Annotated in this window: 53 protein-coding genes and 3 pseudogenes (1 of these 56 cut by a window edge); 28 read left to right on the forward strand and 28 right to left on the reverse strand. The window is 68.6% G+C overall.

The window, feature by feature from the left end; genetic code table 11:
- Positions 1-175 precede the first annotated feature (175 nt).
- The 3 genes from DN051_RS02855 to DN051_RS02865 all read left to right on the forward strand — a co-directional run bounded on the left by DN051_RS02855 (position 176) and on the right by DN051_RS02865 (position 3,440).
- A complete protein-coding gene (locus DN051_RS02855; protein ID WP_112437872.1) occupies positions 176-1,018 on the forward strand; it encodes an RNA polymerase sigma factor SigF in 843 nt (280 codons plus the stop codon).
- A gap of 197 nt (positions 1,019-1,215) precedes the next feature.
- The gene (locus DN051_RS02860; RefSeq protein WP_112437873.1) at positions 1,216-2,505 is read left to right on the forward strand and encodes a phospholipase D-like domain-containing protein; all 1,290 of its coding nucleotides are present in this window, start codon (positions 1,216-1,218) and stop codon (positions 2,503-2,505) included.
- 422 nt (positions 2,506-2,927) lie between these two features.
- On the forward strand, positions 2,928-3,440 hold the full coding sequence (locus DN051_RS02865; protein ID WP_162624813.1) for an SsgA family sporulation/cell division regulator: 513 nt from the start codon (positions 2,928-2,930) through the stop codon (positions 3,438-3,440).
- A 249-nt stretch (positions 3,441-3,689) separates the two neighbouring features.
- On the opposite strand, the gene DN051_RS02870 is transcribed toward DN051_RS02865, so the two are convergent.
- Positions 3,690-4,199: a DinB family protein gene (locus DN051_RS02870; protein WP_112441994.1), complete on the reverse strand. Its 510-nt coding sequence runs from the start codon at positions 4,197-4,199 to the stop codon at positions 3,690-3,692.
- Positions 4,200-4,406: 207 nt separating this feature from the next.
- On the reverse strand, positions 4,407-5,057 hold the full coding sequence (locus DN051_RS02875) for a nuclear transport factor 2 family protein (protein WP_199314864.1): 651 nt from the start codon (positions 5,055-5,057) through the stop codon (positions 4,407-4,409).
- 493 nt (positions 5,058-5,550) lie between these two features.
- Between DN051_RS02875 and DN051_RS02880 the strand changes: the two genes are divergently transcribed.
- Complete coding sequence (locus DN051_RS02880; RefSeq protein ID WP_112437875.1) at positions 5,551-6,078, forward strand: YbhB/YbcL family Raf kinase inhibitor-like protein; 528 nt, start codon at positions 5,551-5,553, stop codon at positions 6,076-6,078.
- Positions 6,079-6,156: 78 nt separating this feature from the next.
- On the opposite strand, the gene DN051_RS02885 is transcribed toward DN051_RS02880, so the two are convergent.
- Positions 6,157-8,631, reverse strand: a complete 2,475-nt coding sequence (locus tag DN051_RS02885; RefSeq protein WP_112437876.1) for a SpoIIE family protein phosphatase — start codon at positions 8,629-8,631, stop codon at positions 6,157-6,159.
- 351 nt (positions 8,632-8,982) lie between these two features.
- Between DN051_RS02885 and DN051_RS02890 the strand changes: the two genes are divergently transcribed.
- Positions 8,983-10,203, forward strand: coding sequence for a serine hydrolase domain-containing protein (locus DN051_RS02890; protein ID WP_112437877.1), 1,221 nt, complete (start codon positions 8,983-8,985; stop codon positions 10,201-10,203).
- 65 nt (positions 10,204-10,268) lie between these two features.
- Here the strand turns inward: DN051_RS02890 and DN051_RS02895 are convergent, their stop codons facing one another.
- The gene (locus DN051_RS02895; RefSeq protein WP_162624814.1) at positions 10,269-10,931 is read right to left on the reverse strand and encodes an MIP/aquaporin family protein; all 663 of its coding nucleotides are present in this window, start codon (positions 10,929-10,931) and stop codon (positions 10,269-10,271) included.
- 495 nt (positions 10,932-11,426) lie between these two features.
- Here DN051_RS02895 and DN051_RS02900 point away from each other — a divergent pair, with 495 nt between their 5' ends.
- The 3 genes from DN051_RS02900 to DN051_RS02910 all read left to right on the forward strand — a co-directional run bounded on the left by DN051_RS02900 (position 11,427) and on the right by DN051_RS02910 (position 14,435).
- Positions 11,427-12,683, forward strand: coding sequence for a YbfB/YjiJ family MFS transporter (locus DN051_RS02900; protein WP_199314865.1), 1,257 nt, complete (start codon positions 11,427-11,429; stop codon positions 12,681-12,683).
- Positions 12,684-12,698: 15 nt separating this feature from the next.
- Positions 12,699-12,908 carry a hypothetical protein gene (locus tag DN051_RS02905; protein ID WP_112437879.1) on the forward strand — a complete coding sequence of 70 codons (210 nt, stop codon included), beginning with the start codon at positions 12,699-12,701 and terminating at the stop codon, positions 12,906-12,908.
- Between the two features lie 297 nt (positions 12,909-13,205).
- Positions 13,206-14,435, forward strand: coding sequence for a serine hydrolase domain-containing protein (locus tag DN051_RS02910; RefSeq protein WP_112437880.1), 1,230 nt, complete (start codon positions 13,206-13,208; stop codon positions 14,433-14,435).
- A gap of 224 nt (positions 14,436-14,659) precedes the next feature.
- Here the strand turns inward: DN051_RS02910 and DN051_RS02915 are convergent, their stop codons facing one another.
- Both DN051_RS02915 and DN051_RS02920 read right to left on the reverse strand, forming a co-directional pair.
- Positions 14,660-15,331 carry a response regulator gene (locus DN051_RS02915; protein ID WP_053756784.1) on the reverse strand — a complete coding sequence of 224 codons (672 nt, stop codon included), beginning with the start codon at positions 15,329-15,331 and terminating at the stop codon, positions 14,660-14,662.
- Positions 15,328-16,611 (reverse strand): sensor histidine kinase, encoded by a 1,284-nt coding sequence (locus tag DN051_RS02920; RefSeq protein WP_112437881.1) that lies wholly within the window; start codon positions 16,609-16,611, stop codon positions 15,328-15,330. Before DN051_RS02920 ends, DN051_RS02915 begins: the two co-directional genes overlap by 4 nt.
- A 287-nt stretch (positions 16,612-16,898) precedes the next feature.
- Here DN051_RS02920 and DN051_RS02925 point away from each other — a divergent pair, with 287 nt between their 5' ends.
- Together DN051_RS02925 and DN051_RS02930 are read left to right on the forward strand one after the other, a co-directional pair.
- Positions 16,899-17,681: an ABC transporter ATP-binding protein gene (locus DN051_RS02925; RefSeq protein WP_053756786.1), complete on the forward strand. Its 783-nt coding sequence runs from the start codon at positions 16,899-16,901 to the stop codon at positions 17,679-17,681.
- On the forward strand, positions 17,681-20,251 hold the full coding sequence (locus DN051_RS02930; protein ID WP_112437882.1) for an FtsX-like permease family protein: 2,571 nt from the start codon (positions 17,681-17,683) through the stop codon (positions 20,249-20,251). Before DN051_RS02925 ends, DN051_RS02930 begins: the two co-directional genes overlap by 1 nt.
- 52 nt (positions 20,252-20,303) lie before the next feature.
- On the opposite strand, the gene DN051_RS02935 is transcribed toward DN051_RS02930, so the two are convergent.
- The 6 genes from DN051_RS02935 to DN051_RS02960 form a co-directional block, all read right to left on the reverse strand.
- Positions 20,304-21,311: a GlxA family transcriptional regulator gene (locus tag DN051_RS02935; RefSeq protein ID WP_053756788.1), complete on the reverse strand. Its 1,008-nt coding sequence runs from the start codon at positions 21,309-21,311 to the stop codon at positions 20,304-20,306.
- A gap of 127 nt (positions 21,312-21,438) precedes the next feature.
- Entirely contained in the window at positions 21,439-21,873 is a 435-nt protein-coding gene (locus DN051_RS02940; RefSeq protein WP_112437883.1) for an ATP-binding protein, read from the reverse strand.
- A gap of 236 nt (positions 21,874-22,109) precedes the next feature.
- Positions 22,110-23,447, reverse strand: coding sequence for an IS4 family transposase (locus DN051_RS02945; RefSeq protein WP_162624815.1), 1,338 nt, complete (start codon positions 23,445-23,447; stop codon positions 22,110-22,112).
- Positions 23,448-23,498: 51 nt separating this feature from the next.
- A complete protein-coding gene (locus tag DN051_RS02950; protein ID WP_112437885.1) occupies positions 23,499-25,727 on the reverse strand; it encodes an MMPL family transporter in 2,229 nt (742 codons plus the stop codon).
- Between the two features lie 281 nt (positions 25,728-26,008).
- Positions 26,009-26,281 (reverse strand): SpoIIE family protein phosphatase, encoded by a 273-nt coding sequence (locus tag DN051_RS02955; protein WP_246040882.1) that lies wholly within the window; start codon positions 26,279-26,281, stop codon positions 26,009-26,011.
- 94 nt (positions 26,282-26,375) lie between these two features.
- Complete coding sequence (locus DN051_RS02960; protein ID WP_162624817.1) at positions 26,376-26,783, reverse strand: hypothetical protein; 408 nt, start codon at positions 26,781-26,783, stop codon at positions 26,376-26,378.
- Positions 26,784-27,230: 447 nt separating this feature from the next.
- Here DN051_RS02960 and DN051_RS02965 point away from each other — a divergent pair, with 447 nt between their 5' ends.
- Positions 27,231-27,860 (forward strand): cysteine hydrolase family protein, encoded by a 630-nt coding sequence (locus DN051_RS02965; protein ID WP_246040884.1) that lies wholly within the window; start codon positions 27,231-27,233, stop codon positions 27,858-27,860.
- Between the two features lie 127 nt (positions 27,861-27,987).
- On the opposite strand, the gene DN051_RS02970 is transcribed toward DN051_RS02965, so the two are convergent.
- On the reverse strand, positions 27,988-28,992 hold the full coding sequence (locus DN051_RS02970) for an aldo/keto reductase family protein (protein WP_112437889.1): 1,005 nt from the start codon (positions 28,990-28,992) through the stop codon (positions 27,988-27,990).
- A gap of 433 nt (positions 28,993-29,425) precedes the next feature.
- Between DN051_RS02970 and DN051_RS02975 the strand changes: the two genes are divergently transcribed.
- A complete protein-coding gene (locus tag DN051_RS02975; RefSeq protein WP_112437890.1) occupies positions 29,426-29,965 on the forward strand; it encodes a hypothetical protein in 540 nt (179 codons plus the stop codon).
- Between the two features lie 71 nt (positions 29,966-30,036).
- On the opposite strand, the gene DN051_RS02980 is transcribed toward DN051_RS02975, so the two are convergent.
- A complete protein-coding gene (locus DN051_RS02980) occupies positions 30,037-31,305 on the reverse strand; it encodes an aminotransferase class V-fold PLP-dependent enzyme (RefSeq protein ID WP_162624818.1) in 1,269 nt (422 codons plus the stop codon).
- Positions 31,306-31,587: 282 nt separating this feature from the next.
- Between DN051_RS02980 and DN051_RS02985 the strand changes: the two genes are divergently transcribed.
- Together DN051_RS02985 and DN051_RS02990 are read left to right on the forward strand one after the other, a co-directional pair.
- Positions 31,588-31,770 carry a hypothetical protein gene (locus DN051_RS02985; protein WP_112437892.1) on the forward strand — a complete coding sequence of 61 codons (183 nt, stop codon included), beginning with the start codon at positions 31,588-31,590 and terminating at the stop codon, positions 31,768-31,770.
- 315 nt (positions 31,771-32,085) lie between these two features.
- On the forward strand, positions 32,086-32,568 hold the full coding sequence (locus DN051_RS02990) for a flavin reductase family protein (RefSeq protein WP_063797218.1): 483 nt from the start codon (positions 32,086-32,088) through the stop codon (positions 32,566-32,568).
- A 433-nt stretch (positions 32,569-33,001) separates the two neighbouring features.
- On the opposite strand, the gene DN051_RS02995 is transcribed toward DN051_RS02990, so the two are convergent.
- Positions 33,002-33,457 (reverse strand): hypothetical protein, encoded by a 456-nt coding sequence (locus DN051_RS02995; protein ID WP_162624819.1) that lies wholly within the window; start codon positions 33,455-33,457, stop codon positions 33,002-33,004.
- Between the two features lie 4 nt (positions 33,458-33,461).
- On the opposite strand from DN051_RS02995, the gene DN051_RS48100 reads away from it, so the two are divergent.
- The 3 genes and pseudogenes from DN051_RS48100 (at position 33,462) to DN051_RS03005 (ending at position 34,525) form a co-directional block, all read left to right on the forward strand.
- The gene (locus tag DN051_RS48100; protein ID WP_484419997.1) at positions 33,462-33,590 is read left to right on the forward strand and encodes a winged helix-turn-helix domain-containing protein; all 129 of its coding nucleotides are present in this window, start codon (positions 33,462-33,464) and stop codon (positions 33,588-33,590) included.
- Positions 33,547-33,894: pseudogene (locus DN051_RS03000) on the forward strand (nitroreductase family protein); the annotation flags it as partial. The gene DN051_RS48100 and the pseudogene DN051_RS03000, both read left to right, overlap by 44 nt.
- Before the next feature lie 157 nt (positions 33,895-34,051).
- A complete protein-coding gene (locus DN051_RS03005) occupies positions 34,052-34,525 on the forward strand; it encodes a carboxymuconolactone decarboxylase family protein (RefSeq protein ID WP_053756799.1) in 474 nt (157 codons plus the stop codon).
- 166 nt (positions 34,526-34,691) lie between these two features.
- Here DN051_RS03005 and DN051_RS03010 read toward each other — a convergent pair whose 3' ends face one another.
- The 3 genes and pseudogenes from DN051_RS03010 to DN051_RS03020 all read right to left on the reverse strand — a co-directional run.
- Positions 34,692-35,888 (reverse strand): acyltransferase family protein, encoded by a 1,197-nt coding sequence (locus DN051_RS03010; RefSeq protein ID WP_246040887.1) that lies wholly within the window; start codon positions 35,886-35,888, stop codon positions 34,692-34,694.
- 182 nt (positions 35,889-36,070) lie between these two features.
- Positions 36,071-36,559 (reverse strand): FGGY family carbohydrate kinase, encoded by a 489-nt coding sequence (locus tag DN051_RS03015; protein ID WP_246040888.1) that lies wholly within the window; start codon positions 36,557-36,559, stop codon positions 36,071-36,073.
- A gap of 162 nt (positions 36,560-36,721) precedes the next feature.
- Positions 36,722-36,982, reverse strand: a pseudogene (locus tag DN051_RS03020) (arabinose isomerase); the annotation flags it as partial.
- Positions 36,983-37,136: 154 nt separating this feature from the next.
- Between DN051_RS03020 and DN051_RS03025 the strand changes: the two are divergent.
- On the forward strand, positions 37,137-37,871 hold the full coding sequence (locus DN051_RS03025) for a formylglycine-generating enzyme family protein (protein ID WP_112437895.1): 735 nt from the start codon (positions 37,137-37,139) through the stop codon (positions 37,869-37,871).
- Between the two features lie 37 nt (positions 37,872-37,908).
- Here DN051_RS03025 and DN051_RS03030 read toward each other — a convergent pair whose 3' ends face one another.
- Entirely contained in the window at positions 37,909-38,442 is a 534-nt protein-coding gene (locus DN051_RS03030) for an NUDIX hydrolase (protein WP_112437896.1), read from the reverse strand.
- A 73-nt stretch (positions 38,443-38,515) separates the two neighbouring features.
- Between DN051_RS03030 and DN051_RS03035 the strand changes: the two genes are divergently transcribed.
- The 5 genes from DN051_RS03035 to DN051_RS03055 all read left to right on the forward strand — a co-directional run bounded on the left by DN051_RS03035 (position 38,516) and on the right by DN051_RS03055 (position 41,558).
- The gene (locus DN051_RS03035; protein ID WP_112437897.1) at positions 38,516-39,256 is read left to right on the forward strand and encodes a VOC family protein; all 741 of its coding nucleotides are present in this window, start codon (positions 38,516-38,518) and stop codon (positions 39,254-39,256) included.
- A 186-nt stretch (positions 39,257-39,442) separates the two neighbouring features.
- On the forward strand, positions 39,443-40,057 hold the full coding sequence (locus DN051_RS03040; RefSeq protein WP_053756893.1) for a hypothetical protein: 615 nt from the start codon (positions 39,443-39,445) through the stop codon (positions 40,055-40,057).
- 164 nt (positions 40,058-40,221) lie between these two features.
- The gene (locus DN051_RS03045; protein ID WP_112437898.1) at positions 40,222-40,569 is read left to right on the forward strand and encodes a hypothetical protein; all 348 of its coding nucleotides are present in this window, start codon (positions 40,222-40,224) and stop codon (positions 40,567-40,569) included.
- Positions 40,570-40,770: 201 nt separating this feature from the next.
- Positions 40,771-41,115, forward strand: coding sequence for an ArsR/SmtB family transcription factor (locus DN051_RS03050; RefSeq protein WP_053756803.1), 345 nt, complete (start codon positions 40,771-40,773; stop codon positions 41,113-41,115).
- A gap of 5 nt (positions 41,116-41,120) precedes the next feature.
- Positions 41,121-41,558, forward strand: a complete 438-nt coding sequence (locus tag DN051_RS03055) for an SRPBCC family protein (protein WP_112437899.1) — start codon at positions 41,121-41,123, stop codon at positions 41,556-41,558.
- Between the two features lie 124 nt (positions 41,559-41,682).
- Here DN051_RS03055 and DN051_RS03060 read toward each other — a convergent pair whose 3' ends face one another.
- Positions 41,683-42,099 (reverse strand): helix-turn-helix transcriptional regulator, encoded by a 417-nt coding sequence (locus DN051_RS03060; protein ID WP_053756805.1) that lies wholly within the window; start codon positions 42,097-42,099, stop codon positions 41,683-41,685.
- A 72-nt stretch (positions 42,100-42,171) separates the two neighbouring features.
- Here DN051_RS03060 and DN051_RS03065 point away from each other — a divergent pair.
- Both DN051_RS03065 and DN051_RS47225 read left to right on the forward strand, forming a co-directional pair.
- Positions 42,172-42,665, forward strand: a pseudogene (locus DN051_RS03065) (aldehyde dehydrogenase family protein); the annotation flags it as partial.
- Positions 42,666-42,775: 110 nt separating this feature from the next.
- Complete coding sequence (locus tag DN051_RS47225; protein WP_281289055.1) at positions 42,776-42,907, forward strand: hypothetical protein; 132 nt, start codon at positions 42,776-42,778, stop codon at positions 42,905-42,907.
- A gap of 241 nt (positions 42,908-43,148) precedes the next feature.
- On the opposite strand, the gene DN051_RS03070 is transcribed toward DN051_RS47225, so the two are convergent.
- Both DN051_RS03070 and DN051_RS03075 read right to left on the reverse strand, forming a co-directional pair.
- The gene (locus tag DN051_RS03070) at positions 43,149-45,551 is read right to left on the reverse strand and encodes a beta-L-arabinofuranosidase domain-containing protein (protein WP_112437900.1); all 2,403 of its coding nucleotides are present in this window, start codon (positions 45,549-45,551) and stop codon (positions 43,149-43,151) included.
- 391 nt (positions 45,552-45,942) lie between these two features.
- Positions 45,943-47,091, reverse strand: coding sequence for a hypothetical protein (locus DN051_RS03075; RefSeq protein WP_162624820.1), 1,149 nt, complete (start codon positions 47,089-47,091; stop codon positions 45,943-45,945).
- A 33-nt stretch (positions 47,092-47,124) separates the two neighbouring features.
- Between DN051_RS03075 and DN051_RS03080 the strand changes: the two genes are divergently transcribed.
- Both DN051_RS03080 and DN051_RS03085 read left to right on the forward strand, forming a co-directional pair.
- Positions 47,125-47,802 (forward strand): hypothetical protein, encoded by a 678-nt coding sequence (locus DN051_RS03080; RefSeq protein WP_162624822.1) that lies wholly within the window; start codon positions 47,125-47,127, stop codon positions 47,800-47,802.
- Between the two features lie 101 nt (positions 47,803-47,903).
- On the forward strand, positions 47,904-48,287 hold the full coding sequence (locus DN051_RS03085; protein ID WP_246040890.1) for a hypothetical protein: 384 nt from the start codon (positions 47,904-47,906) through the stop codon (positions 48,285-48,287).
- Between the two features lie 310 nt (positions 48,288-48,597).
- On the opposite strand, the gene DN051_RS03090 is transcribed toward DN051_RS03085, so the two are convergent.
- From DN051_RS03090 to DN051_RS03110, 5 genes are all read right to left on the reverse strand, one after another.
- Complete coding sequence (locus DN051_RS03090) at positions 48,598-49,113, reverse strand: hypothetical protein (protein WP_112437903.1); 516 nt, start codon at positions 49,111-49,113, stop codon at positions 48,598-48,600.
- A 160-nt stretch (positions 49,114-49,273) separates the two neighbouring features.
- Entirely contained in the window at positions 49,274-50,239 is a 966-nt protein-coding gene (locus DN051_RS03095; protein WP_053756811.1) for a hypothetical protein, read from the reverse strand.
- Positions 50,236-50,721, reverse strand: a complete 486-nt coding sequence (locus DN051_RS03100; protein WP_053756812.1) for a hypothetical protein — start codon at positions 50,719-50,721, stop codon at positions 50,236-50,238. The genes DN051_RS03095 and DN051_RS03100 overlap by 4 nt, the downstream gene beginning before the upstream one ends.
- Positions 50,722-50,724: 3 nt before the next feature.
- Positions 50,725-51,954 carry a macrolide family glycosyltransferase gene (locus tag DN051_RS03105; RefSeq protein WP_053756813.1) on the reverse strand — a complete coding sequence of 410 codons (1,230 nt, stop codon included), beginning with the start codon at positions 51,952-51,954 and terminating at the stop codon, positions 50,725-50,727.
- Positions 51,951-52,940, reverse strand: coding sequence for a patatin-like phospholipase family protein (locus DN051_RS03110; protein WP_079000346.1), 990 nt, complete (start codon positions 52,938-52,940; stop codon positions 51,951-51,953). The genes DN051_RS03105 and DN051_RS03110 overlap by 4 nt, the downstream gene beginning before the upstream one ends.
- A 450-nt stretch (positions 52,941-53,390) precedes the next feature.
- Here DN051_RS03110 and DN051_RS03115 point away from each other — a divergent pair, with 450 nt between their 5' ends.
- Complete coding sequence (locus tag DN051_RS03115) at positions 53,391-54,503, forward strand: PAS domain S-box protein (protein WP_162624824.1); 1,113 nt, start codon at positions 53,391-53,393, stop codon at positions 54,501-54,503.
- Here DN051_RS03115 and DN051_RS03120 read toward each other — a convergent pair.
- Positions 54,432-56,328, reverse strand: the 3' portion of a protein-coding gene (locus DN051_RS03120) for an amylo-alpha-1,6-glucosidase (RefSeq protein ID WP_112437905.1). It continues 20 nt past the right edge of the window; 1,897 of the gene's 1,917 nt are visible here — the last part of the coding sequence; its start codon lies beyond the right edge, outside the window; it ends in the stop codon at positions 54,432-54,434. The genes DN051_RS03115 and DN051_RS03120 overlap by 72 nt on opposite strands.

Raw genomic sequence — 56,328 nt, forward strand, 5'->3', positions numbered from 1 at the left:
CCGGACGAGCGGCGATGCCGGGCGGCCGGCATCGACCTGTGCCCCGAGCTGGTGCGAAAGGCTCCAAGGACACGTGGACCCGACGTGGACCAGGCATGCGTGGCGAAGAACGGGGTAGCCGCCGCATCGTCGGCTCGGGTCGGCGACCACAAGGGTTGTTCGACCGGGAGGGAAGATCATGACTACGACCGTGCAGGCAGCAGAGCGCACCACCGCGATGCCGGAGATCGTGGATCCGTCCAAGGTGGCGCCCAAGGACGCGCGGGAGTTGTCGAAGCCGTTCTTCGACCAGTTGGCGGTGCTTGAGGAAGGTACGCCCGAGCACCAGTACGTACGCAACACCCTCATTGAGATGAACATGTCCCTTGTCCGCTTCGCAGCCGGCCGCTTCCGCAGCCGCGGGCCGGAGGAGATGGAGGACATCGTCCAGGTCGGCATGATCGGCCTGATCAAGGCCATCGACCGCTTCGAGTTGTCCCGCGAGGTGGAGTTCACCTCCTTCGCCGTGCCGTACATCGTCGGCGAGATCAAGCGGTTCTTCCGCGACACCTCTTGGGCCGTGCACGTGCCGCGCCGACTGCAGGAAGCCCGCGTACAACTGGCCCGCGCCACCGAGGAACTGCGCAGCCGCCTGGGCCGCACGCCGACGACCAAGGAACTGTCTGAGCTGATGAGCCTGCCGGAGGACGAGGTCGTGGAGGCCCGCCTGGCATCCAACGGCTACAACTCCTCCTCGCTGGACGCGGCGATCAACAACAGCGAGGACGGCGAAGCCGCCCTGGCCGACTTCATCGGCACCGAGGACTCGGCCCTCGCACTGGTCGACGACTTCCATGCTCTGGCCCCGATGATCGCCGAACTCGACGAGCGCGACCGCCAGATCATCCACTGGCGGTTCGTCGAGGAACTCACCCAGAAGCAGATCGGCGAACGCCTCGGTGTCTCGCAGATGCATGTGTCCCGCTTGATCAGCCGTCTGCTGGCCCGCCTGCGCAAGGGCATGCTCGACGCGCGCTGAGAGCGGCGTCGACTGTCGCATTTCGCTCTCGTCAGCGTGCTGCGCGGAACCCGGGTCGTTTCATCGGCGCCCGCGCGGTACGCGACAACACGCGCAGCTCAGCGCACGAGCATGCCGGACGGTGAGCGAGACCTCTGCGGTCAGGTCAGGGTCCGCCCCGTGAACAGCATCGGATCCGCGGCAACGGCAACGGATTCATGACCACGATCGCGGCACGGCGGGACGGGCAGTCCCCGCTCCACCTTCAGGGGTGCCGTGCGGAAGGGGCCGAATTGAGCACAACGAACGACGTATCCACACCCGCCCGGCACACGGTGGACGACGACGCCACCACCGAGCGGGCCGAGAAGCTGCGTCGGCGCCTCGAGCGGCTGATCGGCATCGCGGCGACCGAGGGCAACTCCTTGACCGTCCTGCGCAACGGAGACGAGATCTTTCCGGCCATGCTGGAGAGCATCCACTCCTCCGAGCACACGGTGGACATGATGACGTTCGTGTACTGGAAGGGTGACGTCGCCCGTGACTTCGCCCGGGCATTGGCGGATCGTGCCCGTGCCGGAGTTCGGGTGCGGCTGCTGCTGGACGGCTTCGGCAGTCGGCTGATCGAGAAGGACCTGCTGACGGAGATGAGCCGAGCGGGCGTGCAGGTGGCCTGGTTCCGCAAGCCGCTGTACCTGTCTCCGTTCAAACAGAATCACCGCTGCCACCGCAAGGTCCTGGTGGTGGACGAGCAGGTGGCGTTCACCGGCGGAGTGGGCATCGCGGAGGAGTGGTGCGGGAACGCCCGCAACGCTCAGGAATGGCGCGACACACACGTCCAGGTGCGTGGCCCGGCGGTCGACGGCATCGCCGCGGCGTTCGCGCAGAACTGGGCCGAGTGCCACGACGAACTGTTCGACGACCGCGACCGGTTCACCGGACATCAGCGGCAGGGCGACGCCGTGGTGCAGGTGGTGCGCGGATCTGCCAGTTTCGGCTGGCAGGACATGCAGACCCTGATCCGGGTCGTGATCGAGTCCGCCGAGCAGCAGTTCAGGCTGGCCACGGCCTACTTCTCCCCGGACGCCTACTTCATCGAGCTGCTGTGCGCCGCCGCACGGCGCGGGGTGGAGGTGGAAATCCTGCTGCCCGGACCGCACACCGACAAGCGGGTCTGTCAACTGGCCGGACAGCACCACTACGAGAAGCTGCTCGCCTGCGGTGTACGGATCTACCAGTACCAGCCGACCATGATGCACGCCAAGGTCATCACCGTGGACCGGACGGCAGCGCTCATCGGCTCGACGAACTTCAACCGGCGGTCCCTCGACCACGACGAGGAGATCATGCTCGCCGTCCTCGACGAGGAGTTCACCGCCACCCTGGACAGACACTTCGACGCCGACACGGCGGCAGCCCGACTCATCCAGGCCGGCCGGTGGAAGCGGCGTTCCATACTTCAGCGGACCCGCGAAGCCACGGTGCAGTCCGTCCGCCGCTTCTTGTGAACGGGTGCGGGGCGGCATCACATCCGCGACGCCCGGGCTGGAGGTCCCTTCTGCAGTCGGGCGAGTGGACCGGCCCTGGCCGGCGGAGCCACCGGGACGGTCAGGTCAGCGGATGCTGATCACCATGCCGAGCGTGAACATAGCGAAGAACGGCGCTGCCTGACTCCCCTCGCTATCTCACCCACTCATGCCCCATTGCGAGTCTGAATTTCGCGGCCGCTGCAGAGAGAACGAAGCCGACGCAAGGAGACACGCGTCACACAAGGCTGTCCGGGAGTCACACATGACCAGGCCATCACGGTCAATGCTGTGTTGCCGCGACCCGCGAGTCTGCTTCGCGCTCATTTGAACGATGCGCCAGAACTCGAATGGTCCGGGACGTGGGACGTACTTGTCGGAACTGCAAAAGCGGAGCGGATAAATTGACGGGCAGGGAGACCTTCGACCTCGATGACGACCTCGAGGCCGATCGCACGGCCGCATCGGGCCGAAAGGCCATCGACGTACGTCGGGTGACCGCCAGCCGTGAGATCGTCACCTGCCGGACGCTGGTCCGTGTGGCCATGGCTGGCGAGTATCTGCCCGTTGTGACGGAACTGAGGTACGACAGCGCCGACCCGTACATGGTTTCTTTTCTTTTTCACGCGGACACCGAAACACCGGTCGAGTGGGAATTCGGGCGCGAGCTCCTGGCGGCCGGCCTACAGCAGATCAGCGGTATGGGCGACGTCCGAATATGGCCTGCCGAATTCCGGGGCTCCGGCACAGTTTTCCTGTCGCTGCGCTCCGGGTCGCAAATCGAAGTGATAGCGGCTTCTGCGAAAGACATCGACACCTTCCTCGGCTGTACCCACCAGGTCGTGCCTCATGGGGAAGAGGAACACCACTCGGACATCGACGGTGTGGTCCAGCGACTGCTGGACCAGACACCGTGACCCACCGGACTCTGACCGTGCGTACACGCATCGCACCCTGATCGCCGCCGCCGGTAACCAGCACGGTCGAATCGGCAGGAACGGCACGACTACCGCGACGCGAACGCGGAAGCCGGCCACCGGCCGCGGAGTCAGAGCGATTCGAATGTCACCGGTGACGACTGCCGCAGGACTACCCCGAGGCTGTCAGAGGCCGCGGGCGCTCCGATGCATGGGCACAAACGGGGCGGCTCATGACCTTCCCCGCGCTCAGCCGGGGACTGCCGTGTCGCTGAGGATCTGCTCGCGAAGGATGTCGGCGTGGCCGCAGTGCTGCGCCAGTTCGCGCAGCGTATGGAGGTAGACCCAACGCAGCGGCAGCGGGCCTCGGCGGTTGCCCCGTATGACGTCGTCCAGATCCAGCTTGGCCGTGGATTGGCGGGATGCCTCACATGCCTGCTGATAGGCCTGCTGCACTGTGGCGATCGTGTCTCCGTCCTGGAGGTCGAAGGACTCATCGGGTGTATCGGGAATACCGATCTCGCTGCGGGATCGACAGGTGATCGCCTCGTCGAACCAGACCTTCTCGACGACGGTGGCGTGCTTGACCAGGCCGAGCAGCGTTGTCTTGGACGTGACCAGCGACCGACGTGCCTGCTCTTCGGTCAGCCCGTTCAGGCTGTCGTGCAGCATGGATCGATGCTCATCGAGGAACGCCTCGAACTGGTCGCGAATCGCTGCGTGGAGGACGGCGGGTTCCGCCGACGGGTGGAAGACCATGACGGCAACCATAGGCCGCTCCGCTCTCTTCTTGGTCTCCACTTTCGGAGAGCGCACCCGACCGACATGCTTCCCTGGTGTCGGCCACCGCCTCGGAGCGCATGTAGTGGAAGACGTCGAATGCCCGCTGTGGTCCCGCGAGTTGCACGCACACGGCGTCCTGCCGAAGTGTCCGCCACCTACATCCCGTTGGATGCGGCAGCCACGTCAGTTGCTGCCCGGCACCCGCTCCCACAGGTCCGTCACCACGCTGGATTCGAAGAAGGCCACCGCGCTCGTCACGCGGCCGTCCTTCATGTGCAGAATCCATGAGTACGTGTTGTCGTAGGGCTGCCCGTCCTTGGCGACACCGTGCCCGTCCCACTGCGCGAAGACTGTGTCCCCGTCGACCCACAGTCCCCGAACCGTCGGTTTCACGAAGACCGACAGCCGCTCACTCAGCGGTTCGATCGCCTCGTCCAGGAACTGCTGTCGGCTTGTGTACGTGCCTGCTATCGGGCTCGACCCAGTGATGGTCCACACAGCGTCGTCGGTCAGTATGTCGTAGAAGCTGCCTCCGCCCTCCCAGCGCTGGAAGGCTTCCCGGACGGCGGCCGAGTTGCGCTGTTCCTCGGGCGTTTGAGCAGCGCCTTCGGTGTCGGGCGAAGGGCTCGGGGCCGAAGGCGCACCCGTTGCCGCGGGAACGACACCGACACCGGCCGTCTTCGATTCGGACGGGAAGCCCAGGGCGGTTCCACTGAGCAGCATGACCAGTACTGCCGTCGACCCCAGCGGGACCGCACGGCGCCAGAGGCTCCTCGACTTCGGATCACGAAGGCCCACGTCGACCATGGATCTCACCTCTGCTCGTTTCTCCATGGCAGTACCTCGCTTCCCCTGCCGGACGAGCGGTGCGCACCGTGCAGCGTGCCGGAACCCGGATGTCGTCGCAGGTCCCCCGCCGCCGCTCGGCTCCGCTCCGGATGTGACCAGGTTCCGTCGTCAGCCTTGTGCGCGCATCCGGAGCCTGGCACGCACATTCCATCCGTCGGAGGGCCTGTCGGCCGTCATCGCCGACTTCCGCTCCCGCCGCGGCATCCCGGTGCAACAGGGCCGCCGAGCACCCACACAACGCACCTGTCGCGCGCGGTGGTCCGGGCGACGGTCGGGGCCTACGGTTGATCAGTGGAAGCAGTGCCGCACTGGATCGGGCGGGCTTGGCCCTCGTGCCCAGGACCGGCGTCCGGTGGCGGTGCGTTCGGTTCGAGTCACGGTGGGTGTGCGCTTCGTTCCGGACTGCGGTTGCGTCCGCGCAGATCTCGGCCGCACTTGCCCACATGCCGATCACTGGCCCCGGATGCGAGGGACAGCCATGATCAAACCCTATGGCCCGTACGATTTCATGCCGCCGATCAGGACCTTCTCACTCACCTCGGAGTCCTTCGCCAACGGCGAGCCGCTGGCCCGCGAGCAGGTGAGCGGGATCCTGGGAGCCGGCGGATCGGACGTCTCACCACAGCTGAGCTGGTCCGGCTTTCCCGCGGAGACGCGCAGTTTCACGGTCGCGATGTTCGATCCCGACGTGCCCACCGCCTCGGGCTTCTGGCATTGGGCGGTGGCCAACCTCCCCGTCTCCACGACGGACCTTCCGGAGGGAGCGGGAGGCGGTGGCGATCTGCCCGGCAGCGCGGTGACCCTGCGCAATGACGCGGGCTACAGCCGGTACCTGGGCCCGGCGACACCCCCGGGCAACGGCCCTGACCGCTACTTCCTCGTCGTGCATGCCGTCGGGGTGGACGAACTGGAGGTCTCCGAGAAGACGACCCCGGCCCTCATGGACTTCCTCCTGTTCACCCACGCGGTCGCGCGGGCCACCATGTACGGCACCTACGAGCGGTGAGCCACCAGGCCCTGGCAGGAAGGGCTCGGAGGCTCACCGCCCCTACGCGGGCACCGCGCACGTCGGTGTTCGGATTCCCTACGATGGCCCGCCGCCGCTCGTACTGGGCAGGTCCTGTTCGGCCCAGACGACTTTGCCGCCGGACACCGATCGGGAGCCCCACCGGCGCGACAACTGGCCGACGAGAAGGAGGCCACGGCCGTTCTCGTCCGATGAGCCTGCACGTCGCGGACGTGGGGCACACGTGTCGGTGTCGAACACTTCGCAGGTCAGGACCCGGTGCCGTTTCAGGCGCACAGTGACCGGGCCGGAGCTGTGGCGGACGGCGTTGGTGACCAGCTCACTGACGATCAGCTTCGTGGAGTCGCCCAGATCGTCCAGGCCCCAGTCCGTCAGCTGACGGTCTGCGAGGTTGCGGGCGCGGCCGGCGGCGGACCGGTCGCAGGACAATGTCCAGGAGGCGACCTTCGCCGGGTTCAGCACTCGGGTCCTGACGAGGAGCAGGGTGGCGTCGTCGTGCGACGTCTGCCGGGGAATACCGGCCGTCGCGCGCGTGCAGAGTTCTTCCAAGGACTGGCGTGGTTCTGCCAGGGCCGTGGCCAGGCGGTGCATTCCGTCCTCGATGTCGCCGCTGCGGGTTTCGATCAGGCCGTCGGTGTACAGGGCAAGCAGGCTTCCCTCGGGCAGTTCCAGTTCCACGGCCTCGAAAGGGTCGCCCAGTCCCGTACCCAAGGGGGGTCCGGAAGGAAGGTCCGGAAACGTGGCCTGTCCCTGCGGATCAATGATCGCGGGCGGGAGGTGGCCGGCACGGGCCATGGTGCACACGCGGGTGGCGGGGTCGTAGATGGCGTACAAGCAAGTGGCGCCAGCGGCCCCGGGGGCCCAGTCCGGGTCGTCGCAGTCCTCCTCGTCGGCCAGGCGCTGAACCGTGTCGTCGAGGTGAGCCAGCACTTCTTCGGGGGGCAGTTCCATGTCCGCGAGCGTGCGCACCGCGGTGCGCAGCGTGCCCATGGTCGCGGCAGCGTGGAGACCGTGCCCGACCACGTCGCCGACGACGAGTGCCACCCGGGCGCCGGAGAGCGGAATGACGTCGAACCAGTCTCCCCCGACCCCGTGGTCCATGTCTGCCGGCAGGTAGCGCGACGCCGCCTCGACCGCCGTGCCGCCCGTCAACCGGCGCGGAAGCAGGTTGCGTTGCAGCGCGAGTGCGGCGGTGTGCTCGCGGACGTACTGCCGGGCGTTGTCCAGCGCCTGCGCGGCGCGACCGACCAACTCTTCCGCCAGAAGAAGGTCGACCTCATCGAACGGCACCGGATTCTCGGTACGGACGAAGATCACCACGCCCAGCAGAGCGTGCCGCACGCGTACGGGCACGATCATCAGGGAGTGCATGCCGTTCTCCTGGAACCGCCGGGCCAGCGCCGGCCGCCGGTCGATCCACGGAGAGGAAGCAACGTCCAGGTTCCGCTCCAGCTGCGGCCTTCCGGTGCGCAGGACGGCGGCGAACGGTGAGTCGGGGGGCACAGGGACCGGTTCGCCGCGTGTCCACGCGGATTCCGGGACTCCTGGGTGGATCGAGGCCTGACCCGCCCGTCGGAAGACGGGGAGGCGCCCGGCCGTCGTACCGGGGTGGACCGGGGGGCCTTCGCCGATCTGGACCGACTGCTCCAGGTCCACGGAGACGTAGTCGGCGAACAGCGGCACAGCGAGGTCGGCCAGGGCTTGGCTGGCCCGCATCACGTCCAGGCTCCCACCGAGTCGTGTACGGGCCTCGGAGACGGCGGTGAGGCACTCGCGCGTCCGCCGGCCCTCGGTGACGTCGGCGCTGATGACGCACACACCCAGCGGTTCCCCGTCGGCACCCTGGATGCAGTGGAACGATGCCGCGAAAGGATGCTGTCGACCCTGGCGCGTCGGCAGCCACGCACGGTACTCGTGCACCTTCGTGGAGCCACCGTGGAGGACCTGACGCATCACCGACTCGAGCGCCTCGGCCTTGGCGCTCGGCAGTACGTCGGCCAGCCGTCGGCCCAGCCGTCGGTCACGGGGAATGCCGTCATGCTCCCCGATCACGTCGTTTACGAGGACACACCTCAGTTGCGGGTCACGGACGACGACTCCGATGGGTGCGTGGGCAAGGAGCGATCCCCGCACCGTTTCACTCACCGCATCCCCGGAGAGCGACCCGGTGTCCGTCAAGGAAGCAAGCCACCGAGCCGTTCCGTCCCGGCCGTGCAGCATCGTGATTCTCAGGCTGACGTCGACCATGCGGCCGTCCCGATGGCGCAGCGCCGTCGCACCCGGCCAGCCGTTCTCGACGCGGCACTGCTCGATGAAGGCCGACGTGGTCCGTGCATCGTGGAAAGACGGCAGTACGAGTCCGGCAGACCGGCCGACGACGTCCCCGGCGGAATACCCGACCAGCCGCTCAGCGGCCTGCGTCCAGCCGGTCACCGTCCCCTGTTCGTCGAGCAGCGCAAAGGCCGTGTCGCATATATCGAGCCTGTTCAGTTGTTCGCTAAATGTCACTTCACGGATGCTGACTGTCGTCATCGAGAGAATGTCCTTACGTCACCTGGGGCGCGACAGGTCCACTTTCACCCCATTTAGTTGAACGACAAACTAGATCTCCCGTCTGTGACAGCGAAGCGAAGGTGACTGAGAGCAACTGCTCGGCCTCGGAACGCGGTCAGGCCATGGGCGGTGCCGCAGGCGCTCGTACGCCGGCCGCTCCGCCTCCACCCGTCTCGCTTCTCCTCATCCCTCCGGATGACCTTCCCTGAAGCATCCGGGGCGGTGCTCATCGATTCGGCGGAGGACGCATATCGGACCGTCTGCTGAGGAAACGCAGCGCTCGTCCGGACACGCTGAAGTCGGTTCGCTTCAGCCGAAAGGAAGTTTCCCATGCGCTTTTCCTCCCTGGTCACGGTCGTCGTGGCCTCCGCCGCTCTGGCCGCGCCCCTGACCGCACCGGCCACCGCATCTCCCGCTGGTCCGCCGGTCGCTGTTACGGAGAAGGCCGGGCTCGGTGATCCTGATCACGGCCGGGAACGTGCCAGGTACGGCGGCCGGGGCCGCGAACTAGCCGACGCTCGGCTGCAAAGCGTGCTGGACGAAGTGGTGGCGTCGGGTGCCGTCGGTGTCGTCGCCGAGGTCCGGGACGCGGATGGTGTGTGGAAGGGCCGTAGCGGCCTGGGTGACATCGGCCGGGCGCAGCCGCCGCGGACCGACGGTCGATTCCGCGCCGGGAGCGTGACCAAGTCCTTCGTGGCCACGACGGTGCTCCAACTCGTCGCGGAGGGCAGGCTGCGCTTGGACGAACCGGTCGAGCGGCACCTTCCAGGTCGGGTGCCGGACGGTGAGCGGATCACCGTACGGCACCTGCTTGGCCACCGGAGCGGGCTGTTCGACTACACGGACGGCATGTGGCCCGGTGGCCTTGTGGAGATGCACGACACGCGGTTCAGGCGCCTCGCTCCGCACGAACTGGTGGCGGAGGCCAACCGGCACGAGCCGGGCTTCGCAGCGGGCACCGCCGGGCGCTACTCGAACACCAATTACGTACTTCTCGGCATGCTGATCCAGAAGATAACGGGCAATCCGGCCGAGCAGGAGATGATGCAGCGCATCGTCAGGCCGCTCGGCCTGCGCGGAACGTCCTTCCCGGGTGCCTCGACCGGGATACCCGGCCCGAACGCCCGCGCCTATGTCCGGCTCCAGGGACCTGACTCCGGGTACACCGACATGACGAAGTCCGACATGTCATGGGCGTGGACAGCCGGTGCGCTGATCTCGACGACGCGCGACCTGAACACCTTCTACAAGGCACTGATCGACGGAAAGCTGCTGTCCGCCGAGATGCTGGCGCAGATGAAGGACGCGCGGAAACTGGAGGACGGAGGGCTGTACGGGCTCGGCATGACGCGACTCGACAGCCCAGCGTTCGGCACTGCCTACGGTCATACGGGCAACACACCAGGCTTCACGACGCAGAGCTACACGCTCGGCGACGGGAGTCGGCAGGTCACACTGTCCATCAACTCCATGCCGGCCACCAAGGAAGAGATGCAGAAGACCACCGAGGCCGCGACGGCTCTGCTCGGCATAGGCACGAAGGCACGATAGGACGCCGTCGCCGCGCCCTGCGCGTACTGTGACCCGCAAACAGTTTGCTTGACTCGGCTGTGGGGTCACGAGCCGGACCTGCCGGGACGTGCACGTGCGGGTAGTGCGGATGCCGTCGTCCCGACCACGACTGCGGCGACCAGTGGGCCGACGACATAAGGCCACAGCCTGCCGTCTCCCCCATCCATCAACCAGGGCCCGAACTGGCGGGCAGGGTTGAGACTTCCGCCCGAGACGTCCGCGGTCAGGACGATCAGCGCGGCCAGCAGCGCGCCCACGATCGGGCCTGTGAGATGAGAGGGCTCGTCGCTGCGGGCCAGCACAACGACCACGGCCAACAGCACGCCGGTGCCGATCGCTTCCACCAGCGTGGGCACGAAGCCGGGCGTACCAGGGGGTGCGCTGAGCAGTGCATGGTTCACATCGGGATGGGCGAGGGAGTCTCCGGTGACGAGCCGGCCGACCGCGGTACCGAGGAAGGATCCCGCGAGTTGGGCGGCGATGTAGGCGGGCACGTCCCTGCCCGAAAGCCGGCGCGCTGACCAGAGGGCGAGGGTGACGGCCGGGTTCATGTGCGCGCCGCTCAACCGGCCGAGGGGCGAGGCGATGAGCGCCGCCACGACGGCTCCACTGACGACGGCGCCGACGAGAAGGCGGGTGTCGTCGGAAGGCAGGCGATCGTGCAGTGGCGAGCCGGGGTGGAAGACATGGCAGAAGAGCACGGTCACCGCCAGGAGCATCAGGGCCGTCGCGGCAAGTTCCGCTCCCCATCGGGCCGTCGGACGTACTGCTGTGGCGTGTCCGGGAGGGGTGGCGGGCCCCGAAGGTGGAAACGGGACCGGCCGGTGCGTCGAAGACAGGGTGTTCACGGCCGGGCTTCCCCTCTGTGGCAGTCCGTGGAGGTGCGATACATCGAGGAGAACCACGCGTGGTGCGCCGTACGTGGCCGGTGACCGGGACATCAGGCCCTCGATCCCGGACACGTTCGCGCGCAAGTGGCCGATCGGGCGTCCGAGGCGGGGCCCGCCACCCGCTCTCGTGCCTGCGCATTCCGGCGAACCGGCAGGCGGGGCGCATGTCCGGATCGGAGGGCCACATGTCCCGGACGACAGCCATGAAGGGGGCGTCGCACCCGGTTGAGTCGGGAGTCCGGCCCACCCGGGTCTGAGCAGGGGCTGCAACCGCGGCCCCGGGCATCGTTCGAGTTCACCGAGGAAGAAGCGATGAACACGTTGGGAGCGGGCACGGTCCGCCCGCGTTCGGAGTACATGACCGCGCTGGGGCTGGCCGCGGGGCCGGTCGTCGCGCTGGGCTTCACACGGTTCGCGTATGCGCTGCTGCTGCCGTCCATGCGGTCCGAACTGGACTGGTCCTACGCGGCCGCCGGCGGTCTGAACACCGCGAACGCGCTGGGATACATCATCGGCGCGGGCAGCGCGGCCTGGTGGTCCCGACGCCTGGGTGCCGGCCGCAGCTTCGTCTGGGGCATGATCATCAGTGCCGTGGCACTGCTCGCCTCCGGGCTGACCGATGACTTCACCGCTCTGTCCGTACTGCGCTTCGTCGGCGGACTGTCCACGGCCGTCACGTTCGTCGTGGGCTCCGCGCTGGCCTCACGCGTGCGCACCGGTGGCCGCCAGCAGCGTTCGGCAGCTCTGGTCGGTGTGTACATGGCCGGTGTCGGCATCGGTGTCGTTCTCTCCGGCCTTGTCGTCCCGGCTGCACTGACCGCATGGGGTGCGTCCGGCTGGCAGGCCGGCTGGCTGCTGCTGGGTCTGCTGGCACTGCTCGCCGTCGGCCCTGCCACATGGGCGGCCAAGGGTGTGCCGTCGGCTCCGCCGGCCGCTGCCGCTCAGGGCTCTGCCGGTCTGAGCCGGATGGCACCGTCGTTCGCCTGGTACGTCTTGTTCGGCGCCGGCTACGTCTCGTACATGACGTTCGTGATCGCGTTGCTGCGGGAGCAGGGTCTGGGCACGTGGAGCACCGCCGGCTTCTTCATCGTGCTCGGCGCCGCCAGTGCGCTGGCCACCCTGCTGGTGTGGGGCAGAGTCATCGGGCGGCTGCACGGCGGCCGTGCTCCGGCACTCGTCTCGGCCATCGTCCTGGTGGGCGTGCTGCCGGTCCTGCTGTCCGACGGGCCTGCCGCAGCCATCGTGTCCGCCGTGATCTTCGGCACGGGCTTCATGGCCGGACCCACCGCGGTCACCGTGCTGGCGCGGCGCATGCTGCCCCAGCACGCCTGGACTTCCGGCATCGCCTGGCTGACCGTCGCGTTCAGCGTCGGCCAGGCCATCGGCCCGCTGCTGTCGGGTGCCCTGTCCGACTCCGAGGGCGGCATCGCCAAGGGACTGTGGCTGTCGGTGGCCCTCCTGGCCGTCTCGGCCGCTGTCGCGCTCTTCCAGCGCGAGCGCCCGGCCGTGGCGCCGGCCGTGCCGGCCTCTGCACCGGCCGCGGAACCGGCCCCCGTCGACCAGAAGTAGCCGAGGAGGTACGTCATGTCCGGGCGGACCGTCGCTGTCCGCGAGAGTGGGCGCATCGCCCGGTCGACCGGCATCGGCCCTCATCGGCTGACCGCCGACGAGCCCGACGCGATCGGCTCGGACAGCGGCCCCACACCAGTGGAACTGCTCCTGGCCGCCGAGCAGATCTGCCGGCTCGCCACCATCGCCGCGCGGTGCCCTGTGCAGCGCATGCGCAGCGACTAGGTGCCGGTGCACACCCGTACCACTGCTCGCCGAGCCGCGCCTTCCGCGGCCGCGGCGTGCAGAACTACCGGGGGTACGGCGGCGCAGCACGCCGCCAGGCGGCCCGGCCCGCACCGGGGCGGGTCTGCCTCATCACGGTGCGCCGGGAGACAGGGCGGTGAGGCCACGCTCTCTCATTCCTGTGGCCGATACCGGAAACCGCTCCCACGGCTGAGGGCCGGGCGGCAGCACGGCACAACTATGGAAGCAGGACCGGGACGGCCACAAGGGCCGTCCCGCACGTTGAAAGGGCGCAGCATGCCTCACAGTTCATGGACCGGCAGCGGCCGGACCGCGACCCGGCGTCGCACGGCCGGTGCGATCGGAACCGTCCTGGCCATCGGCGGAATTCTGGCGGCCGGCCCCGGGGCGCACGCCGTCTCCGGCGACCACAAGGAGGCAGGAAAGCCCGGACAGTCCGAACCGGTCATGCGGAACCTGACCCCGAAGGTACGCGCCCAGCTCGACAGGGCCGTCACAGATGTCCTCAGGACCACGAACACACCTGGTGTGACGGTGGGCCTGTGGGCGCCGGGGAAGGGCAGCTATGTGCGGGCCTTCGGCACTGCCGACAAGGCGACGAACGCACCGATGTCCCCCAGGTTCAACATGCGCATCGGCAGTGTCACCAAGACCTTCACGGTCACCGCGCTGTTGCGTCTGGTCGACCAGAAGCGGCTGCGCCTCGACGACCCTGTCTCGCAGTACGTTCCGGGCGTGCCGCAGGGCAACCGCATCACCCTGCGGCATCTCGCCGAAATGCGCAGCGGCCTGGCCGAGTTCATGCACGACCCGGACTTCGGCAAGGCCTTCCTGGCGGACCCGCACCGGCAGTTCAGCAGGGCAGAACTGCTTGCATACTCCTTCAAGCACCCGGTCGGCTTCACTCCGGGCAGTAAGTTCCAGTACAGCAACACCAACACGCATCTGCTGGCCATGGTGGTGGAGAAAGTGACCGGTCAGCGGTTCGATGACCACGTGGCACGGCACGTGGTGAGAGCAGCTCGTCTGAAGGACACGTTCATGCCGGAGGGAGCCGAGTTCCCGGCGCCGCGTGCCCACGGGTACACCGACCAGACAGCGGACGGCTCCGTGGCGGACGCCACGGACTGGAGTCCCTCGGCGGGCGGCCCGTCCGGGGCGATGATTTCGGACCTGGACGACCTGCGGTCCTGGGCGTCCACGCTCGCGAAGGGAACACTGCTCTCCGCCGCGACGCAGGCCGAGCGGATGAAAACCAAGCCGGCGGGCCCGGAGGGCGTCGGCTACGGCCTCGGGTTGTTCGACAACCACGGTTGGATTGGACACAACGGCTCGCTGCCCGGCTACCAGACAGTGATGGTCCACCTCCCTCGGGCGAAGGCCACCCTGGTGGTGCACACCACCAGCGACATCGCCTACAAGGGCGAGTCACTGAGCACGAAGTTCGCCGAAGCTGTCACCCGCACGGTGACCCCGAAGAACGTCTACGACATCAAGGCACCGTAGCCACCCCACGCAGCGGATGTGCCCGGCCCACACGGTGGGCCGGGCACATCACTTCGTCCAGGCTCCGACCGACGTCACTTCAGGCCATCGGCCCACTCAGCGGACTGGTCGACGTAGTTGGCCGCCTCGTCCCGGTCCCGAACCCGTGGGGTCGCGAACGGCCGGTGGAGGAGTGGCGGTGGACCGTGGCCTTCGATCCGTCAACGGGCCCTGGCAAGGCCGGGTCACTGGCCGGCGGCGGGGCGGACCAGCCCGGTGTCGTACGCGAGGATCACTGCCTGGACTCGGTCCCTGAGCGCGTACTTCTCGAGGATGTGGGCGACATGCGTCTTCACGGTCGCCTCGCTGACGTGCAGGTCCTGCGCGATCTCGGCGTTGGACAGGCCGCGGGTCAGCGCGCGCAGGACGTCCAGTTCACGGGCGGTGAGTGCGTCCAGGCTCCGCGGGACGGCGGGCGGGGTCTGGTCGGCGAGGCGGCTGAAGCGGTCCAGCAGTCTGCGGGTGACCCGCGGGGAGATCACCGCGTCGCCTTCGGCAACCGTGCGAATCGCCGCCACCAGGGAGTCGGCGGGGCCGTCCTTGACGAGGAACCCGCTGGCGCCGGCCCGGAGGGCGTCGTGGACGTGCTCGTCGAGGTCGAAGGTGGTGAGGATGATGACGCGGCTGGCTGAGCCCGATTCGGCGATGTGCCGCGTCGCATCGACACCGTCCATGTGGGGCATGCGGATGTCCATGAGCACGACATCGGGCTGGAGAGTGCGGGTGCCCTCGACCCCCGCCTGACCGTCCCCCGCCTCTCCGACGACGGTGATGTCGGGTTCCGCTTCGAGGATGAGCCGGAAACCGGTCCGGATCATGGGCTGGTCGTCGACCAGCAGTACACGGATCGCCGTCATGCGGCTTCTCCTCCTTCGGCAGTGCCCGGTCCCGGACCCCGGTCGGGAAGGGACGCGGGGACGGGCACCGTGGCGTGCACGCAGAATCCGCCGCCGGGCCTCTCGCCGGTGTACAGGGTGCCGCCGACCGCCGAGATGCGCTCCCTCATGCCCACAAGCCCATGTCCGGTCCCCTTGACCTGCGCTTTCACCGGCAGCAGGTCAGCTCCCGGCCGTCGTCCCTCGTCACAGACGCGGACCGTCAGCCGCTGGTCGGGCCCCCAGTCGAGCGTAAGCCGAGTGCGCGTGTGCCCGGCATGTTTCAGGGTGTTCGTCAGAGCCTCCTGGACCACTCGGTACACGGCGAGCTCGGAGCCGGCCGGAAGCGCCGCCGGCTCGCCGTCGCTGTGGAAGTCGACGTCCAGTCCGGCCGTGCTCACGGACTCGACCAGCCTGGGAATCTCCTTCAGCGTCGGCTGCGGCGGTTGCCGGCTCGGTTCGCCCTCCTCCGTCTCGTCCGTCCGCAGCACCTGGAGCAGGCGCCGCAGTTCGCCCACGGCCGCCCGGCCGGTGTGCTCGATGGTGCGGTGCAGTTCGTGGGCCTTGGCCCCGTCACGGTCCTGCACCCTGTCCGCGGCGATGGTCTGCACGACCATGAGACTCACATTGTGAGCGACGATGTCGTGAAGTTCGCGTGCGATCCGGGCCCGTTCTTGCGCCACGGCCGCCCGGGCGTTGGCGGTCTGTTCCCGCTCGACGGCGGCCGCCCGCTCCAGCGCGTCGCGGGCCATCGACTTCCGTGCCCTGAACAGCCTGCCCAGGGCCCAGGCCGCCACCAGCAGCGTCGTCATGATGACGGCGTTGGCCGTGCGGAAGCCGGGCTCCATCAGGGCCTCCGCCACGGCCACGGTGGGGATCATGACGGCGACCACGAGCGTGGCTGTGCGAGGTGAGGACCTGACGGCGGTCAGGAACACGGCAACGGCCAGGCCCAGGTACGGGGCGCCGAGCAGCGTGCCGGTCGGACCGACAGGCGGCGGAATGTAGTGGCAGGCCTGGAGCGCACCGACGGAGGCCGCGGTGATGACCAGCACCGGCCAGGGCCACTTGTGGTGAACGGCGAGCGGCAGTCCCGACAGCAGGACGAGCAGCACACGCCACACGTCCGGATCGCGCAGTGCCGGACCGGCCGGCGGCTGCGCGGGGACGGCCAGACCGGCGACGACCATGAGCAGCGCCAGGACCACATCGACGACGGCCTGCGGCAGGCGGCGCCGCGCAATCGAGTCGAGGTAGGTCATGAATTCACAGTAGACGCGCACCGACCGGGTGCTGTCTGCCGTGAGAGGGAGCGCGGCACGGTCCTCTCGTCCTCGTGGCCCTCAGCCCGAAGGATGAGGACCACGGGCCTTTCCGCACCGGAACGCCCCTCAGCTTTCCTCCGACCGGCTGATACGGCGTGCCGAATCGGTCGGGCAGCGGAGGTGCGTCCTCACCGCCACGGCCGAGGAAACAGACGTCTGTCCGGCATGCAATGGAAACCGGTCCGGACCCCTTGGCCGGACAGCCCTCGACCGGATGAGGAGAGATGACAGACGTGAGGTGCTGGACTCAGCAGCCGCACAGCCCTGCGGGTGGCATTGCCCCCGCGGTCCGGCTGCGCGAGGTGACCAAACGTTACGGGAAGGGTGCGCAGGCAGTGACGGCCCTGGACCGGGTCAGCGTCGAAATCCCCCAAGGCACCTTCACCGCGGTCATGGGGCCCTCCGGGTCGGGCAAGAGCACCTTCCTGCACTGCGCGGCAGGACTGGACCGCCCCACCTCCGGCTCGGTGCGCCTGGGCTCCACGGAGCTGTCCCACCTGAAGGAGGCGCCACTGACACGACTGCGCCGCGGCCGCATGGGGTTCGTCTTCCAGGCGTTCAACCTCGTCCCCTCGCTCACAGTCGAGCAGAACATCACGCTGCCCCTGCGTCTGCAGGGCCGCAGAGCCGATCGGCAGTGGCTCACGGAGACAGTCGCCAGAGTGGGGCTGAGCGAGCGGCTGAGGCACGTCCCCGCCCAGCTGTCCGGCGGCCAACAGCAACGGGTCGCCATCGCCCGTGCCCTCATCACCCGTCCCGAAGTGATCTTCGCTGACGAGCCGACCGGCGCCCTGGATCCCCAGACCGCTCAGGACGTCCTCGCGCTGCTGCGCCAGGCCGTCACCGACCTGCACCAGACGGTGGTGATGGTGACCCACGATCCTGTCGCCGCCGCACATGCCGACAGCGCTGTGTTTCTGGCCGGCGGACGCATCGTGACCGGCCTTGCCGCTCCGACCGCCGACCGCGTCGCGGCCACCATGGCTCAGCTGCGAAGGGCCGCCTGATGCTCGGCCTCGCCCTGACGACGCTACGGGCACGCAAAGGCGGCTTCGTCGGCACCTTCGTGGCTCTGCTGCTGGGATCCGCCGTGCTCAGCGTGTGCGGCATCCTCGTGGAATCGGGGTTGCGATCCTCCCAGCCGCCCGAGAGGTACGCGGCCGCCGATGTCGTCGTCGCAGGCCACCAGGAAGCACGGACCAGCTCCCGGGCCGAGCGAGGCAAGACACCCGTCCCTCAGCCCCTGGTCGAGCGGGTACCCGTGCCGACGGACGTCGTCGAACATCTCGCCGCCGTCGAGGGAGTCGACACCGTCGTCACCGACACCGGCATCCCCGCCCGCGTCATCGGCGCGGACGGCGCCGTCCTGTCCGGCGCGAACGGCGAGCCGCCCACGGGCCACAACTGGTCCAGCACCCGCATGGGCCCGTACCGGCTGGTCGCCGGACGCGCACCGGCAGGCGACCACCAAGTGGTCCTCGATGCCGGCCTGGCCGCGCGGGCCGGGGTGACGGCCGGGGACACCGTGGCGCTGATGACCGGCTCCAGACCGGAACGCTTCCGCGTCGCCGGTGTCATCACCCTGGCAGGAAACGAGACGCCACGCCGGTCCGTCGTCTTCTTCACCGACAAGCTGGTCGAGCGTCTGGCGGAGCGTGCCGGTTCGGCCGACGCCCTCGGGGTGCTGGCCGCCCCTGGGACCGACACCGAACGGTTGGCCGACGCCGTGGTGGACGCGCTCGGTGAGCGGGACCTGGCGGTGCGCACCGGCGACAGCCGCGGAGAAGCGGAGTTCCTGGACGTGGCGTCCACCGGCTCAACGCTGGTCCTCCTGGCGTCGGCGGTCGCCGGGAACGTCCTGCTGGTCATGGTCCTCGTGGTGGCCGGAACTGTGTCGCTGTCCGTCGCGCACCGCCGGCGTGAGACGGCACTGCTGCGCGCGGTGGGCGCCACCCCCCGCCAGGTCCGGCGCATGGTGGCGGCCGAAACGCTGCTGGTGGCCCTCCTGGGAGGAGCCCTGGGCTGGCCGCTCGGCATCGCCATGATCCGCTGGATACGGGACCGGCTCGCCGGGCACGGCTTCGTCCCGCCCGACTTCGAACCGGTGATCGGGCCGCTGCCCGCTCTGGGAGCGGTGGCTACGGCCGTCCTGACCGCTCATACGGCCGCCCTGGTCGCTGCCCGTCGCGCGAACCGGATCCGGCCCACCGAGGCGCTGGGCGACGCCGCCATGGAGCGGACCGGACTGGGCAGAGGACGGCTGATCACCGGAAGTGTGCTGGTCGTGGGGGCCGCCGGCATCTTCGTCGCAGGTCTCGCCAACGGCGGCGACTTCACCGTGCTCGTCGGGCTGGCCAACTCCCTGGTCCTCGTCGTAGTGATCGCCGCGGCCGTACTGGGCCCCCTGCTGTCACGCCTGTCGATGGGCCTGCTGGGGCCGCTCCTGAGCGCGTTCGGGGTCACCGGCCAGCTGGCCGCGGCGAACAGCGCCGCCCGGCCCCGGCTCCTGGCCGCGGCGGCCACCCCGTTGGTCCTGGCCGTGTCCTTCGCCGCGACCGTCGTCTTCGCGCAGACCACCGCTCAGCACGCCGCCCAGAAGCAGTTGCGCGACGGCATGAGCGCCGACCACGTCCTGACGGCGGCAGGCGGGCTCGCCCCGGACGTCGTCCGGGACGTGCGACGCCTGCACCACGTGAGCGCCGCGACCGCCGTCGTGAAGTCCACCGTCGTCGCCTCCCCCGGCGCCGGTGACGGTCACGAGCTGGTGTCACTGAGCGTTCAGGGCGTCGACCCGAAGCACCTCACCGGCACGATGGACCTCAAGCCGTACAAGGGCGACATGAAGCGTCTTGACCGCACCACGGTCGCCCTCAGCACGGTCGCCTCGTCCTGGCTGGGGCGTGGCCCCGGAGACACCGTGCGTCTGCGCCTGGGCGACGGGACCCCGATCAGCCCCACGGTGGTGGCGGTCTACGAGCGCGGCACGGGTTTCGCGGACGTCACCGTCGACCACGACCTGCTGCTCGCGCACACGACATCTCGGTGGGACACCTCGGTGCTCGTGCGGGCCGCGCCGGGTACGAACGGTGTGGCGGCGGCCCTGTCCGAGGTGGCCCGGCATTACCCCGGCACCGTGGTCCAGGACCGGCTCGACGTCGGTGATCAGATGCGCCGGCAGCAGGCCAATGCCTGGGTCAACTACCTTCTGGCCGGATTGATTCTGCTGTACGCGGGGGTGACTGTCGCGAACACCCAGGCGATGAACACGTCGACGCGCCGCCGGGAGTTCGGTCTGCTGCGACTGGGCGGCACGACCCGAACCCAGGTCATGCGGATGATGCGCTGGGAAAGCCTCGCGGTGGTCCTGACCGGGGTGGGGCTCGGCACGCTGGCGTCGGTCCCCGCCCTCGTGCTGGTCTCTCTCGCCCTCACCGGCAGTGTCTGGCCGACCGTTCCGCCACTGGCCTATCTGGCCATCGCGGGAGGAGTGGCGGCGCTCGCGGTGGTGGCGGCTCTGGTTCCCGCGCGGCTGCTGCTGCGCACGTCACCGGTCGAGGCGGTCGGCGCGAGGGAGTAGAACGCGGACGGGGCGCAGCTGGGCGGGTCGGGGCCCGGAGGGCGGGAGGACTTCATCGGCTGTCGCCCTCAGGCCCGGTGTCTGGGTAGCGGGTGGTGCGGAACCTGTCCCGGTAAGCGCCCGGGGTGACGCCCAGGACCCGGTGGAAGCTCCGCCGCAGGGTTTCCACCGACCCGAACCCGCTCCTGCGTGCCACATTGTCCAGCGGATCACTGCCGCTCTCAAGCAGGACCTGGGCGGCCTCCAGCCGGATCCGCTCGACGTACTGAGCCGCCGTCATTCCGGTCTCCGCCCGGAACAGGCGGGTCAGGTGACGTTCGCTCACGCCGGCTCTGGCCGCCATGGCCGCGAGGGAGTGGTCGCCGCGAGGGTCGGCCGTCACACTGTCCAGGATCTGCCGCAGGACGGAGTCCGTGCCGTATTTCGCGCTCTGCCGTACGGAGAACTGCGACTGCCCGCCGGGGCGGGCCATGAACACCACCAGCTGCTTGGCCGCGGCCCGAGCCGTGTCCGCGCCCAGATCGGACTCGACCAGGGACAGCGCCAGGTCGATGCCGGCGGTGATGCCCGCGGACGTGATGAACCGGCCGTCGCGCACGAAGATGGCGTCACTGTCGACGTCCACCCCGGGGTAGCGCGCCGCCAGGTCGGCGGCGAGGCGCCAGTGGGTGGCGGCCCGACAGCCGTCCAGCAGCCCGGTGGCGGCCAGTGGGAACGTACCGGCGCAGACCGCGGCCACCGTGCGTGACCTCCCGGCCAGGTGCCTGATGCAGTCGATCAGCGGGGTGTCGGAGACCGCCGTCCACCAGTCCGGCTTCCCGGGAATCATGAGAGTGTCGACGGGGAAGTCGACGTCCGCCAGCGTCAGGTCGGGGACGACGCAGACTCCCGCGGTGGCCGTCACAGGTTTGCCGTCGACGGATGCCGTGGTGATCCGGTAGTTGCCGCCGAACTCGTTGGCGGCGGCATAGACCTCCAGCGGGCCGGTCACATCGAGTATCTGAACACCGTCGAAGAGCACCATGAGCACCTGGTGCGCCGGACGGGGCGAGCCGTTCATACGAAAAGACTTCTCCTTGCAGGGGCGCGCCGCAAGCACCGAAGAGATGTACGTCGGGTCGCCGGTGGCCTGCCGTGGTCGTGCGCGCTCCGGTGGAACGGGTGCCTCGGTACGGGGGGACCTGCGCTTACGTGGTTCTCGAGGCGGAAGCTGTCTTCTCGACGCGCAGGACGGCTTCGACACGCCAGCTGTTGCGGCTGCGCCGCACCCGAAGCCGCTGGCTCAGGGTCCGGACGATGTGCAGGCCACGGCCGAAGCTCCCGGCGGACCGGGCGCGCCTGCCTCGGCCGGACCGGGGTCCGCCGAAGTCGGCGACGCGAATGCGCAGCGTACGCTCCGCCAGTTCCAGGCCGATCGACATCCGGGAGCGGCCGTGTTCGGTGGCGTTGGCGACCAGTTCCCCCATGATCAGCACTGCCGAGTCACGTAGGTCCGGTACGAGGCCCCACCGGTCGAGCAGGTCGGCGCCGAAATGGCGGGCGACACCGGCGTAGGCCGATTCGGCGGGCAGAGCGAGCCTGACCTGATGCCCGGGCCTGTCGGCGAAGGCGTTGCCGTACATGAGCGGGCTCCTTTCCTCGGGCTGGAGGACGCACGGTGGGGGATCCGCCGTGGCCCTCGGTTCAACCGCGGGATCAGGGGAGCCGATCGCCACTGATGCGGACATGCGGCCCGCGTTTCCGGCCGCTGCCGCACACACGCGGGCCCGGCCCCGGGTGGAGGGCCGGGCCGGGCACGTCGAGCCGGAGGATCAAAGGCGCGTCATCTCACCCTGGGTGTCCAATGCCGTTGTTTGTACTAGCCACCCACCGTGGGGTGCAGGGTGATGAGCTGGGCCGTGACGCGGCGGGTGGGGCCGTGCTGCCGCTTCTTAACCGAGGGTGAGTATTTCGAGTCCGGGCGTTTGAGGACCCGTGGCGCAGTCCGGTGGCGGCGGGGGCCGCTGTCGAGTTTGCGGCGCACCTTGGCCTCCAACATCGACAAGAACGAGCCGACGGCCGAGACAGCGTCCTTGGCCTGGGTCACCACGCTACGCCGCACATGCTTAAGGACCTTCACGAAGGAGATCCGGTCCGGATCGATCCGCTCGCCGCCCGCGACCTGCGTGATGATCAGAGTCAGGCAGTGGTGCACCACCAGATGCGCCCACACCTCCTGGCGAGCCAGGGCTGGAGCCGCCGAGCGTAGTACTTGTTGTGGGCCGCGTTGAAACGTCTTGACCTGGCGGTATGCCGACTCGACCTCCCACCGCTCGTGATAGAGGGCCGCGAGTTCCGCGGCAGGGTAGGTGTCGATGTCCATCAGGTCGGTGAGTAACCTGATCACCTCGCCGCCGTCGACGCGGTACTCGATCACGCGCACGGTCACCCCGCCGGGATGCGAAGCCCGCTGGCCGGCCAGGCTCATCCGTCCCAGGTAGGTCCCGTCAGGCAGCACTTCGAGTGGCCGGGACGCGACCGTCGAGCGGGCCCGAAGCAGCAGGTGCGCTCCGGCACCGGTATATGCCTTCCACAGTTCCACTCCGGGCAAGCCCCGGTCCATGAGGACCAGCATCCCGGCTGCCGAGTCGGCCATCTGTACCGCCAACTCCCGCTCACCACCGTTGAATCCGCCGATCCGCGCGTCGATCGAGGCGTGCGTGCCGGTCTCCGTCAGCGTCACCACGCGCACTTGCGGGAACCCCGCCTCGGCCTTGCGGGCGTCGGTCGGGCCGCCGAAGTACGCCCGGTTCGCCTCGCTGTCCGGCACGTCGAGCACGAACCCGTCCACCGCGGCCAGCCGCATACCCCGCCAGAACGACCCGACCAAGCCCTCCGGGGCCACAGCCCCACCGACACGGCGGAACAACACCTCCAGGACCTCGGGTCCCAGCCGCTGCCGGGCCCTCGTGAAGGAGGCCCGGTTCGGGACAGTCTCATGCATCCCCTCCAGCGCCCCGACCAGGTTCTCCGCGACGTCGTCGTAGGAGTCCTGGGCGAACAGGGCCAGGGCAAGTGTGAAGTAGACCATGAACCTCGGCGACAAGGCGCCGGGCTTCACCCCGCCCCGGCCGCACTCGGCCAACACCTCATCTACCAACTCCGGTGTCACCCACTCGGTGAGCACCCCCAGCCGCACATCATCGGACAACCCCACCCACGGATGCATGACCAGCCCAACGACGTGCATCACCGCTCGTCACGGACGCTACTTGGCTAGTACAAACAACGGCATTGCCTGGGTGTCCGGTAGCGGCACGTTCGTGGCCGCGACGATGCCCCGAGTGCTGTTCAGCTTCGCTCCCTCGACGTCGAGGTCGGGGAGGCTTCTGTGCAGCCATGTCGGCAGCCACCAGGCCGCGTTCCCGAACAGGGCCAGAAGCGCGGGCACGATGGCCATCCTGACGACGAATGCGTCAAGGAGGACAGCGACGGCCAGCCCGAAGCCGATCATCTTGACCGACTGCTCGCCTGAGGCGATGAAGCTGCCGAAGACCGCGGTCATGATGACCGCGGCCGCGGTCACGACGCGGCCGCCGTGGCGGAAGCCGGTGATGATCGCCTGGTGCGGCGTCTCCCCCGCCGCGTACGCCTCGCGCATCCGCGTGACGAGGAAGACCTCGTAGTCCATGGCGAGCCCGAAGACGATGCCGACCATGAAGATCGGCATCGTGCTGACGATCGGCCCGGTCTGATCGATACCGAGGACATCGGCCAGCCATCCCCATTGGAAGACAGCGACGACCGCTCCGAGGGCGGCCCCGATGGACAACAGGAAACCAGCGGCAGCCTTGATCGGGACGAACAGGGACCGAAACACCAGCATGAGCAGCAGAAACGCCAGGCCGACCGTGATGCCGAGATAGGGCAGCAGGGCACCGTTGATCTTCTCGGAGAAGTCGACCTTCATGCCCGTCTGCCCCGTCACCAGGGCCCGGGCACCCGTGATCTCCTTCAGATCCGTACCGGAATCACGGATCGTGCGGACCAGGTGCTCGGTCGCGGCGCTGCCGGGCTCGGTGCTCGGCACCACCGTGATCACGGCGGTGTCGTCCGCCTCGTTGAAGGTGGCGGGGCCGACCGACGCCACGCCGTCCAGTCCGCGCACCGTCGTGGCGACCCGCCGTGCCGCCCTCCGGGGATCGTCGCTGTTCCCGGCGTCGACGACGACGGTCAGCGGGCCGTTGACGCCGGGGCCGAACTCGGCGGCGATCAGGTCGTAGGCCTTGCGCTGAGTCGTGTCCGTGGCCATGGCCCCCTCGTCGGGCAGGCCCAGTTTCAAGGAGGCGGCCGGTACGGCGAGGGCGCCGAGGCCGATGACCGAGGCGACGAGCACCAGCACGGGCCGTCGCAGCACGAAGTGGGCCCAGCGAGCTCCGCCGCTCGGTTTCATTGAGGCCCTTCGTACGGGCTTCCTGCGGGCCCGTCGACCCACGATCCGCTTGCCTGCCATGGCCAGCAGCGCCGGCAACAGGGTGAGGGCGACGAGCACGGCGAGAGCAACCGTCGCGGCTGCGGCAAGACCCATTTTCGTCAGCACGGGGACACCGACGACGGACAGGCCCGCGAGGGCTATCACGACGGTGAGCCCGGCGAAGACGACCGCCGAGCCCGCCGTTCCGGTGGCACGGCCGGCTGCCTCCTCCCGGTCCCGTCCTTCGGCCAGTTCGGACCGATAGCGGGTGACGATGAACAGGGCGTAGTCGATACCGACCGCCAGGCCGAGCATCAGGGCCAGACTGGACGTCGTGTCGCCGAGGTCGAAGGCATGGGCGAGAACGCCGATCATGGAAACGCCGATACCGACGCCCAGCAGTGCGGTGAGCAGCGGCAGGCCCGCGGCGACCAGCGAGCCGAAGGTGAGAACGAGAACCACCGCGGCGATGGCGATGCCCAGGACCTCCGCGCCGGAGCCTTCTTCCGCCGGCTGTACGGGGCTGCCTCCCACTTCCACGCTCAGGCCGCCGGTGCGTGCCCTTTCCACCGTGGCCAGCAGGGCGTCCTTGGTCTGCTCACTCAACTCGGTGGCCGAGGCCTTGTAGGCGACCGACGCATAGGCGGTCGAGCCGTCCTTGCTGACGGTGCCTTCGGTCAACGGGGCGGTCACCGAGGCGACTTGATCTGAACTCTGCTCGAGCGCTGCGAGGGTCTTGTTCATCAACGCTCGGCTCGCGGGCTCGGCAAGCTTGTGGCCGTCCGGAGCTTTGAACACCACGCGGGCGGTCGCGCCGTCCGCGTCCGCACCGGGAAAACGTTCTTCCAGCAGATCGACGGCCTGCTGGGCTTCCGTCCCCGGCACGGAGAAGGAACTGGGGGCGGCAGGGGTCGCCGTAGAGGCCCCGACCCCTGCCAGGATGAGAAGCGCGACCCACGCGACGGCCACGCCGAACCGGTGCCGGAAGGCGAATCTGCCCAGTCTGTAGAGGAATGTAGCCACGCGGCTGTGCTCCGCTCGAAATCGAAGGTGATCAAGTCGGGAAATGCCCTGGTCAGGGCACACATCCAGTCTTGGGCCATCTGCGGCCGGTACTTTCCGCAGTTGCGACGAACTTCAGGGTCAGCCGCAGGGATGAGACGCGGCAGAGGTCATCCGCGGAGCCGACCTACGAGCCGAGCACAAAAGCCGGACTGTGGCGATGGGCAATGGCATCCGCTTTCGGTGACGGGAGTTGCGTCTGTGGTCCCGGCCGGCGGTATCTCTCGGGCTCGGCCGCACCCTCAACGAGGTTCGGAAGTTGCCCTGATGCGCGCGATGAGGACGGTCACGTCGTCGGTGACCGGTCCCGCGGAACCCACCATGGTGCGCAGTATCAGGTCGCAGAGCCGATCAGGTGATGCCTGGGCGTTGTGGAGGCTGCTCCGGAGGAAATCCACACCCGACTCGATGTCCCGGTCCCGTCTTTCGATCAGCCCGTCGGAGAACAGCACGAGGGATGTACCGGGCTGCAGTTCCATGTCCGCGGCCGGTGATGACAGCCCGAGCAGATTCATTCCCACCGGTGGGCTCGCGGACAGTTGGGGAATTTCGCATGCCTCTGCCTGCGCCCCCACGACGAAATCGGCGAAGGACCGACCCGCCAACTGCTCACCCGAAATCTGAGGCCAACGCTGAAGTTCTGGATTCGCGAAGACAACCCCGCAGATCCGAGTCATAGGCGATCAGACCGGTCCTGGCATTTCCGAACATCGCTTCCAGCAGCGCCGAACCCATATCGGCGTACCTCGCACTGTCGAGGCCGGTCATGGTGACCAACCAGAAGGTCGCCTCCCCGGCCGAATGACGTATCTGATCGAATCGCACCCAGGCGTCCACAGCGGATCCGTCCTGGCCGTGCAAGGTGGCCCTGCCCACCCGGCCGGCTTCCTCCTGGAATCGTGAGGCGGAAGCGGCGCCGCCACCCTCCTCAGCAAGCAAAGAGGCGACCGGCATGCCAATGGCATCGACCGCGGCAAAACCGAGCCACTCTGCCGCCTCCGGGGTCCATGTGACCACCCGGCCGTCCGCATCCAGCGTGATGGCTGCGGTGCGGGTTCGTACCAGGAATCAGGGGGCTGAACGCAACCCGGAGTCTGTTGCATACTCATAGCCACCGCACCCCTTTCCTGCCTCGTCTCAGCTTCCTGCACAGGCAGGTTCTTCTCTCCACGCGCCGAGAGACTGGTACTCCGGGCCGGGGGGAACGTAAACAAGGCCCGGCGACCGCTGACGAAGCTGCTTGTGACCAGAACTCAGCGTCGAGTCGGTGATTGAGAATGCAACAAACCCGGTGACCGATGGCCGGCGCGCGCACCCGGAAGCCGTTGCCATCACCCGAGAAGTTGATCAGTTCCGCCTTTCTTCCAGCTCAAGCCCATAACTCCGATACAGTGAGCATTTGCGTATTCCGTCACATCCCGACCTTTTATGTGGGCGCGAGCCGCTCGCGGACCGGAGGCTTCCGTGACCAGCACACCGTATGAGCCGGGACGGGTGGGTCTGCTCCTCATCGACACGACCAACGAGGTCTTCCACGAGAACGGCAAGGGATACCCGTTCTACAAGGCCGAGTTCGACCGGATCGGTACGTTCGAAAACCTCAAACGCCTTCTCGCGGGTGCCCGTGAACTGGGGATACCGGTGTTCTTCGCCCCCATGTCGTACACGGAGGAGGACTACACCACCTGGAAGCACCCGGCCGGCATCCACCAGGTCATGTTCGAGAACCGGATGTTCCAGGAGGGGAGTTGGGGCGCTGAGTTCCACGCCGACCTCTCCCCCGTCGAGGGCGAGATCGTCATCGCTCCGCACAAGAACATCGATGTCCTGGCGACCACCGACCTGGACGTCCAGTTGCGACAGCACGATGTCGAGTACATCGCCATCGCGGGCATGATCGGCACCATGTGTGTGGAATCCACGGCGCGCAGTTGCATGGAACGCGGCTACCACGTCACGATCTTCACCGACGCCACGGCGTCGGACGCAGGGCCCGAGGCGTACGACGCGATGATCAAGCGCTACCCGGCGATCTCCCACGCGACGTTCGACGTCGACGAGTTCCTGGGTGCGGTCCGTGCCGCTGGGGCCTGAAGCAGGCGACGCAAGGGCGTGTCGTCCCGGGCCGGATCCGTGCGCGGGAGAACCGCACACGGATCCGGAAGCGGCCAGGCTCCGATACCGCGGCGATCGACTGCCCCGGTCCGCGAAGCGTCTGCGCTCAGGGGCGGCGCTCGAAGACGTTGTCGTGGACCCGCTTGGGATCGGTGGTGGTCACCGGCGCCAGGACCTCTTCGATGCGGTTCAGGAGATCATCCTCCAGCACCACACCCGCCGCCCTGGCGTTCTCCGTGACCTGGTCCGGACGTGAGGCGCCGATGATGGCGGCAGAGACGTTGGGGTTCTGGAGCACCCAGGCCACGGCCAGCTGCGCGAGGGACAGTCCCGCGTCGGCGGCCAGCGGCTTGAGCTCTTGGACGGCATGGAGCACCTCGTCGCGCATCCACCGCGCGATCATGTCGGACCCGCCCTTGTCGTCGGTGGCCCGCGAGCCCTGCGGGGGCTGCTGCCCCGGCTGGTACTTGCCCGTCAGCACACCCTGCGCGATCGGCGAGAACACCACCTGGCCCATGCCCAGCTCCTCGCAGGTGGGCACCACTTCCCCCTCGATGATCCGCCACAGGGCGTTGTACTGGGGCTGGTTGGACACCAGAGGGATGCGCAGCTCTCGCGCCAGGTGATGAGCGCGGCGAATGTGCTCCGCGGGCCACTCGGAGACACCGATGTAGTGCGCCTTGCCGGAGTGGACGACGTCGGCGAACGCCTCCATCGTCTCCTCCAGCGGCGTCTCCATGTCGTAGCGGTGGGCCTGGTACAGGTCGACGTAGTCGGTCTGCAGACGTCGCAGCGACCCGTCGATCGACTCCATGATGTGCTTGCGGGACAGCCCTCGGTCGTTGCGGCCGGGTCCGGTCGGCCAGTAGACCTTGGTGAAGATCTCCAGCCCCTCGCGGCGCTCGCCCTTCAGCGCTTCACCCAGGACCGTCTCGGCCCTCGTACCGGCGTAGACGTCGGCCGTGTCGAAAGTCGTGATGCCTGTGTCCAGGGCCGCGCGCACGCACGCGGTGGCCGCTTCCGCCTCCACCTGAGAACCGTGGGTGAGCCAATTGCCGTAGGCGATCTCGCTGATAACCAGTCCGCTGCGACCGAGATGACGATAATGCATAGACGCAATCCTTCATCAGTTTCGTGCAGAACCGGCTGCGCGGCCTGGCACGGGAGACCCGGTTGGGCATTGATGCGATCATTTTAGGCGCCACCGAACCTCGGTCAGCAGGGTGACACGCGTCCGTCCGCGGACCGACGGCTCGCAGCCCGCAACCGCGTCTCCCGCCCCGGGCGAAGACGTCCGGGCCGGGCGTGGGTGAACGAGGTGGCGTAGACCTCCGCGGCGAAGTGCGGTCGGCGGCCCGGTCGATGGGCGGATACGTAACTATGCTGGGGAGCGGGCGGGTTGATGGACGGGGGTACAGGTAATGCGACCCGATCTGAGCGGAACGGACCGAGCGACCAGGGCCGCCGGCCGTGCGCCCGGCCGGAAACCGACTGCCGACACCCCGGCGACAGGATCCGTACTGCCCGTCTCCGGTGCCACCGTCATGGCCGCGACCTCCCCGATCGCGCCCAGGCGGCGTCGGGCCCGCTTCCGGTGGATCCTGCTGGTCGGCTTGATCGCGGCGGGTTTCGGCTTCGCAGGGTCGGAGGCCGCCGACGGTGATCCCATGGTCGAGCTCACGGTGATCGACGGCACAACCGCCCCAGGCCCGTGCAAGGTGCGTTACGAGGACGCCTTCACCGGGCAGCGCACGACGGGAACATTCCCATGTCTGGGCCACCGCGACCCGCTCATCCCCACCTATGAAGTGGGGTGGGCGGTCTCCTACGGGCCTTGGAAGGGGGACTTGTACAACGCGGACTGGAAGGGATCAGCGGCCAACACGGTCAACGACACCCTCTTGGCGGCAGGACTGCTCCTCACACTCACCGGCGGCATCGGCGGCGCGATCTCCCTCCACCACCGCAAGCGGACTGCCGTCGCCCCGGCGCATGATGTCCCGCCCTTCTCTCCCTGGCCCCGCCGGGCGGCCCGTGCCTCGCTGGTCTGGGCGGGGCGCGCCCGCCGCACCCTGCGCCGTTGATCGTCCCCAGGCCCCGGGTGAACCGGCAGGACATCGTCACGTTCCCGGTGGCCGCCGTCGAAGGCTCGGGGTCAGCCGAAGGCCCGGCTCTCCAGACGCAGGGCCTTGACCAGCCGGTCGAGCTCGGAACGCGTGTTGTACAGCGTCGGGGTCACGCGTACGACGCTGCCTCGCTCGATTCCCCTTCGGGCGACCGTGAGGATCTTGTGCTTCTCCAGCAGCAGCTTCGACATCTTCTGGGCCTGCACGTAGTCCTTCATCGCCGGCAGCCGGAAACTGGTCACCGCGCCGTGCCGCGCCGGATCGTCGGGAGTGAGAATCTCCATGCCTGGGATGTCACGCACTCGCTCCACCCAGTAGTCGCGCAGGGACTGCAGATGCCGCTGCTTGCGCTGCCCTCCGATCCACCGGTGGAACTCGATGGCCTTGGGCACCGTCAGCGCGGCGGCGAAGTTGACGGTTCCCACGCTGGACCGTGACCGCGTGTCCTCGGCGGGGAGCATCGTGTTTCCCATGCAGGGTTCGATCCGGTGCAGTTTCGTACCGCGGATCCAGATGGCACCGGTGCCGATGGGTGCGCACAGCCATTTGTGGAGGGAGAAGCCCACGTAGTCGGCGTCGAGGTCCTGGAGCGTGTAGTCGAGGTGACCGATCGTCTGGGTCGCATCGACGAGTGTGTCGACGCCCCGCGACCGGGCCATGTTCACGATCTCCCGCACCGGCATGACGATTCCGGTGCGATTGGACAGGTGGGTGACCAGCAGAAGCTTCAATCCGGCCGGCGCCGCGTTCAGTTGTGCCTGGTAGGCCTCCAGGATGTTGGCGGTGGTGGCCGGCTCCGGGATCGCGAACTTGATGACGTCGACGCCACGGTACTGGCGGAGCGACTCCATCGCCTGCTGCATCTCGTCGTAGTCGAGATCCGCGTACATGACCGAATCACCGGGCTTCAGCGCGCCGTACTGCATGATCAGGTTCTGCATGGCCTCGGTGCCGTTCCGGGTGAGCGTGAACTCCTCCTTCGCCACACCCATGAGCGCCGCGACCTCGGCCCGCACGTTGTCCATGGCCACGGTCCGCTCATGTCCCGGTATGCCGTCCCGTACGAAGGTGACGTTGTGACGGTTGAGGAAACGCGTCTGCCGGTCGTACTCGCGCTCCACCGAGCGCGGCATGACTCCCCAGTAGGCATTCTCCAGATTCGCGACCGAACGGTCGACGTCCCAGAGCGAGGCGAGATCGTTCAGGTCGGCCTGGGCTGCCGCGGCGGACGGCAGGGACGATGCGTAGGCCGCCGCGGAGGTACCCGCGGTGGACGCCATGAACCTACGTCGATTCATTGTTCTCCCTTTCCGACTTCCGTGCGTGCGGTGCCGGCCATGACCTGCTTCGCGACGACGAAGACTCGGCCAGGACGCTCCCGCCCGACGCAGTCGCCCGGAGGGCACGTCAGGTGAGGCCCGGCAAGGCGGGCAACGATCAGACGACAGCATGCCCACCGTGACGAGCACGGCAAACTGCACGGTGGGAGGAAGATCCACGAACGGAGCAGGCGGCGGAACAAGCTCGGCAGACGGGTCGCCGCAGCAGGCAGGCGGCTGCCGCACGCCGATCGCCATCGAGTGACGCTTCCTGACGGCAGCGAACACCTGGCGGAGACAGACCTCCTTCCACGGTCCGCCGACCGGGATCCGTCGGCATCCCGCAGATACGAGTCCGGCGCCGGGCCCTGCAGCGAGCTGACCGACGAACCGTACACCGTGGTACGACGCACCTTCGTCCTCGAACCGATCACCGCGGACTGATCGTCACGGGCCGCCACACGGGGGCGGTCGTCCAGGACGCGCGGCGATATCCGACGACGTACCGCGCGATGCCGGTGATACCAAGGCCGGCGATCTGCTCGATCTGTACCGAGCTGTCCGCGTGTCATGCAGGAGTTCGGTGTACCACCGTCCGCGGCCGGCCGACCCACGGTCGACCGACCGCGTCGACGAGCCCGCAGACCGTGTGAACACCCGGTGGCGTCGGGGGCGGGCACGTTTCTCCGACATTAACGGCCGGTGTTGCACGTTGCACAACGGCACCAGGACCCAGACTCACCTTCAGGGAGGTCCTCCATGGTTGAAACCCTCGGCACCACAGTCGATTTCCGAGCCACGATGAGCCGGCTCGCCACTGCTGTCAGCGTGATCACCACCCGTTCCGGAAGCACCCCGATCGGCATGACGGCCAGCGCCGTGTCCGCCCTGTCCCTGGACCCGCTCCAACTCCTCGTGTGCATCAACAACCACCTGTACACGCGAACTGCGATAGCGGAGCACGGCCGTTTCGCCGTCAACGTCCTCGGCGAGGGCAGCGAGGCCCTCGCCCGGAACTTCGCCGCTTCCAAACCGGACAAGTTCGCGGGAGTCGACACCATCGACGACCACGGCGTGCCGGTGTTGAAGGACGCCATCGCGGCCGTCGTGTGCGATGTCGCGGCGGCGCTCCCCGGCGGCGACCACACCATCTTCGTGGGCGACGTCAGCCATTGCGCACACAGGACGGACGGACGGCCGCTGCTCTACTTCGCGGGATCCTTCGGCACGCTCGGGACCTAGGCGTGCTTCTGAACGGGGCCGCTGCGGGGCGGTGACCGGTCACCGACCACCCCGGCGTCCGGCTCTCGCAAGGCGAGCCAGGGCCGCCGGGGGCTCCGGTCGTCCCGCCGACTCGACGGAAGGTGTCATGACCGGTTCCGCGCCGAGCTTCGATCTCCGGCCTCCGGCCCAGCCCCGCCATCTCGTGCCACGTCCACGTCTGCTGCGGCGGCTGGACGCGGCGTCCGAGCCCGTGGTGGTTGTTTCTGCGCCGGCGGCGCCGGCAAGACCGTGCTTCTCGCCGAGTGGTCGCGTGGCGCGGCCGCTCGCGGCGAATGCGCCTGGTTCAGCCTGGACGCCCACCACGCCGCTCCGGGCCGGCATCCTGCGGGCGTTGCGTCACGCACGGCCGGCACTGCGCACCCGCCTCGACCGTGCCGCATGGACGCCCGAGTCATGGCTCGAGGAGATCCTGCCGGGCCTGTTGACCGAGTTGGGCGCGGAGGGACCGCTCACACTGATCCTGGACGGACTGGAATGCGTCACCGATGCCGCCGCCGTCCGTAGCCTGGAGGACTTCCTGACCCGGCTTCCGCAGGGTTTTCGCATCATTCTGTCGACCCGGCACCTTCTCGGCAGGCCTCTGCCGACCCTGCGCGCCAGAGGTCTGATCGCTGAACTCGACCAGCGCGACCTGGCCTTCACCCGGGAGGAGACTCAGGCCCTGCTCACAGAGCTGATCGGGCCCGCTGCCACCGTCGACGCCTGGAAGGCGCTGCACGAGGCCACCGAAGTCTGGGCGGCCGGACTGTTCCTCATGGGGCACGCGCTCGCGCGCGTCGCTGACGAGGCCGAACAGGGAAGCAAGACTGGCCCGCGTCGGGCAGGCGGTCGCGGAGTATCTGGCCACCGAGGTGCTGCAGCGGCTCACCACCGAACAGCGCGAGTTCCTGCTGCGGACCAGTGTGCTCGACGAGTTGAGCGTCGGTCCCTGCCAGGCCCTCGCCGTCCGTCCTCGCCGCGGACAACGAGTTCCACGATGAACTGCCCAGCCAGTTCCCGCACTTCCCGCAGGCCAGGGATCTCTTCGGTGATCGTACGGTGCGTGAGCGGTCCGCCAGGTTCAACGCGGCACTGCAGGTGGGCTACTTCATCATCGGCATCCGCGCCGCCGGCCTGGCCGCGGGCCCGATGACCGGCTTCGACGCAGCCGGCATCGACAAGGAGTTCTTCAGCGACGGGGACCACTTGGTACTCACCGTCGTCAACATCGGCAGGCCGGGCGAGAACGCGTGGTTCCCCCGCTCTCCTCGCCTGACCTACGAGCAGGTCGTCACCACTGTCTGACCGTGCCGTCCCGGTCGAGCCAGGGGCCAGCGAGGTCCCCGACCGAGTGATCGACATCCGGTCGCAGGACTGTGGAGAACCTCGGACAGCCCTGGCGTCACACTCTGCGGCCCTCCCCGGTCAATAGTTCGTATCAGCAACCATCCAGGGAGATTCCATGGAATCGCGTCTCAACTACTACGGCAATCCCTTCGCCGGCAAGGTGCTCAAGCACCTCGTTTCCGCCAGCAAGGTTCTGATGGACTCGACGCTGCCCCATAACATTCGGCATCTGGTGGAGGTTCGAGCCAGTCAGGTCAACGGTTGTGGTTTCTGCACCGACATGCACACCAAGGAGGCGATCCACTCCGGTGAGACGTCGGTGCGGCTCAACCTGATCGCCGCGTGGCGGGAGGCGACGGTCTTCACCGAGGCGGAGCGCGCCGCCCTGGAGCTGACCGAGCAGGGCACGCGGATCGCCGACGGGGCCGGTGGGGTCACCGACGAGGCCTGGGCGAACGCTGCCAAGCACTTCGACGAGGAGCAGCTCGTCGCGCTGATGTCTCTGATCGCCGTGATCAACGCCTACAACCGCATCAACATCATCAACCAGCAGCCGGCCGGCGGCTACGTGGTCGGCCAGTTCAGCTGAGCTGCGTCTGCGCAGCGCGGACCTACCGGGCCGGTGAGGACATCGACGACGATGTCCTCACCGGCCCGTACGCGTAGGCGCGGCGTCGGCATCAGAGACGCGAGTCCTGCGGACCGAGCCTGCCCAGGGACTCCCGCGGGCCTCGGAGCAGGAAGGTCCACGGAACCTATGACGCGCGGGTGAGAGCGGGCTTCGCAACGAGGTCCGGCACGTGCACATCCTGTGTCAGCCGTTGCCTCAGGAGGCGTCCGAGCCGACCCTCCACCCACTTCCAGATGACCCAGGCCAGACCGAGCATGCCGAGGACGGACACCGTCATCGCAGGCAGCGGACCCACCTCCGGAAATGCCCGGATCAAGCCCTTGGCCAGGGGAACTCCGATGCTCTGGTGAATGAGGTAGAAGGGGTATGTGAGCCCCCCGGCCGTGACCAGCCAACGCCACTGCAGGCCTGACAGCGGTCCGACACCGGCCAGTGCCAGCAGTCCGAGACAGACGGTGAGTATGGCGGCGCACACCGCCCAGGACGGCTGGCTCTCACCGGGAATCGTGGTGACATGGCCGTCCACCCGGATCTGGAGCACGGTGAGTTCGTAGCACCAGGCGAAGCCGAGCAGCAGCCACAGAAGGAGGTTCTGTCCGAACCTGCGCATGAGGTAGAGCACGATCCCGGCGACGAAGAGGCCGGTGTATCGGGTGAGTACGAACTCGTTGAGCAAGGGCGAGTGCACCTCCAGGGCGATGACACCGGCCAGCAGCCAGGCACCGCAGAAGGCCACCACCCGCCGATAGGACAGCCCGAAGATCAGCAGCACGGCCATGAGCAGGTAGAAGCGCGCCTCCACCCAGAGCGTCCAGCTGACTCCGCTGATCAGGTCGAGCCCCAGTGGCCCCGGTGCCATCGTCAGGTTCCCCAGGACCGTACGAGGGTCGATGCGTGTGGCGGCAGGCCAGTCGCCCAGCCGTGCGACCAGGACGAGCAGCACGACCAGCAGCACCGCGCACCAGTAGGCCGGGAAGAGCCGTGATATCCGGGACACGGTGAACTGTGCGGTGGTCCTCCCCCAGCAGCTCATACAGATGACGAATCCGCTGATGATGAAGAAGAACTCGACGCCGAGCCAGCCGTAGCGGCTGACCTCGTGCAGGAAGGGGGCGAAGTCCCGGATCTCCGTCTCTCCCCAGAAGTGCGGGGTGGGCGTCCCCAGAAAGTGATACGCGGCCACCATCACCGCTGCGACGAGGCGGAGCCCGTCTATGGCGGCCAGGCGCACCTGCCCGCTGTGCGGTCCAATCACATCGTTGGACCCACTCTTCTCACTGTGTTCCTTGACCTGCATTCCCGTTCCATGGCGCAGACTCATGCGACCCACCCCGTGCCCATGCGCGGGATCGGACGTCGCGTACGACAAGGGATTACCCACGGTGCGCGGGCCCCCTCCGAAGGGTGTTTGCGCAGGTGAGCGCACGCCTCGTGGCGGGCCGCGTGATGCGCACCCGCACGGGCGGCCACAGCCCTGCCCCTAAGTACCCTTCCACTAATTAATTAGCACAAGCATGGTGGAGGCTCGGCGACGATGTCAAACAGGAGCAGTTCACGCGGCCTTCGTCGCCGCTGTGCCTGGGAACAGTGGTATTGGGTGGCACCGTGGTGTTGTGCTCTGCGGTGCACCACGGCGCGGCCGTCCGGTCGCGAACCCGCCGAAGGACGGCCCCGGTCCGGGACGCCGCCCGGATACCCGACTCCAGAGAAGGGCACCGAGGCGTCGGACTCGTCCGTGGCGCGCCGACCCGTGGGGTTGAGGAAGATCCAGCCGCCCGCGGTCAGCGCGGTGGCCGACCGGGCCGGCCGCTCCGGGTTTTTGGCCGCCAGCCGGGCGAGCACCGCGTTGGGCATCCCCGCGCACGTCAGAGAGCCGTTGCGGCGGTAGGTACGGTCCAGGGTGCCGTCCCGCTGCCAGTCGCTGAGCAGTTCGGCGGCCCGGTCGTCGGACCACAGAGCCGCCGGGCCGGTGGGACGACCGCAGTCGTCCACCAGCCAGAGCCGTCCCCCTGGACGGTCACGCTGATCGCTGTGATCGGGGTGCCGGCCGCGCCGGACCGGTCCAGGACGTCGCGCGCGGTGGCGAGCACGGCCTCGCTTCCCGGTGCCACCGCGATGCCGCGCGGCTTGCGGCGGACGTGCGGCAGCGGCGGGTCAGACCTGGCGGTAGTCGACACCGAGCAGACTCGCCGGCCCGGAAGTCGCCCGCGCGATGACCGACGGCCAGCGCCCAGTGGTGACCGACTCCGGTCGCAGTCCACTCATCTACCCACTCCCCCCCGGGGCACGCCCGAAGTCGACACGGCTGCAGGTGTGGCCGATCTCGAGGAGCGGACCGTCGACGACGGTGCCCTGGGAGGCGGTCAGGCCGAACTTCCTGAGGGCTGACGTGTCCGGCCCGGTACCTGTGAACGTGCGAAGCTCGCCCCGCCGATCCACAGCCGGGGTGGCTGTGGCGGTCCCCCGGGTCCTGGTTCCAAGGTCGCCGGCGAGGTAGGCCCATGGACGGATGAACACGTGGGCCGCCTGCGTCAGCATGAGAGCTGTTCGCGCCGACCGGGGAGGAAGCATGCAGGTCCATGAGGTGGATTGGGTCGAGGTTCCGGCCGGCTTGCTGCGTCGGGGGACGCCGCTCGACGAGGTGGAGGAGGTCGCCCACCGCTACGCCGACACCGGGGTGCCGGTGGAGTGGTACAGGAAGGAAGCGCCGCGTACGGAAATCCACCTTCCGGCGTTCCGGATCGCCCGTACCCAGGTCACCATCGGCCAATGGACGCTCTTCGCAAGGGCCACCTGCCGACCGGCCCCACGCGGAGCAGCGGACCACCCGGTCATCGGCGTCACTTGGGACGCGGCGACGGCCTACTGCCGGTGGCTCGGTGAACAACTCGGCATTGAGGTGCGGCTGCCCACCGAGGACGAGTGGGAGCGCGCCGCCCGCGGCGACGACGGACGGGAGTTCCCGTGGGGCGGGAAGTACCGTACCGGCCTGGCCAACCTGGTGGACCTCGGCGTCGGCACCACGATGCCGGTCGGCTCGTTCCCCGAGGGAGCCAGCCCCTTCGGCGTACTGGACATGGCCGGCAATGCCGATGAGTGGACATCCACCCTCTACGCCCCCTATCCGGGTGCCCCCGCCGACGTACCGGGCACGGAGGACTGGGCCTTCGATCCGCACATCACCCGCGGCGGCGCGTTCCGCCATGACCGGGATCTGGCCCGCTGCGCTCGTCGGCATGGCGCTTACGAGCGGGATCTGACCGCGATCGGCGTGGGCTTCCGACCGGCGGCGTCGGCCGGGTAGGGGACAGCGACAACGGTGGCCGTCGGGCCGAACCCTGTCAGGACTGCGCCTGCTCCTGCTCCTGCTCCTGCTCCTGCTCCTGCTCCTGCTGCACGACCTTGGCGATCAGGTCGTGAATCAGGAAGTCCCCTGGTGAGCGGTTCTCCTTGAGCCGGTGAAGGTCGGCGGGGCCGAACCAGTCGTAGGCGGAGTGCTTTGTCCATTCCAGTACGGGGCGGTCGAGATCGCCGTCGACTTCCACCAGGTAGTCGGCTTCGTGCCGCAGTCCACCGCCGTCGTCTCCGGTCCAGGACGTGGTCCCGAGCAATCTGCGCACGCTGCGCAAGCGCCAGCCGGTCTCTTCCTCGACTTCCCGGGTGAGCGCCTGAATCGGCGACTCGCCCGGCTCGACGTGTCCGCCCACGATGTCCCAGGTGTCGGGGAACAGGCGCCGGTCAGGGCTGCGCCTTTGCGCGAAAGCTTCTCCCCGGTGGTTCAGGATCACCGCGCCGACGGTCCAGAGCTCCCCCTGCGCGGGCACGGGAAACTCGACGCCCGGCTCCACCACGACGTGCGACTCAACCTCTGGCATGGGAGGGAGCATACGGGGACGGCCTCCGAAGCCAGGGGGCGTCTTTGCACTGCGGGCCCCTAGGATCGTCGGCATGGCACTGCGACCTGTCCAGGTGAACATCAAGGCTCTTGATCACTCGGCTGTCGGCCGGTTCTGGGGGCAGGCGCTCGGCTGGAGCGTCTTCCAACCCGGCGTCACCAGCTATGTCGGACCCGTCGGCGACTTCGTTTGGCCCGACCCGGTCGGCCTCGGGATCAACGTAGTTCCCGTCCCGGGACCCAGAACAACGACGAAGAACCGTGTGCACCTCGATCTCGCCACCACCTCCACGGCTCGTCAGGCGGAGTTGGTCGCACGCCTCCAGGCTCTGGGTGCGACGCCCGCCCATGTGGGCCAGGGCACGGTGCCGTGGATGGTCCTCGCCGACCCGGAGGGCAACGAGTTCTGCGTGCTGGAACCTCGGGAGATCTACCGGGACACCGGGCCGATCGCAGCGGTGGTGGTCGACTGCGCGGATCCGCGGGCCATGGCCCGGTTCTGGGGTGAGGCGATGGACTGGACCGTGCACGAGGTGACGGACGAAGTTGCGGTGTTGCGCTCCGCCAAGGGTGGCGGTCCGTATCTCGAGTTCCTCCGCACGCCCGGCGCGAAGGCCGTGCCGGACCGCGTCCACCTTGACCTGCTGCCGTACCCCGGTGACGACAAGGCAGCGGAGGTGGCCCGGCTGCGGGCCCTCGGCGCCACCGACCTCGACCTCGGCCAGGGCGACGTTCCCTGGACGTGCCTGACCGACCCGGAGGGCCACGAGTTCTGCGTCCTCGCCCCGTCCTGACGCGAAGCCTCGCCGACACCGATCACGTCTCCGTAGCGGGAATCTGAGCTTCACCAGTTCCCGGAATCCCACTCTGCGCATCGGTCCCGGACATCGCAGCCCCCGGCACACCACCCCCTGACACATCACATCAACTCCGTTGGCTGAGCCGGCGCAAGCGTGGATCATGAAGCCGTGATCAAGTGGATGAAGAAGGCGGCTGAGGTCGAGCACTCGGAAGGTGAACCGCGGCTCTCGGCCTATCAGCAGGCCATGCGGAAGCGGCTCATCGCGGCCCCCGTCGTGCCTGCACCCGAGCCTTGGCGGCCCGTTGCCCTGGTCCCCGTCGGCGGCCTTCTCGGGATCGGTTTCGCCTCGCATCCTGACAGCGGGCACGATCTGGTGATGGTGGTCTCGCACGACGGTCACGGTCTCTTCGACGCCGTCACCGGAGAGAAGATCGCCAGGGAGCGGGATCCTGCTCCCGAGGACAGCACCCCCGATGCTGTTGCCGACTTGTCCTGCCCCGGGCTCGGGCCCGTCACTGGAAGTCGCGTGCACATCGCGGGGCTTTTCGGCGGAGGTCTTCACACCACCACCGAGGACGGCTGGAGTCTGGAAGTCGTCACCCCGGCCTGGCCGAACGAACGTGTCCTGTTGTCCCGCGACGGCGGGCTGCCCCACGCCGGCCGGCACGGAGAGCGGTGGTGGCACGTCTTTCACTCGTACCACTCCGAACTTCGGGCAGTCGGCTTCTCGCCCTCCGGCCGCACGATCGCCGTGGCGACGAGCAGCGACGTGTCCCTGTGGGCACGCGAGTGAGGTCACCCGTCGAATCGGCTCCACTCGACCCCGGTGTCGGCCAATGGGGCCAGACCGCTGCGGTGGGTGGCACCGGCCCAGACGCTGAAGCCGCCGTCACGTACTGACACCGAAACAGGGAGGACAAGTCCCGGAGCCACATAGAACCGGGCACGCAGCGCGGGATGGAGATCCCGCAGCGGCACACGGTGCAGGCCTTCGGTGAGCCGCTCGACCTGCTCCGCGGTCAGCTCGCGCAGGAGCGCCAGGTAGTCGGCGCCCATTGCGGCTTCGTACAGCGCGAACTGGATGAGGAACCCGCCGAGCGGCTCTTGCTCGGCTGTCGGGGGTTCGTCGTGCCGACGGAACCAGACGGTCGGATCGGGTTCGGGGCCATGATCACCGTCCCGGCCGGGCCGATGACGGCCGTGGTACCGCCGAAGGTGAAGGTCTCTGCGACGGCCACGTCACCTGAGAGCGCAGCGGCCTGTCTGTCGTCCACGATCGACAGCGGAGGGATCGCGGGAGAGTGATCAACCATGCGCACATTCTCCTGACCGACCGGATCGTGGGCGGCGGCGGAGTGGTTGTCGTCCGCCGGCATCCCCGCGAGAGCTTGTGAGCGACGCCAGACCTGGGCGAAAGCGTCCTGTCCACGTCCCGCGAGGGGTACAGACCGCCGCAGCGCACTACATGCCTGGGTCGTTATATAGCCGATGGGGTATATTAAAAATGTGTCCCTGTCGTTCGATGCACTGGCCGATCCCACGCGGCGGCGGATACTCGGGCTGCTGCTCGGGCGCCCCCGACTGGTGGGGGAGATCGCCCACGAGCTGGAGATGAGCCAGCCGCGGGTGTCCAAGCACCTCCGGGTACTGCGTGACGCGGGGCTCGTCACGGTGCGGCCGGAAGCACAGCGCCGCTGGTACGAGCTGCGCGCGGAGCCGTTGGCCGATCTCGACGCCTGGCTCGCGCCGTATCGCCGCCTGTGGGCCGAGCGCCTGGACCTGCTGGAACAACGACTGGAAACGATGCCCGACGTCCTCGAGGAAGAGCCGCGTCAGGCGAAGGAGCAGTGAATCTCATGAGCGCCGGCAACACCATCACCCTTGACGGCCGTCCCGCCCTGCAGTTCGAACGTCACCTGAAGCACAGCCGCGAGAAGGTCTGGCTGGCCGTCACCGATCCGGAGCACTTGAGCCACTGGTATCCGTTGCGGGTCACGGAGTTGGAGCCCAGGGCCGGCGGCCGGATCATGTTCGACGACGGCGAGGGCACGATCTACACGGCGACCATCACCCGCTTCGATCCCCCGCGGCTGTTCGCCTTCGACGAGCACGACCCGGAGGGCAGGGAGCGGGAGTACGACGATCACTTGAGGATCGAACTGCACGACGAGGGCGCCGGTTGCCGCCTGGTGTTCACGCACGTCATGACCGATCCCTCGATCGCGGACGGTGTCTTCAAGGGCTGGACGGCGTGCCTGGACGCGCTTGTGACACAGCTCGACACCACTGAATGACCTGACCGCCCGATCCCGCGAACCGTCTCATGCGTTCGCCGGCCGGCCACGAGCGAAGCCGACACATCGTCCGCCGTCTCGATCTGCCCCAGCAACTGATGCCCTCGGCCTGCGGTCGGCGTTCTCAGAAGTTCTCTTCGGTGAGGGCTCCCCGCTGCACCCGGTCGCGCAGTTCTCGGCGGTTGCCGAGGCCGAACTTCTCGTAGATGTGGCTCAGGTGGTATTCGACGGTCTTGGGGCTGACGAACAGTTCGCTCGCGATCTCCTTGTTCGTCAGGCCGCGGCCGATGAGGTGCGCGATGTCCCGCTCCCTGTCGGTGAGACGGAACGGTCGGCCACTCACGGTGCTTCTCGTGCCGGACGGCACACGCGACGGTGCGGGAATGTCGTCGGCGCAGCGTTCCAGGAAGGGCCGGGCACGCATTCTCCTCAGGCGCTGTCGTGCCTCGTCGAACCATCGCGCGGCCTCGGTCGCCAGCCCCATGCGGTGCAGCACTCGGCCGTGGGCGTGCTCCAGCAGGGCTCTGTGCAGGAGCACCACGTCGGGTTCCGGCAGTTCTGCCAGCCCTTGCTCGTACGCCGTGCGGGCCTGGGCGAGATCCCCGCGGCACTCGGCAGTTCCATCGGCGGAGCACTGATGGAGAACGCCGACTACATGATGTTCACCGGCTCCACCGCCAGCGGACGGAAGATCGCGCGCGACGCCGGTGAACGCCTCATCGGCGCGTCCCTCCGCAAGAACGCCATGCTCGTCCTCGACGACGCCGACATCGAGAAGGCCGCCGACGGCGCCATCGCCGCGTGCTTCCCCTCAGCCGGTCAGCTCTGCGTCTCCATCGAGCGCCTGTACGTGGCCGAGGCCGTGCACGACCGGTTCGTGGCCGCGTTCGTCGCCCGCACCGAGAAGCTCAAGCTCGGTGGTGCCTACGACTACAGCTGCGACATCGGCAGCCTCACCACTCCGTCTCAGTTGGAGACTGTCACCGCACATGTCGACGCGACGCCCTCGCCAAGGGCGCGACCCTGCTCGCCGACGGGACAGCGCGACCGGACCTCGGGCCGCTGTTCCACGAACCGACCATCCTCACCGGCGTCACTGCAGACATGTACAGGCGTGCGGCCGGCACGCAACCAAAGGCGAAGCCTGTGCCCGCGAGAACATGCGGCACGACGGCGACGCACCCACCACCCATCAAAGGAAAGGACGGAGGACCGGCGTGATCGTGCCCTGCCTCGTCGGCGTCACCGTACTGCTGACGATCGCCGCCGCAGCCGTCCGGATCGGCGTCGAGTTCTGCAAGGCCTACCGTGAGAGGGCAGAACACAGACACGGCCGCGGCGCCGGCTGACATCGTTGGGCCCGCATCCCCTCCAGCTCCCCCGCCGGGTGCTGATGGTCGCATCCGACCACACCGCAAACCCGGCGCGGGGCGCTGTACCGAACCGTACCGCTCACCTCGCGAGGCACGCATCCGCAGTCGCCAGAAGCCCTGGAGTACCGGCAACTCGATGCCGGAAGTCGCCCGGCCCTGGCTTCATGGGTGACCATCGCGTGCGAGTCGGGCAACCGTCACGCGCGGCTTCATCCGGTCACAGGAACCGCCACAGGTGGTCGTCCGTACCGTTGTCGTCGAACTGAACCACTTGCGCGCTGTTGTGGGTGGCCATCTTGTCCACACCGAGCACCTTGCCGCTGTTCTGGTTGAGAATGCGGTACCAGCCGTCGCCGTTGTCGACGAGCCTCCACAGGTGGTCGGCCGTGCCGTTGTCCTCGAACTGCACGACGATCGCGCTGTTGTCCATCGACATGCGGTCGACGCCGAGCACCTTGCCGCTGTGGCCATTGCGGATCAGATGCCAGCCGTCTCCCTTGTCGATGAGCTGCCAGGCGTGATCGCCGGTCCCGGTGTTGTCGAACTGCACCACCCGTGCGCTGTTCTCGGTGGACATCCCGTCCACGGCGAGAACCTTGCCGCTGTGCCTGTTCGCGATCCTGCGGAAAGGCGGCTCGGGCGTCCACGGCCGGCCATCAGGTGACACCGTGGGGAACGAGGTGATGCGAAGACGTGCCGCGCCCATCGGGACGAGGGTCACCGTCTCCACGGGGGCATCACTGCGAGCGGGGCTGTCCTGGATCGGTGCGACCACGTGCTCGTCGTCCGCGACCCATTCCGGAATCCGCCGGGCCTGCGCCGAGATGCGAAGGGGCGTCGTACCGGCGGTGAAAGGCTGGTCCGGTACGGAGGGTGGGGCGCCGGGCGTCACGGTCAGCGGTGCATCCGGGACGAGCCCGTAGTTCCACGGAGTGGTCGCATGGACCTCGTAGGCCGGGAACGTGTCATCCCCCGCGTAGCGTTCGTAGCGTTCTCCGATTTCCAGGGAGTACGTCAGCGGGCCTCGCTCCACGCTCACCGCTCCGTGCTGACCGGGCCACTGACGCAGCCGGGCCTGCTGGGGGAACCGGATGCGTACGACGTCGCCGTTGCGCCAGGTGCGTTCCACCCGCGCCCAGGCCGGCCCGTCCGGCGCCGCGACGGCCGTGCCGTTGACGTGCAGCTGGGCGCCTCGGCACCATCCGGGAACCCGCAGGTGCAGGGGGAAGCGCACAGGGCGGGGCACGGAGAGGGTGAGAGTGACCGTGTCGGTGAAGGGATATCCGGTCGTCTCGGTGACGGTGACGGCGGTCCCGTCCGCCACTCGGGCGCGGACCGAGTTCGGAGCGTAGAGTGCGGCGGCCAGGCCGCCGTCGGGAGTCGCGAGCCAGAGTTCCTCGGTGAAGTACGGCCAGCCCATTCCGTAGTTGTGCGGACAGCACCTGTACTGGTCGACACCGGCGTGGAACGCCTGCATGGCGAAGCCGTTCTGGAACTGGCCCTGGGTTTTGGTCCTGTTGTCGAGATCGATGCTGTTGGCGCTGGTGATGTAGTGAATGGATTTCCCGGCGGGGTCGAGGGAGGCCGGGAGCATGTTGAAGGCCAAGTCCTCACAGCGGTCGGCCCATACCGGGTCTCCCGTGATCCGGGTCAGCAACTCGTGGCTGGCCATGAACTCGACGATGCCGCACGTCTCGAAGCCCTGGCGGGGGTCTCCGAAGCCGGGCCGGAAATTCTCGTCCCCCGCCATACCTCCGCCGGGAAATTGCCCGTACGCGCCCATCACGGCGTCGTAGGCCCGATAGGCGGCCCTGGTGAGATCGGCATCCCCGGTCAACTGCGCGTACTGGGCGGGTTCCCGGAATCCCTGAGCGATGTTGACGTTGTGGCGGCTCGGCGTGACGCCGGTCCAGTCGGCGCCGTGGGTGTGCATCTTGGCGGCGAGATCGAGCAGGAACGCCTCGCCGGTGCGGCGGTAGAGCCAGACGGCCACGTCGAGCCCGTCGCCCCAGCGATAGGACACCCAGCTGGTGTTGAAGGCTCCCGGTCCCTGAGCGTTCATGAAGCGCAGGAAGCGGATCATGAACGGCACCACGCGCGAGTCGCGCGTGTACTCCTCGTGGCTGCGCAGGGCCTGAAGCAGCGGGAGGAAGGGCCAGAAGTCGGGACCGCCGTTGAGCGAGGTGCGCAAGGCCCGCGGCCCGAAGAAGCCGTCACTCTGCTGCGTGGCGAGGATCGCGTCCACCCACGCTCGCGACCTGGCCAGCGCGTGGGTGTCACCGGTGGCGATCGCCAGCGGAATGTAGCCGCGCAGCCAGTACGGAAGCTCCTCCCAGGCATTGCGCTCGGGATGTATCCAACCGCTCGCGGAGAAGTCGAGGAAGTGCGAGAAGCCCTCGTATCGCCCGCACAGACCGTCGAGCTGCAATCGGAGTTGCCCGGCGAGCCAGCCGCGGGCGGTGACACTGCCGGGCGGAAGTTTCTGGAACTTGTCGGGCACCTGCGTATCGGCACGAGGAGCAGGCGCCGCGGCCGCTGCCCTCGCGAACGGGGCTCCGAGAGCTGTGGCTCCCAGGGCGAGGGAGCCGGCGCCGAGGACTGTCCGTCTGCTCATGGGCATGGGTGTGACCTGCCTTCCGGACGGGGGCACGGAGATGACAACGTTTCCTCCTCCTGGCGAGGGAGAAGGACGGTTCATGCACCCAGGCGCTGTCCCGCAGCGTCTGGCCGGAGCACGTGAAGGAGACTGGGCGGTGATCTTCTACAACGTTGAAAACGGAGTCGTGTGACATAACAGCATGGTCGGATCGACCTGTCCAGTGGTGCGAGCGGCCAACGGGGCGTGTGGGACGAGGAGTTGAGCACCCCGGAGGCGAATGCCCGACGGTCCGTCACGGCTCCGCAGCGGGTCCTCGGCGGTGCCTGGAACGCTCAACCGCTCCTCGTGGAGGTGGCGATGCGCTGCGGCTGACTTCTCGACCGGCTCGGTGTCCGGAGCCCCGTGAGGTGTCTCACCAGAACGTGATCGTCAGCTTGAACCAGTCGGCGTCGTCCCGGGTGACGTTCTCCGCACGGACCGTCTCGGTCGCCAGTGGGGCGAAGGCCTGCTCCTCCACTCCGAGGTACGCCCGTACGATCCCGTACTCCGGAGCGTCGTCCCTGAGTACACGATCGGCGGTGGCCTCGTCGAGCCCGCCCAGACTCCAGAGCAGCTCGACGATCGGGGCCGCCGGCTCGCGACTGCGCTCGGTGACCAGCCCGGCCAGGAAGCTCTTGGCGATGTCCCGCGCGAACGGGTTGAGGTTCGCCATCCACTCCCTGCTCAGCCACAGTTCCGCGCAGGACACCCGGTCACGTGAGTCCAGGTCGAACGCGAGGTCCACGTACTCCTGGAAGCCGCCGGTCTTGAGACGCAGACTGGTTCTGCCCGCCTCGGTCGTACGACCGCCTTCCGCCTCCCGGACGTGGAAGAACCCGAAGAAGTCGCCGCCTTGCAGATCCTCGTACGGCACGCGCGTGGGCTCCCCGCAGAGGTCACCCCAGTCCGAGGGCCACAGGAAAGCCGCGAAGATCACCTCGGCGAGATCGGCTCTGGTGATGATCCAGCCATTCTCGTGCTCCACCGCATCCACGCCCGCGACGTTGTTCTCGCGGCACAGCAAGGAGCGGCCCGGCCAGGGATCGTGGAAGAGGATCAAATCCTCGTCGGCGGCGAGCAGATTGATGCAGTGCCCGGAGCGGCCGTCGTACACATTCACAGCCGTCGCCTTGGTCTCCAGCGTACTGAGAGCATGGGCGAGAAGATCGACCAACGCGGTCGGCGAAAAGAGGATCACGCGCTCGATCGCGGAGGTCGGCACTTCGGGCCGCCCGGACGCGAGCAGACACACCGGACGGACGCCGGTCAGCAGACCGAAAGTACGCCATGACTGTTCCAGCGTGGCTCCCCTTTGCGGGTCGCCGTAGAGTTCCCGCCCTTCTGGGGTGCTGGTCAGTTGCGCGAAGGCCGCTTCCAGGATCTCGATACCCAGCGACCGGGGGACGGCACGGGCCACCGTCTCGCCCTGCGGGTCCGATGAATCCGACACCTGCTGGATCAAGTCCGGCTGATTCAAGCCCTGTTGTACTGGGCCGGCGCCGGAGAACAGTATCTCTCCCATCGGAATACGTTACCCAGCCGATAGCATGAAAGTGTGGCAGATCCGACGATTCCAGTCGCTCGCATTCAGCAGTACGTGGTGGGGCGGTGCCCGCACTGTGCCGAGCGGCATCGGTTCACCCTGGGCTTCGGCCGACGCGCCGTACTCACCTTCGGAGGCGCCCCGTCCAGTGCCGGCCTGACCTGCCCGACCACGGGTGCGCCCATCGTCGTGGAGCTGGAACTCCGCGAGAACGAGACCTACTTGGGTCTCGTCGATCCATCGGCCGGCGCCGCCGTGACCGTCGCGCTTCCCGAGGCCGAGGCCGCCGGAACCGTGGCGACACAGGACGGCGACGGCGAACGTGCCGAGTGGCGAAAAGGGTCACGTACGACGGCGCTCGACTTCTGCCGGACCATGCTGACCACCAGCGGCGGCGCGATACCCGTCTATACGGCCGTGCTCAACTACGTCGGGATCAAGGAGATCTCGGGAACGCTCAACGGCCGGCTGAGCGTGCTCCCCATGGTCCTGTTCCTGCTCGCCTCCGTGGCGTTCATCCTCGCGCTGGTACCCACCCTCGCCACCGTGACGGACGAGAGCGGCTTCCGCGAGTTCCGCGACCGGCGCCTACGTCTCCTCGACCGGTACATCAGAACGGGCGTCGCGCTGTTCGTCGCGGCGATGGCGCTCTCCGTCTACTTCCTGTTCTCCGCCCTGGGCACGGCCTGACGAAGATCCGGGCCAGTACTGCCGCTCTCCATCAAGCGCGTGCCGTTGCTCGGCTCCAGTACGCACTCTCATCTCCCATGAGGGCGTGGGATCATCGACGGATGAATGCTCCTGATCCTGCATGGCGCCGTCGCCTGTTGATGGAAGCCCTCACCATGGTGGCGGCGTCTGCGCCGGCTCAGACGGCATGGCTGAAGAAGTACGACGTCCTCACGGACGAGATCGCTCTCGACTTCGACCACGGATTCAGCATGGCTGAGCACCTCGTGGAGGAGGGACTCCTCAGTCTTGATTCCCTGCCCGACCTGCAGCTGATCGATTCGATCTTCGACGAGATGACTCGCGACGAGTCCTCGGATCGGTGGACGATCGCGGCTCTGATCGACGATGCGGGGTGGGGCCAGGCCCGCGAGCTGGCTCAGCAGGTTCTCGCGCGGGAGAGGGCAGATGGCATGCCACCGCCGGACATCTGCGTCATCCGCTGACACACCGAGGCTCGCGCCACCATCGCCGCGACGCCTCGGCCGGACGGCGCATCGATCGCCGCTATCTGAAGCAAGCCGGGACGCATTCGAACACCTCCCACTGTCCTTCGGCCCCAGCAGTGCCCTTCGGGGCGGCGGTTGCCAGGCGCCTGCGGGCTCTCACCAGAATCGGTGCCCCCGCAGTCCACGAACGGGCCGTAGTGGGCGCGGGCCGACTCGGCGTACGCCTCCCGCAAAGAGCGTGCGCAACCCGAGGCGTCCTGGCTCCATTTGTCGTCCGCGGCCTTCGAGCCGGCGTGCGGCACCGCTCTCATTCGGCAGGCTGCACGTTCCATGCTTCAGGCAGATCGCCGCCGCAGAAGACGCAGACGAAGTCGCTCTCGCGGACGATGTTGTGCTCCTGGCAGTCGGGGCAGCGGCGGAACATCACTTCGTGTGTGAAGCCGGACGGATAGCCCAGCCCTGTGTGATCCAGAGCTTGGGCGACCGCCTGCCACGAGGTGACGTCCGGGCAGTACCCGGTCGAGTGGTTGCTGATGTCGTTCACGGCCCATCGGCCCGCTTCCTGAGTGAAGCTGATCTCGCCGGCGCTCAGGACCGCCCCTCCGCCGGCGCAGGCCACATGCTCACTTCGTCGGGGCGCCAGCCGAAGCCCGCCGTCCAGGCCGACCACGAAGGCGAACGGTTCGACCAGCTCCGCGGCCGATCGCTCAGCCACCCAGCGGTCGAAGTCGGACGGTGACCCGATCCGACAGCCGCCGCTGCCAGGCCGTACGGCGGCTTTCAGGTCGACTGGTCCCACATAGCGATAACTCCGGCCCCACATGCTCACCTGAGCCAATCTAGTGCCGTGGCAGTCTCCGGCACGGCATCGTGTTCAAGCGTCGATCGTCCCTGGTCGGAGCGCGCTGCCGAGCAGCACGGCGCGCATGGGCCCGCGGCCGTCCGGCATCGCGAGGATCGCGAAGCGCCGCCTCGATGGGACATCAGTCCTCGGGCCACCGCCGCGCCGCCAGATCGTCCGCCGCCGGAGGCGGGATCGCCCCGTCGCGGGAGCGGACCACTTCGATCACGGTGTCGGTGGTGCGGTCCAAGTGGCTGCGGCCGTCCGGCAGTCGCGCCTTCGGGTTGATGTAGCTGAGCGGTCCGACATGGGTGGCCGGGTCGAGCCGGTGGACGGTGATCTTCCCGGCGTGGACGGCCCGGTTCCATCTGCTGTAGCGGCACAGCCGCCAGCGCTGCGGGAAGATCCAGGTACCGACCCGCTCGATCCGGTCGTTCACACTGGTGAGCCGATGCAGTTGTTCGGCGTGGCCGAGGTCGTTGGCACCGTTGTGGAATCCGCCGAGCGTGAGCAGCAGGAGCGGGGCGCGCAACTCGGCGTGCAGTTCGTCGACGGCTCCGGTGGCGACCTGGGCACCGCCGCTGTAGCTGAGCAGCACCACGGGGATGCCGCTGTCGGGCTGGTAGCCGGCGAGCCGGAGTTGTGTGGCGATCTGGCTGCCGACGGCGCGGTTGTACAGGGGGCGGTAGCGGCGGTCCGCGGCGACGAAGATCTGCATCACGTTGTGCAGGAACAGCAGCAGTCCTGCGTGGCGGCGCAGCCATGCCCACACCGGCCGGTCGGCGAGCGGGTCGGCCAGCGGTGAGTACGGCTGCACCTGACCGAGGATCCGCAGTTCCGGTGCCTTGGCGAGCAGGGCCTTGACCAGTTCGCCGCCGTCCCGGCTGTCGCGGAAGCGGCGTTTGCCGATGCCGTCGAGGTAGACCAGGTAGGCACCCGGAGGGGCGCCGGGGGCCGCGCCCCGGGCGTAGGGCACGCCCTGCGGCAGTTCGGCGGTCGGCGCGCGCCAGCCGGCACCGTAGACCAGTACCTCGTAGCGGGCGAGCAGCGCCTCGGCGATCAGGACGGCGCCGAGTCCGCAGGCGACCCAGAACAGTACGGCGTTCATGTGACCGGCTCCGGCGTTCGGGGCACGCTGACCCATACGACCAGCCTGCGGACGGCCTCCACGGCGAGACCGAGTCCGATTCCGGCGACGGCCAGGCACCCGGCGGCGGTCCACCAGTCAAGACGGGTCGCGGTGGCGAAGGGGCCGGCCAGCTTCACCGCGACCCCCACGAGAAGGAGCAGGTGGAGGAACGGTCCGAGCAGGGGAAACGCGAGGACGGCGGTGAACACCAGCGGCGCGACCAGGCCAGGCGTCCACAGCAAACCGTCCGGGGCCGGCGCGGACAGCAGTACGTCGGCCAGAGTCCACGCGGTCAGCGGCCACAGCCCGAACACGACTGCCTCGACGACGCCGCCCACCACCAGCAGGCTGATCAGATGGGTCCGCGACGCGCCTGGGCGGCGTACCGCCAGCGGCACGATCCGACCCGCTGCCTCCGAGACACCGGCGAGCAGCAGCAGGATGACGACGACGGCAGACATGGCTCAGCCTCGCTGGGACGGATCGAGGGGAGCCGGTGCCCGACGGCCGAGCGGGCCGGACTCGCGCAGGTACCGCTCGAGTTCGTCGGCGGCGCGCCCGTAGCCGCCCGCCTCGTGCTGGGCGGCCTTCAGGGTGGTCGCGGCGGCCCGGAAGCGGGGGTCGTCCAGAAGACGCCGGGCGAGAGCGCCTACGGAGTCCTCGGTGACGTCGTGGTTGCGGATCGACAGACCGGCACCGAGTTCGACGACACGGCGGGCCACCAGCGGCTGGTCGGCGCCCTGCGGGACCACCAGCATCGGCACCCCGGCGTACAGCGCCTCGTTGACGCTGTTCATCCCGCCGTGCGTGACGAACAGGGCCGCGCGTTCCAGCACCTGGGGCTGCGGCACGGAGCGACGGGCGATCACGTTGGCCGGCAGCGGGCCGAGCGTGGCGGGATCGGTGTGCCCGGTGGAGATGATCACGGTGCCGCCGAGCGGGGCGAGCGCGGTGGCGAAACTGCGCAGTACGGCCGGGTCGGCGCCGAACAGCGTGCCCAGGGACGCGTAGAGCACCGGGTCCTGCAGTTGCTCGATGGGAAAGGACGGGTCGGCCGGACGGGAGCCGATGCTGGGGCCGACGAACCGGTAGGAGGCGTCGATGTCCTCGGTGCCGGGCTGGAACGCCCGCGAGGTGTAGACGAGGTTGAGGGCCTGGCAGATGTTGCCCAGGTCGAACGGGGGCACACCCCGGATGTCGTAGTGGCGGCGCATCTCCCGGCGTGCCCGCAGGTAGCCCCGTACGTTGCCGGGGTGGACCGCCGCCGAGGCCAGCAGCGTCCAGGAGCCGCTGGTGGGGCTGGGCACGCTCCGGTTGTACGCGAACGTCGTGAACGACGACGCCACGGGCACCCCCAGTTCGCGGGCGGCGATCGCGCCCCACGGGCAGGCGCTGTCATGGACGATCAGGTCGGGCCGTGTGTCGTGCAGGTCGGACAGAACGGCGGGCAGCAGGCACACCGTGGTGCGGGCGAGCCCTTCGATCAGCGTGACCGGCATCGGCGGGTCGGGCATCGGCGGGTCGCCCCCGGGATACGGAAGAACCGTCGCGCCGGTGGCCTTGATCGCCTCGTGGTACGCGGGCGAGGTGTGATACGTGACGTGATGGCCGCGCCGGACGAGTTCGGCCGCGATCGGCAGCGTCGGGTTGATGTGGCCCTGCATGGCGATGTTGAGGAATGCGATGGTGCTCACTGACCGCCTCCCCGCACGAAGAAGCCCGGCGCCCTGCCGGGACCGAACGGCGCCGCGCCCGCATCGGTCGACGCCGTCCTGGACTCGTCGGCCCGGTACAGGCCGGGCCCGTCGATGCGCAGATTGTCCAAGAAGCTCCCCGCCGAGCGGGCGGCCGTACTGATCAGCCGCTGGGAATGGCCGAAGTCCCAGGGAGAGGGCCAGGCCTCGATGCCGGTCGGCAGCATCACGGTCGGGATGTGCCGGGACACCTCGTGCAGGTCGCGCTGGATCTGGTGGTGCAGCAGCAGCAGTCCGGCCCTGGCAGCGATGGCGCCGGCACGTCGGCGCGGGATGTCCGGGCTCAAGGGCGAGCTCTCCGGCCCGGCGGACAGCACCACCACGCTGGCAGCGCCGGCTTGCAGGGCCGCCAGTACCGGGAGATAGGCGACCACCCCGCCGTCGACCAGGGTCCGGCCCTCACGGTCCACCGGGGGCAGCATCCCGGGGATGGCCGCGCTGGCCAGGAGCGCCGACGGGAGGTCCCCGTGGTCGAGCAGCACCGGAGCGCCGGTGACCAGGTCCATGGCCACCGCGGTGAAGGGGACGACCAGCTCCTCGATCCGGGACGGCAGCCCGGACCCCGCGATCAGTCGGCGCAGGCCCCGGTCGGTGAAGACACTCGCCCGCGACGACGGGTAGCCGAGCGTGTACACATCGCGGCGGCGCAACTGGCTCCATACGTTGTCGAGCCATGGAGCGGCCTTTTCGGGGTGCGCGGCGGCAATCGCCCCGTTGAGGGCGCCCACCGAGGTTCCCACGATCATGTCCGGGGCGAATCCGCGCTGCTCCAGTGCGTACCCGACCCCCACGTGCGCCGCTCCGAGGACACCACCGGCCCCCACCACTGCGGCCACCGGTCGCGGCAGAGAGGCCAGGCCCGTCGCCGCCGACTCCCCAGGGGCGGGGCCCTCGGCACCCGGACGCGTCCCCTCGGCGCGCGCCATGTCACCCGGTACCGCCGGACGCTGCTCGGGGCCGCGGTCACGACCGCTCTCTGCACCGCCGACTCCGGCACCGAAGGCACGGCGTACCCATGGGGCTGGACTCCGGTTACTCGGAACCCTCATGTCCACTCCACGCACCGACGGGGTTCGTGTGCCAACCAGGACCGGACGGCACCCCGATCGCGGGATGTGAACCACCATCTCGGCGGGTGGGCCTCTCCAGGGCGGGATTGAGCACCCGATATCACCCCAAGGGTATTCCTCGAAGCCGGGCGCACGCTCGCCCGAATCAATGTGTCCCGGTGATTGATCATGGTCACCGTCACAGCGGAATGCGCTGGTGGGAAGCCGGGAGAAGATCGCCCCGACGGCGTCCGCGGCCACGGGCCCGTCCCGGGTTTACGCGGAACGCTTGCGGGCGTGAGCGCGGGAGCGGGCAGAATACCGTCAATGGAGAGCGGGCCGGGAGAGCGTGACGTACCTGCCGCCGACGTGGACGCCGCGCTGCTGACGGCATTGTTCGCCGCGGTGGACGTCGGTGTGTACGCCGTCGACGACGAAGGCACGGTGATCGCCTGCAATCCGGCCGCCGAGCAGTTGCTGGGCTACCCACCGGGCACCCTGATCGGGGTCAACGCCCACCGCACGTTGCACCCGCCGGCCCTGGAGCGAGCCACCAGCCCTCTGCATCGTCCGTACCCCCGACGACACGGCGTCGGCAGAGCGGACCAGCGGCGACCGCGCCGCACTGCTGCGGGCCGACGGCACACCCTACAGGTGTCGTGGACCGCGGCCCCGCTGCCCACGGCGACGGAACACGGCGAAGGTGCGGTGGTCGTGTTCCATGACGCGACCGCCCAGCGGGTGCGGGAAGGACGCCGCGCCGAGCGGTACGCGCACAGCGAGACGATGCGTGAACAGGCCGAATACGATCTGGCGGAGACGACCTGGCTGGGTGAGCTGACGCCGGCCATGACCAGCACCCTGAACGCGGACGAAGCGCTGCACCGTCTGGTGCGCCAGCCGGTGCCCCGTCTCGCGGACACCGCCCTGATCGACCTGGCCGGCGGGGGCACTCAGCGCCGTGTGGCCGCGGCCCATCACGCCGCCGGCCTCCTGCCGACCGGTCTGTCCGGGGAACCGCTGTCGGAGCACCCCGCGCATCAGGCAGCCGTCGCCCGGGTCGTGCGGGGCGGCGGCACCCGGTACCTGGAGAACCTCGCGGCCACGGCGGGGGACGAGGCGACCTGCCCGAGGTCCCGGGTATCGAACTGGCCGCCCACTACCGGCCGGCCCAGCACGCGGCATAAGTCGGCGGTGACCGGTACGACGCCTTCCTCCTCGACGAGGGTGACCTGGTCGTCGTCATCGGCGACGACACTCAGGCGGCCCCGCTCGACGAACTCTGCGCGAAGCTCGCCGAGCACCTCGGTGACACCCGGGACGACATCACCCTCATCGCCGGGCGCACGCCGACTGGCTGACACTCCGTTACAGGGCCCCCACCTGGCCGAGGGCCGTCCGCAGGGCGAGCGGGGTCGCCGCCGCCCAGGCCTGCGGTGAGCAGGAGTGCGGGTACGGGACGGGCGACGCGGTCGCCGAGCGGTCGTAGCCGGCGAGTACCTCCGGCAGTCGGTATCCGTAGCGTGCCGCGGCGGCTGTCAGCCCCTCGCTGAGCCGGCGGACCTCCTCCAGGAGGCCGTGACGGGCGAGGCCGAGCGCGATGAGTCCGTTGTCGTGCGGCCATGCGCTGCCGCGGTGATACGACAGCGGGTGATAGGGCTTCTGCCCGGCAGCCAGGGTTCTGATCGCCCAGCCGGAGAAGAAGTCCGGTTCCAGAAGCCTGCGGCCCACCCTGCGGCCTCGGTCCTCGTCGAGGATCCCCGACCAGAGCAGGTGACCGGCGTCGGATGCGAGGACATCGACCTGACGTCCTGCGCCGTCCAGCGCAAGAGCGGGAAAGTCCACACCGGGCATCCAGAAGTCCCGCAGGAAGCGGTCTCTCAACCGCCCCGCCAGATCCCGCAGTCGGGCCGCGTAGGTCTCGTCCGCCCATACGTCGTGGGCCAGTCGAGCCGTGCGGATCAGGGCGTCGTACGCGTATCCCTGTACCTCCGACACAGCGATGGGGCCCTCGGCGGGGGTGCCGTCGCTGAAGCAGATGGCGTCCGCGGAGTCCTTCCAGTTCTGATTGATCAAGCCGTTCGGATCGGGGGTGTAGACGAGGTAGCCATGACTGTCGAGCCCGCCGTCGGTGAGCATCCAGTCGACGGCCTGCCGGGCGTGCTGCTCCAGCCGAACGGCGAGCGACCGGTCGCCGGTCGCCTCGTAGTGGGCGTGCAGCAGGACGAGGAACAGCGGGGTGGCGTCGACGGTGCCGTAGTAGCGGCCGTACGGGACCTGGCGGAAGTGCGCGAGTTCACCGCGCCTGGTTTCGTGGACGATGCGTCCGGGCTGCTCCCCGCTGAACGCGTCGTGGCGCTGCCCCTGGGTGGCGGCGAGAGCGCTCAGGGTGGCGGCTGCCGTCTCGGGCCGGTGGGGAAGCAGGAAGTAGGACGTGATCAGCGAATCCCGGCCGAACAGCGTGAGAAACCACGGGATGCCCGCGGCCGGGACGAAGACGTCCTGCCCGTCCACGCCGGTCGCCGCGATCGTCAGCAGATCCAGGTCGGCGAGTCCCTGATCGGCCGCCCGCATCAAATCGTCTGCGGAGTCGGCGAGTTGAGGTCGCTCGATGCGCTCGGCCTGCGGGATGTGCCGTGAGCCGTGCGGCTGGGCGCGTACGGTCAGGTGGAGTTCCGCCTCGGCGTGAGGCTCCAGCCGAAGTCGCCAGCGCAGGGTCCGCGATGACTGCTCCCCGGGGGCCTCTACCACGACCTCGGGAGCGGGCCGGCAGCTGACCGTCGTTCGTGCTTGCCATTCGCCTCTGCGGTATTCCAGCCGAATGCCGTCGTCGGTGGTGTGCCCGGAGCGTACGACGTCGGGCTTGGCGAAGTGCCGGTCGTCGGCGCGGAGTTCGAACAGGTCGGCGAAGTCCGCGTCGACGCTCAGGGCCAGCTCGGCGGTGACCGGCTCCGGGCGGTTGCTGACGAAGCGCAGGTGCTCGGTGAAGGTGCCCGCGGTCAAGGTCTGCTCGCGGAACACCGCGTAGGCGGGTGGTTCGTCGCGGGTCCCCGCGGGGGTGAGGACGCAGGTGCTGGTGTCACCGTTCTCCGCCGTTCGGGACGGCGTCAGTGTGGTGGGTGCGTTCCCGTCGACGGTGAGCCGCCAGCGGCTGAGGTGTCGCGCGTCGTTCAGGAAGAGTCCGTCGGGCGCCCTGCCGCTCACGCCCTGGATGTCGCCGTTTCGGCCGAGCCGGACGAAGGTGGCGTCGCGCACGAGTTGTATC

It is taken from the genome of Streptomyces cadmiisoli (assembly GCF_003261055.1).
Classification (GTDB): Bacteria; Actinomycetota; Actinomycetes; order Streptomycetales; family Streptomycetaceae; genus Streptomyces; species Streptomyces cadmiisoli.

Bases quoted from the DNA above. Each gene is read 5' to 3' on its own strand.
- DN051_RS02860 (WP_112437873.1), top strand. From the start codon at position 1,216: ATGACCACGATCGCGGCACGGCGGGACGGGCAGTCCCCGCTCCACCTT.
- DN051_RS02870 (WP_112441994.1), bottom strand. From the start codon at position 4,199: ATGGTCTTCCACCCGTCGGCGGAACCCGCCGTCCTCCACGCAGCGATT.
- DN051_RS02875 (WP_199314864.1), bottom strand. From the start codon at position 5,057: ATGGAGAAACGAGCAGAGGTGAGATCCATGGTCGACGTGGGCCTTCGT.
- DN051_RS02880 (WP_112437875.1), top strand. From the start codon at position 5,551: ATGATCAAACCCTATGGCCCGTACGATTTCATGCCGCCGATCAGGACC.
- DN051_RS02885 (WP_112437876.1), bottom strand. From the start codon at position 8,631: ATGACGACAGTCAGCATCCGTGAAGTGACATTTAGCGAACAACTGAAC.
- DN051_RS02890 (WP_112437877.1), top strand. From the start codon at position 8,983: ATGCGCTTTTCCTCCCTGGTCACGGTCGTCGTGGCCTCCGCCGCTCTG.
- DN051_RS02900 (WP_199314865.1), top strand. From the start codon at position 11,427: ATGAACACGTTGGGAGCGGGCACGGTCCGCCCGCGTTCGGAGTACATG.
- DN051_RS02905 (WP_112437879.1), top strand. From the start codon at position 12,699: ATGTCCGGGCGGACCGTCGCTGTCCGCGAGAGTGGGCGCATCGCCCGG.
- DN051_RS02910 (WP_112437880.1), top strand. From the start codon at position 13,206: ATGCCTCACAGTTCATGGACCGGCAGCGGCCGGACCGCGACCCGGCGT.
- DN051_RS02915 (WP_053756784.1), bottom strand. From the start codon at position 15,331: ATGACGGCGATCCGTGTACTGCTGGTCGACGACCAGCCCATGATCCGG.
- DN051_RS02920 (WP_112437881.1), bottom strand. From the start codon at position 16,611: ATGACCTACCTCGACTCGATTGCGCGGCGCCGCCTGCCGCAGGCCGTC.
- DN051_RS02925 (WP_053756786.1), top strand. From the start codon at position 16,899: ATGACAGACGTGAGGTGCTGGACTCAGCAGCCGCACAGCCCTGCGGGT.
- DN051_RS02930 (WP_112437882.1), top strand. From the start codon at position 17,681: ATGCTCGGCCTCGCCCTGACGACGCTACGGGCACGCAAAGGCGGCTTC.
- DN051_RS02935 (WP_053756788.1), bottom strand. From the start codon at position 21,311: ATGAACGGCTCGCCCCGTCCGGCGCACCAGGTGCTCATGGTGCTCTTC.
- DN051_RS02940 (WP_112437883.1), bottom strand. From the start codon at position 21,873: ATGTACGGCAACGCCTTCGCCGACAGGCCCGGGCATCAGGTCAGGCTC.
- DN051_RS02955 (WP_246040882.1), bottom strand. From the start codon at position 26,281: ATGAATCTGCTCGGGCTGTCATCACCGGCCGCGGACATGGAACTGCAG.
- DN051_RS02970 (WP_112437889.1), bottom strand. From the start codon at position 28,992: ATGCATTATCGTCATCTCGGTCGCAGCGGACTGGTTATCAGCGAGATC.
- DN051_RS02975 (WP_112437890.1), top strand. From the start codon at position 29,426: ATGGCCGCGACCTCCCCGATCGCGCCCAGGCGGCGTCGGGCCCGCTTC.
- DN051_RS02980 (WP_162624818.1), bottom strand. From the start codon at position 31,305: ATGAATCGACGTAGGTTCATGGCGTCCACCGCGGGTACCTCCGCGGCG.
- DN051_RS02990 (WP_063797218.1), top strand. From the start codon at position 32,086: ATGGTTGAAACCCTCGGCACCACAGTCGATTTCCGAGCCACGATGAGC.
- DN051_RS03005 (WP_053756799.1), top strand. From the start codon at position 34,052: ATGGAATCGCGTCTCAACTACTACGGCAATCCCTTCGCCGGCAAGGTG.
- DN051_RS03010 (WP_246040887.1), bottom strand. From the start codon at position 35,888: ATGAGTCTGCGCCATGGAACGGGAATGCAGGTCAAGGAACACAGTGAG.
- DN051_RS03025 (WP_112437895.1), top strand. From the start codon at position 37,137: ATGCAGGTCCATGAGGTGGATTGGGTCGAGGTTCCGGCCGGCTTGCTG.
- DN051_RS03030 (WP_112437896.1), bottom strand. From the start codon at position 38,442: ATGCCAGAGGTTGAGTCGCACGTCGTGGTGGAGCCGGGCGTCGAGTTT.
- DN051_RS03035 (WP_112437897.1), top strand. From the start codon at position 38,516: ATGGCACTGCGACCTGTCCAGGTGAACATCAAGGCTCTTGATCACTCG.
- DN051_RS03040 (WP_053756893.1), top strand. From the start codon at position 39,443: ATGAAGAAGGCGGCTGAGGTCGAGCACTCGGAAGGTGAACCGCGGCTC.
- DN051_RS03045 (WP_112437898.1), top strand. From the start codon at position 40,222: ATGGAGATCCCGCAGCGGCACACGGTGCAGGCCTTCGGTGAGCCGCTC.
- DN051_RS03055 (WP_112437899.1), top strand. From the start codon at position 41,121: ATGAGCGCCGGCAACACCATCACCCTTGACGGCCGTCCCGCCCTGCAG.
- DN051_RS03070 (WP_112437900.1), bottom strand. From the start codon at position 45,551: ATGCCCATGAGCAGACGGACAGTCCTCGGCGCCGGCTCCCTCGCCCTG.
- DN051_RS03075 (WP_162624820.1), bottom strand. From the start codon at position 47,091: ATGGGAGAGATACTGTTCTCCGGCGCCGGCCCAGTACAACAGGGCTTG.
- DN051_RS03085 (WP_246040890.1), top strand. From the start codon at position 47,904: ATGAATGCTCCTGATCCTGCATGGCGCCGTCGCCTGTTGATGGAAGCC.
- DN051_RS03090 (WP_112437903.1), bottom strand. From the start codon at position 49,113: ATGTGGGGCCGGAGTTATCGCTATGTGGGACCAGTCGACCTGAAAGCC.
- DN051_RS03095 (WP_053756811.1), bottom strand. From the start codon at position 50,239: ATGAACGCCGTACTGTTCTGGGTCGCCTGCGGACTCGGCGCCGTCCTG.
- DN051_RS03100 (WP_053756812.1), bottom strand. From the start codon at position 50,721: ATGTCTGCCGTCGTCGTCATCCTGCTGCTGCTCGCCGGTGTCTCGGAG.
- DN051_RS03110 (WP_079000346.1), bottom strand. From the start codon at position 52,940: ATGGCGCGCGCCGAGGGGACGCGTCCGGGTGCCGAGGGCCCCGCCCCT.
- DN051_RS03115 (WP_162624824.1), top strand. From the start codon at position 53,391: ATGGAGAGCGGGCCGGGAGAGCGTGACGTACCTGCCGCCGACGTGGAC.